The sequence below is a fragment of the Blastomonas sp. genome (genome assembly GCF_030373265.1).
Classification (GTDB): Bacteria; Pseudomonadota; Alphaproteobacteria; order Sphingomonadales; family Sphingomonadaceae; genus Blastomonas.
The window spans coordinates 56,958-112,763 of the sequence record NZ_JAUCZC010000011.1 but is presented as its reverse complement, the minus strand read 5'-3'; the positions used below and the strand labels follow the sequence as shown (position 1 = coordinate 112,763).

At 64.3% G+C, this 55,806-nt stretch carries 55 protein-coding genes; 25 read left to right on the top strand and 30 right to left on the bottom strand.

Features of this window, described 5'->3' with window-relative positions; all coding sequences use genetic code 11:
* The first annotated feature begins 233 nt into the window (after positions 1 to 233).
* From ccmC to QUV11_RS08755, 9 genes are all read left to right on the top strand, one after another.
* Positions 234 to 965: a heme ABC transporter permease CcmC gene (ccmC, locus tag QUV11_RS08795; RefSeq protein WP_300881714.1), complete on the top strand. Its 732-nt coding sequence runs from the start codon at positions 234 to 236 to the stop codon at positions 963 to 965.
* Positions 962 to 1,090 carry a hypothetical protein gene (locus QUV11_RS08790; RefSeq protein WP_300881712.1) on the top strand — a complete coding sequence of 43 codons (129 nt, stop codon included), beginning with the start codon at positions 962 to 964 and terminating at the stop codon, positions 1,088 to 1,090. Before ccmC ends, QUV11_RS08790 begins: the two co-directional genes overlap by 4 nt.
* A gap of 28 nt (positions 1,091 to 1,118) precedes the next feature.
* Positions 1,119 to 1,571, top strand: coding sequence for a cytochrome c maturation protein CcmE (gene ccmE, locus QUV11_RS08785; protein ID WP_300881710.1), 453 nt, complete (start codon positions 1,119 to 1,121; stop codon positions 1,569 to 1,571).
* Positions 1,568 to 3,550, top strand: a complete 1,983-nt coding sequence (locus tag QUV11_RS08780) for a heme lyase CcmF/NrfE family subunit (RefSeq protein ID WP_300881708.1) — start codon at positions 1,568 to 1,570, stop codon at positions 3,548 to 3,550. Before ccmE ends, QUV11_RS08780 begins: the two co-directional genes overlap by 4 nt.
* Positions 3,551 to 3,563: 13 nt before the next feature.
* The gene (locus tag QUV11_RS08775; RefSeq protein ID WP_300881706.1) at positions 3,564 to 4,091 is read left to right on the top strand and encodes a DsbE family thiol:disulfide interchange protein; all 528 of its coding nucleotides are present in this window, start codon (positions 3,564 to 3,566) and stop codon (positions 4,089 to 4,091) included.
* A 17-nt stretch (positions 4,092 to 4,108) separates the two neighbouring features.
* Complete coding sequence (locus QUV11_RS08770) at positions 4,109 to 4,513, top strand: cytochrome c-type biogenesis protein (RefSeq protein WP_300881726.1); 405 nt, start codon at positions 4,109 to 4,111, stop codon at positions 4,511 to 4,513.
* Complete coding sequence (locus QUV11_RS08765; RefSeq protein ID WP_300881705.1) at positions 4,513 to 5,214, top strand: tetratricopeptide repeat protein; 702 nt, start codon at positions 4,513 to 4,515, stop codon at positions 5,212 to 5,214. Before QUV11_RS08770 ends, QUV11_RS08765 begins: the two co-directional genes overlap by 1 nt.
* Before the next feature lie 185 nt (positions 5,215 to 5,399).
* The gene (locus QUV11_RS08760) at positions 5,400 to 7,319 is read left to right on the top strand and encodes a potassium transporter Kup (RefSeq protein ID WP_300881724.1); all 1,920 of its coding nucleotides are present in this window, start codon (positions 5,400 to 5,402) and stop codon (positions 7,317 to 7,319) included.
* 11 nt (positions 7,320 to 7,330) lie between these two features.
* Positions 7,331 to 7,630, top strand: coding sequence for an antibiotic biosynthesis monooxygenase (locus QUV11_RS08755; protein ID WP_300881703.1), 300 nt, complete (start codon positions 7,331 to 7,333; stop codon positions 7,628 to 7,630).
* 16 nt (positions 7,631 to 7,646) lie between these two features.
* On the opposite strand, the gene QUV11_RS08750 is transcribed toward QUV11_RS08755, so the two are convergent.
* The 11 genes from QUV11_RS08750 to miaA all read right to left on the bottom strand — a co-directional run bounded on the left by QUV11_RS08750 (position 7,647) and on the right by miaA (position 20,427).
* Entirely contained in the window at positions 7,647 to 8,567 is a 921-nt protein-coding gene (locus tag QUV11_RS08750; protein ID WP_300881701.1) for a hypothetical protein, read from the bottom strand.
* Between the two features lie 86 nt (positions 8,568 to 8,653).
* Positions 8,654 to 9,628, bottom strand: a complete 975-nt coding sequence (locus tag QUV11_RS08745; RefSeq protein WP_300881699.1) for a nitronate monooxygenase family protein — start codon at positions 9,626 to 9,628, stop codon at positions 8,654 to 8,656.
* Positions 9,629 to 9,863: 235 nt separating this feature from the next.
* Entirely contained in the window at positions 9,864 to 11,528 is a 1,665-nt protein-coding gene (gene leuA, locus QUV11_RS08740; protein ID WP_300881697.1) for a 2-isopropylmalate synthase, read from the bottom strand.
* A gap of 456 nt (positions 11,529 to 11,984) precedes the next feature.
* Positions 11,985 to 12,608 carry a YceI family protein gene (locus QUV11_RS08735; protein ID WP_300881695.1) on the bottom strand — a complete coding sequence of 208 codons (624 nt, stop codon included), beginning with the start codon at positions 12,606 to 12,608 and terminating at the stop codon, positions 11,985 to 11,987.
* Between the two features lie 87 nt (positions 12,609 to 12,695).
* Positions 12,696 to 13,952 carry an adenosylmethionine--8-amino-7-oxononanoate transaminase gene (locus tag QUV11_RS08730; RefSeq protein ID WP_300881693.1) on the bottom strand — a complete coding sequence of 419 codons (1,257 nt, stop codon included), beginning with the start codon at positions 13,950 to 13,952 and terminating at the stop codon, positions 12,696 to 12,698.
* Positions 13,949 to 14,566, bottom strand: coding sequence for a dethiobiotin synthase (bioD, locus tag QUV11_RS08725; protein WP_300881691.1), 618 nt, complete (start codon positions 14,564 to 14,566; stop codon positions 13,949 to 13,951). Before bioD ends, QUV11_RS08730 begins: the two co-directional genes overlap by 4 nt.
* The gene (locus QUV11_RS08720; RefSeq protein WP_300881689.1) at positions 14,563 to 15,702 is read right to left on the bottom strand and encodes an 8-amino-7-oxononanoate synthase; all 1,140 of its coding nucleotides are present in this window, start codon (positions 15,700 to 15,702) and stop codon (positions 14,563 to 14,565) included. Before QUV11_RS08720 ends, bioD begins: the two co-directional genes overlap by 4 nt.
* A gap of 7 nt (positions 15,703 to 15,709) precedes the next feature.
* Positions 15,710 to 16,729 carry a ketol-acid reductoisomerase gene (ilvC, locus tag QUV11_RS08715; RefSeq protein ID WP_300881687.1) on the bottom strand — a complete coding sequence of 340 codons (1,020 nt, stop codon included), beginning with the start codon at positions 16,727 to 16,729 and terminating at the stop codon, positions 15,710 to 15,712.
* 126 nt (positions 16,730 to 16,855) lie between these two features.
* Positions 16,856 to 17,371: an acetolactate synthase small subunit gene (ilvN, locus tag QUV11_RS08710; RefSeq protein WP_289619015.1), complete on the bottom strand. Its 516-nt coding sequence runs from the start codon at positions 17,369 to 17,371 to the stop codon at positions 16,856 to 16,858.
* Between the two features lie 115 nt (positions 17,372 to 17,486).
* A complete protein-coding gene (gene ilvB / locus QUV11_RS08705; protein ID WP_300881684.1) occupies positions 17,487 to 19,235 on the bottom strand; it encodes a biosynthetic-type acetolactate synthase large subunit in 1,749 nt (582 codons plus the stop codon).
* Between the two features lie 232 nt (positions 19,236 to 19,467).
* Complete coding sequence (miaA, locus tag QUV11_RS08700) at positions 19,468 to 20,427, bottom strand: tRNA (adenosine(37)-N6)-dimethylallyltransferase MiaA (protein WP_300881682.1); 960 nt, start codon at positions 20,425 to 20,427, stop codon at positions 19,468 to 19,470.
* On the opposite strand from miaA, the gene serB reads away from it, so the two are divergent.
* Positions 20,420 to 21,298 carry a phosphoserine phosphatase SerB gene (gene serB / locus QUV11_RS08695; RefSeq protein ID WP_300881680.1) on the top strand — a complete coding sequence of 293 codons (879 nt, stop codon included), beginning with the start codon at positions 20,420 to 20,422 and terminating at the stop codon, positions 21,296 to 21,298. The two genes, miaA and serB, sit on opposite strands and share 8 nt — an antisense overlap.
* Positions 21,299 to 21,466: 168 nt before the next feature.
* On the opposite strand, the gene QUV11_RS08690 is transcribed toward serB, so the two are convergent.
* From QUV11_RS08690 to QUV11_RS08655, 8 genes are all read right to left on the bottom strand, one after another.
* Complete coding sequence (locus QUV11_RS08690; protein ID WP_300881678.1) at positions 21,467 to 22,363, bottom strand: SDR family oxidoreductase; 897 nt, start codon at positions 22,361 to 22,363, stop codon at positions 21,467 to 21,469.
* A gap of 151 nt (positions 22,364 to 22,514) precedes the next feature.
* A complete protein-coding gene (gene phoB, locus QUV11_RS08685; protein WP_289619012.1) occupies positions 22,515 to 23,210 on the bottom strand; it encodes a phosphate regulon transcriptional regulator PhoB in 696 nt (231 codons plus the stop codon).
* 32 nt (positions 23,211 to 23,242) lie between these two features.
* Positions 23,243 to 23,968, bottom strand: coding sequence for a phosphate signaling complex protein PhoU (phoU, locus tag QUV11_RS08680; RefSeq protein WP_300881722.1), 726 nt, complete (start codon positions 23,966 to 23,968; stop codon positions 23,243 to 23,245).
* 87 nt (positions 23,969 to 24,055) lie between these two features.
* The gene (pstB, locus tag QUV11_RS08675) at positions 24,056 to 24,829 is read right to left on the bottom strand and encodes a phosphate ABC transporter ATP-binding protein PstB (protein ID WP_300881674.1); all 774 of its coding nucleotides are present in this window, start codon (positions 24,827 to 24,829) and stop codon (positions 24,056 to 24,058) included.
* Positions 24,830 to 24,837: 8 nt separating this feature from the next.
* A complete protein-coding gene (gene pstA / locus QUV11_RS08670; protein ID WP_300881720.1) occupies positions 24,838 to 26,064 on the bottom strand; it encodes a phosphate ABC transporter permease PstA in 1,227 nt (408 codons plus the stop codon).
* 61 nt (positions 26,065 to 26,125) lie between these two features.
* Positions 26,126 to 27,502: a phosphate ABC transporter permease subunit PstC gene (gene pstC / locus QUV11_RS08665; protein WP_300881672.1), complete on the bottom strand. Its 1,377-nt coding sequence runs from the start codon at positions 27,500 to 27,502 to the stop codon at positions 26,126 to 26,128.
* Between the two features lie 9 nt (positions 27,503 to 27,511).
* Positions 27,512 to 28,561, bottom strand: coding sequence for a substrate-binding domain-containing protein (locus QUV11_RS08660; RefSeq protein WP_300881670.1), 1,050 nt, complete (start codon positions 28,559 to 28,561; stop codon positions 27,512 to 27,514).
* A 211-nt stretch (positions 28,562 to 28,772) separates the two neighbouring features.
* Positions 28,773 to 30,071 carry an ATP-binding protein gene (locus tag QUV11_RS08655; RefSeq protein WP_300881668.1) on the bottom strand — a complete coding sequence of 433 codons (1,299 nt, stop codon included), beginning with the start codon at positions 30,069 to 30,071 and terminating at the stop codon, positions 28,773 to 28,775.
* 190 nt (positions 30,072 to 30,261) lie between these two features.
* Between QUV11_RS08655 and QUV11_RS08650 the strand changes: the two genes are divergently transcribed.
* From QUV11_RS08650 to QUV11_RS08635, 4 genes are all read left to right on the top strand, one after another.
* On the top strand, positions 30,262 to 30,690 hold the full coding sequence (locus QUV11_RS08650) for a hypothetical protein (RefSeq protein ID WP_300881666.1): 429 nt from the start codon (positions 30,262 to 30,264) through the stop codon (positions 30,688 to 30,690).
* Positions 30,691 to 30,705: 15 nt separating this feature from the next.
* A complete protein-coding gene (locus QUV11_RS08645) occupies positions 30,706 to 31,017 on the top strand; it encodes an HPr-rel-A system PqqD family peptide chaperone (RefSeq protein ID WP_300881664.1) in 312 nt (103 codons plus the stop codon).
* Positions 31,018 to 31,115: 98 nt separating this feature from the next.
* Positions 31,116 to 32,009 carry an HprK-related kinase A gene (locus tag QUV11_RS08640; protein ID WP_300881662.1) on the top strand — a complete coding sequence of 298 codons (894 nt, stop codon included), beginning with the start codon at positions 31,116 to 31,118 and terminating at the stop codon, positions 32,007 to 32,009.
* Complete coding sequence (locus tag QUV11_RS08635; protein ID WP_300881660.1) at positions 32,006 to 33,091, top strand: nucleotidyltransferase family protein; 1,086 nt, start codon at positions 32,006 to 32,008, stop codon at positions 33,089 to 33,091. The genes QUV11_RS08640 and QUV11_RS08635 overlap by 4 nt, the downstream gene beginning before the upstream one ends.
* Here QUV11_RS08635 and QUV11_RS08630 read toward each other — a convergent pair.
* Both QUV11_RS08630 and QUV11_RS08625 read right to left on the bottom strand, forming a co-directional pair.
* Positions 33,088 to 33,504, bottom strand: a complete 417-nt coding sequence (locus QUV11_RS08630) for a GNAT family acetyltransferase (RefSeq protein ID WP_300881718.1) — start codon at positions 33,502 to 33,504, stop codon at positions 33,088 to 33,090. The genes QUV11_RS08635 and QUV11_RS08630 overlap by 4 nt on opposite strands.
* Positions 33,501 to 34,190 carry an HAD hydrolase-like protein gene (locus QUV11_RS08625; protein ID WP_300881658.1) on the bottom strand — a complete coding sequence of 230 codons (690 nt, stop codon included), beginning with the start codon at positions 34,188 to 34,190 and terminating at the stop codon, positions 33,501 to 33,503. Before QUV11_RS08625 ends, QUV11_RS08630 begins: the two co-directional genes overlap by 4 nt.
* Positions 34,191 to 34,284: 94 nt before the next feature.
* Between QUV11_RS08625 and glmU the strand changes: the two genes are divergently transcribed.
* From glmU to QUV11_RS08595, 6 genes are all read left to right on the top strand, one after another.
* The gene (gene glmU, locus QUV11_RS08620; protein WP_300881656.1) at positions 34,285 to 35,643 is read left to right on the top strand and encodes a bifunctional UDP-N-acetylglucosamine diphosphorylase/glucosamine-1-phosphate N-acetyltransferase GlmU; all 1,359 of its coding nucleotides are present in this window, start codon (positions 34,285 to 34,287) and stop codon (positions 35,641 to 35,643) included.
* Between the two features lie 50 nt (positions 35,644 to 35,693).
* Entirely contained in the window at positions 35,694 to 36,071 is a 378-nt protein-coding gene (locus QUV11_RS08615; RefSeq protein WP_300881654.1) for a ribbon-helix-helix domain-containing protein, read from the top strand.
* Positions 36,068 to 36,448 (top strand): PIN domain-containing protein, encoded by a 381-nt coding sequence (locus QUV11_RS08610; protein WP_300881651.1) that lies wholly within the window; start codon positions 36,068 to 36,070, stop codon positions 36,446 to 36,448. The genes QUV11_RS08615 and QUV11_RS08610 overlap by 4 nt, the downstream gene beginning before the upstream one ends.
* A gap of 15 nt (positions 36,449 to 36,463) precedes the next feature.
* On the top strand, positions 36,464 to 38,287 hold the full coding sequence (gene glmS, locus QUV11_RS08605; RefSeq protein ID WP_300881649.1) for a glutamine--fructose-6-phosphate transaminase (isomerizing): 1,824 nt from the start codon (positions 36,464 to 36,466) through the stop codon (positions 38,285 to 38,287).
* 99 nt (positions 38,288 to 38,386) lie between these two features.
* On the top strand, positions 38,387 to 38,650 hold the full coding sequence (locus QUV11_RS08600) for a hypothetical protein (RefSeq protein WP_300881647.1): 264 nt from the start codon (positions 38,387 to 38,389) through the stop codon (positions 38,648 to 38,650).
* A gap of 119 nt (positions 38,651 to 38,769) precedes the next feature.
* Complete coding sequence (locus QUV11_RS08595) at positions 38,770 to 41,073, top strand: EAL domain-containing protein (RefSeq protein ID WP_300881645.1); 2,304 nt, start codon at positions 38,770 to 38,772, stop codon at positions 41,071 to 41,073.
* A 16-nt stretch (positions 41,074 to 41,089) separates the two neighbouring features.
* Here the strand turns inward: QUV11_RS08595 and purQ are convergent, their stop codons facing one another.
* Positions 41,090 to 41,764: a phosphoribosylformylglycinamidine synthase subunit PurQ gene (gene purQ, locus QUV11_RS08590; RefSeq protein ID WP_300881640.1), complete on the bottom strand. Its 675-nt coding sequence runs from the start codon at positions 41,762 to 41,764 to the stop codon at positions 41,090 to 41,092.
* Positions 41,764 to 41,994 (bottom strand): phosphoribosylformylglycinamidine synthase subunit PurS, encoded by a 231-nt coding sequence (gene purS, locus QUV11_RS08585; protein WP_300881638.1) that lies wholly within the window; start codon positions 41,992 to 41,994, stop codon positions 41,764 to 41,766. The genes purQ and purS overlap by 1 nt, the downstream gene beginning before the upstream one ends.
* 173 nt (positions 41,995 to 42,167) lie before the next feature.
* On the opposite strand from purS, the gene QUV11_RS08580 reads away from it, so the two are divergent.
* A complete protein-coding gene (locus tag QUV11_RS08580) occupies positions 42,168 to 42,317 on the top strand; it encodes a hypothetical protein (protein ID WP_300881636.1) in 150 nt (49 codons plus the stop codon).
* A 12-nt stretch (positions 42,318 to 42,329) separates the two neighbouring features.
* On the opposite strand, the gene QUV11_RS08575 is transcribed toward QUV11_RS08580, so the two are convergent.
* Together QUV11_RS08575 and purC are read right to left on the bottom strand one after the other, a co-directional pair.
* Positions 42,330 to 45,356: a pitrilysin family protein gene (locus QUV11_RS08575; RefSeq protein WP_300881634.1), complete on the bottom strand. Its 3,027-nt coding sequence runs from the start codon at positions 45,354 to 45,356 to the stop codon at positions 42,330 to 42,332.
* A gap of 100 nt (positions 45,357 to 45,456) precedes the next feature.
* Complete coding sequence (gene purC / locus QUV11_RS08570) at positions 45,457 to 46,236, bottom strand: phosphoribosylaminoimidazolesuccinocarboxamide synthase (protein ID WP_300881632.1); 780 nt, start codon at positions 46,234 to 46,236, stop codon at positions 45,457 to 45,459.
* Between the two features lie 190 nt (positions 46,237 to 46,426).
* On the opposite strand from purC, the gene QUV11_RS08565 reads away from it, so the two are divergent.
* The 3 genes from QUV11_RS08565 (at position 46,427) to QUV11_RS08555 (ending at position 51,402) form a co-directional block, all read left to right on the top strand.
* Complete coding sequence (locus QUV11_RS08565; protein WP_300881630.1) at positions 46,427 to 47,197, top strand: crotonase/enoyl-CoA hydratase family protein; 771 nt, start codon at positions 46,427 to 46,429, stop codon at positions 47,195 to 47,197.
* Between the two features lie 83 nt (positions 47,198 to 47,280).
* The gene (gene parC, locus QUV11_RS08560) at positions 47,281 to 49,584 is read left to right on the top strand and encodes a DNA topoisomerase IV subunit A (RefSeq protein WP_300881628.1); all 2,304 of its coding nucleotides are present in this window, start codon (positions 47,281 to 47,283) and stop codon (positions 49,582 to 49,584) included.
* A 78-nt stretch (positions 49,585 to 49,662) separates the two neighbouring features.
* On the top strand, positions 49,663 to 51,402 hold the full coding sequence (locus QUV11_RS08555; RefSeq protein ID WP_300881626.1) for a bifunctional diguanylate cyclase/phosphodiesterase: 1,740 nt from the start codon (positions 49,663 to 49,665) through the stop codon (positions 51,400 to 51,402).
* Here QUV11_RS08555 and QUV11_RS08550 read toward each other — a convergent pair whose 3' ends face one another.
* Genes QUV11_RS08550 through QUV11_RS08535 form a run of 4 tightly spaced genes read right to left on the bottom strand, consistent with a single transcriptional unit; the run spans position 51,403 to position 54,355 of the window.
* Positions 51,403 to 52,596: a CCA tRNA nucleotidyltransferase gene (locus QUV11_RS08550; protein WP_300881624.1), complete on the bottom strand. Its 1,194-nt coding sequence runs from the start codon at positions 52,594 to 52,596 to the stop codon at positions 51,403 to 51,405.
* The gene (locus QUV11_RS08545) at positions 52,593 to 53,189 is read right to left on the bottom strand and encodes a CoA pyrophosphatase (RefSeq protein WP_300881622.1); all 597 of its coding nucleotides are present in this window, start codon (positions 53,187 to 53,189) and stop codon (positions 52,593 to 52,595) included. Before QUV11_RS08545 ends, QUV11_RS08550 begins: the two co-directional genes overlap by 4 nt.
* A complete protein-coding gene (locus QUV11_RS08540; RefSeq protein ID WP_300881621.1) occupies positions 53,186 to 53,776 on the bottom strand; it encodes a DUF1285 domain-containing protein in 591 nt (196 codons plus the stop codon). The genes QUV11_RS08545 and QUV11_RS08540 overlap by 4 nt, the downstream gene beginning before the upstream one ends.
* A gap of 60 nt (positions 53,777 to 53,836) precedes the next feature.
* On the bottom strand, positions 53,837 to 54,355 hold the full coding sequence (locus tag QUV11_RS08535; RefSeq protein ID WP_300881619.1) for a GNAT family N-acetyltransferase: 519 nt from the start codon (positions 54,353 to 54,355) through the stop codon (positions 53,837 to 53,839).
* A 157-nt stretch (positions 54,356 to 54,512) separates the two neighbouring features.
* Here QUV11_RS08535 and QUV11_RS08530 point away from each other — a divergent pair, with 157 nt between their 5' ends.
* Positions 54,513 to 55,304, top strand: coding sequence for a DUF1499 domain-containing protein (locus QUV11_RS08530; protein WP_300881617.1), 792 nt, complete (start codon positions 54,513 to 54,515; stop codon positions 55,302 to 55,304).
* A gap of 22 nt (positions 55,305 to 55,326) precedes the next feature.
* Here the strand turns inward: QUV11_RS08530 and QUV11_RS08525 are convergent, their stop codons facing one another.
* The gene (locus QUV11_RS08525) at positions 55,327 to 55,767 is read right to left on the bottom strand and encodes a PaaI family thioesterase (RefSeq protein ID WP_300881615.1); all 441 of its coding nucleotides are present in this window, start codon (positions 55,765 to 55,767) and stop codon (positions 55,327 to 55,329) included.
* Positions 55,768 to 55,806: the final 39 nt, after the last annotated feature.

The following is a 55,806-nucleotide window of genomic DNA, read 5'->3' as shown; positions in this document are numbered from 1 at the left end:
ACGTTCGCGGCTATCTTCATCTTCTGGATCAATGAGTCCTGACCCTAGGTGGCAAGCCACCAAGTCTCGCTGCCTCCCCCATCAAGGGGGAGGGAAAAGCAGGCGCGTGGATGGTGGCAGCCACACTCTAAGCCCCCCAACACGCAAATTCCCTTGAGGCGGTGCCAGCATCGTGGCAACAAGGGGCGACGCCGATATGCCTCGGTGGAAGGAAGCTGACGCAACGCTCGCTCATGCATGGTTTTGCCAATCCTACGCGATTTCTGTCGATTGCCCGGCCGCTGACTCCGGCGCTGCTGGTCACGGGTGTGATCATGGTCGCGATCGGCCTGTTCCTTGGCCTGTTCAACGCGCCTGCCGACCGGCTGATGGGCGACACGGTGCGCATTCTCTACATTCACGTTCCGGCTGCATGGCTGGGTATGGCCGGCTGGACCAGCATCGCCATCGCCAGCCTGGTCGAACTGGTCTGGCGGCACCCGCTGGCCGGGATCGCCGCGCGCGCCTCGGCGCTGCCCGGAGCTTTCTTCTGCGCGTTGTGCCTGGCCACCGGATCGATCTGGGCGCGGCCGACCTGGGGGACCTGGTGGGTGTGGGATGGCCGTCTGACCTCGATGCTGGTGCTGCTGTTCCTGTATCTGGGCTATATGGCGCTTGCCGATGCCAGCCAGAAGGACGCCGCCGCCGGACGCACCGGCACCGCGCGCGTCGCTGCAATTTTCGGGCTTGTCGGCGCGATCAACGTTCCGATCATCAACCGCTCGGTGGTGTGGTGGAACAGCCTGCACCAGCCGGCCAGCATCACCATGGGCAAGTCGGCGATCGATCCGGCATTCCTGTGGCCGCTTGGCATGGCGGTGATCGGCTTCTCGCTGATCTTCGGCGCGATCATCCTCATGCGGATGCGCACCTTGCTGGCGGATATCCGGATAGAGGCGCGCATGCGCAGGCTGGCCGCGGCATGACCCAGTGGACCTATGTCATAATGTCCTATGTGCTCGGCATTGGTGGCACAATCGGCCTGATCGGCTATTGCTGGATGACATTGCGGCGCGCAGAAGCGCGGCTGGATGCGCTCAAGCGCAAGTGAACCGGACACACCCCAAATGCCAAACCCCATGAAAGCCAAGCACCAGCGTCTCGTCCTGATCTGCATCGCCTTTGTCGGGCTGATTGCCGCAGGGCTGATCGCGGCCTATGCGCTGCGCGATCAGGCGAGCTATTTCTATACGCCGGGCGATATCGCCAAAAAGGGCGTTGAGCCTGGCCAGGCGATCCGTCTGGGCGGCATGGTTCAGACCGGATCGATCAAGACCCAGGCTGACGGAGTCACCATCGATTTCATCGTCGAGGACGGCAAGGGCACGGTTCCGGTGCGCTTCACCGGTATCACCCCTGACCTTTTCGTCGAAGGATCGGGAGTCGTCGCCGAAGGCCGGATGGACAAGGCCGGATTCTTCGTCGCCGACAATCTGCTCGCCAAGCACGACGAGAACTACGTGCCGCGCGAAATGCGCGACATGACCAAGGTTGATGTCGAAAAGGTCGCAGGCACGGTGCAGAACCCATGATTGCTGAAATCGCGCTCGCGATGCTGTGGCTCGCCGCGGCGCTGGCCGTATTGCAACTTGTGCTGGGCAGCTACGCGCTGACCGTCAGGGGCGCCGAGTTTCTCCCCGCCGTCCGCCCGATCGCGGTGGTGCAGGGTGTACTGGTCGCGATCGCGTTCGCGCTGCTGATCGTCCTGTTCCTGCGCACCGATCTGTCGGTGAAGCTGGTCGCGGCCAACAGCCATTCGCTCAAACCCATCATCTACAAGGTCGCCGGCGCCTGGGGCAATCATGAAGGCTCGATGCTGTTGTGGGTGACCGTGATGGGGATGGCCGGCGGCTTCGTCGCGCTGCTCGAGCGTCGGTTGAATGAGCGCACCATGGTGGCGACGCTGGCGGGGCAGGCATTCGTGAGCCTCGGCTTCTATGCTTTCATGCTGTTTTCCTCGAACCCCTTCGAGCGTCTCAATCCTGCTCCGGCAGAAGGCAACGGCCTCAACCCGCTGCTGCAGGACCCTGGTCTCGCCTTCCATCCGCCGACGCTTTATATCGGCTATGTCGGGCTTTCGATCGCCTTCTCCTTCGCCATCGGAGCGCTGATCACCCGCGACGTCGGCCCTGCCTTCGCGCGTGCGATGCGGCCCTGGGTGATGGGGGCGTGGATTTTCCTGACGCTCGGCATCACTGCAGGATCGTGGTGGGCCTATTACGAGCTTGGCTGGGGCGGCTGGTGGTTCTGGGATCCGGTCGAGAACGCCTCGCTGATGCCATGGCTGGCCGCAACCGCCTTGCTGCATTCGGTTAGCGTGCTGGCGACGCGCAATGCGCTCAAGGCCTGGACGGTGATGCTCGCGGTGGTGGCGTTCTCGATGTCGATGGTTGGCACCTTCCTGGTGCGGTCGGGCATCCTGACCAGCGTGCATGCGTTCGCGGTCGATCCCGAACGCGGTTCGTTCATCCTCGCATTGCTCGCCATCTATATCGGCGGCGCGCTGGCGCTGTTCGGGCTGCGCGCCTCGACCGTGACCGAAGGCGCGCGCTTCCATCTGTTCAGCCGCGAAGGCGCGCTGGTGATGAACAACGTGCTGCTGGTCGGCGTGCTGGGCATCGTGCTGATGGGCACGCTCTATCCGCTGGTGACCGAAGCGTTCGATACCAAGGTCTCGGTGGGCCCGCCCTATTTCAATCCCGTCAGCGCGATCTTTGTCTTCCCGATGCTGATCATCATGGCGGCTGGCCCGCTGATGCGCTGGCGCTCGGACAATGGTCGCAAGCTGTCGAGCCTGATGGCGGTGCCCGCGCTTGCTGCCGCCGTCGCGCTGGCGCTGGTGGTGGTGTTCGCAGGCGATATCGGAATTCTGCCGCTGCTGGGGCTGGTGTTCGCTGCCGGGCTTGCGATCGCCAGCGTGCTGCCGTTGTGGAAGCGCAATCTGCGCCGCACACCCGCGCACATCTATGGCATGGTGATCGCGCATCTGGGGATCGCGGTGGCACTTGCCGGCATGGCGTCCGAAAGCGCATTCAACACCGAAAAATTGGTCGCGAGCGAATTCGGGCAGAGCCACACGGTGGGACCTTGGACGATCGAACTGCAAGGCGTGAAGCCGATCGCGGGTGCCAACTGGACCGCGCTCGAGGCGCGTCTGGTCGCGCGCTATGGTGACAGCAACGTCCAGACGGTGCTCAATCCGCAGTCGCGCATGTTCGCCTCGCCCCCGACCGCGACCAACGAGGCGGCGCTGCTGACTCGCTGGAACGGGCAACTCTACGCCGTCCTGGGCGAAGAGGGCGACGATGGCCGCTGGCAGCTGCGCCTGTGGTGGAAGCCGTTCGTTCCCTTGATCTGGTACGGCGGGCTGATGATCGGACTGGGCGGCATATTGGCGCTGGTCGGTCGCACCTCGCGGGATCGCCGCCGCAAGGACGAGCCTGAGTTCGAGCCGACCGCCGCGCCTGCGCCGGACCCTGCCGTGGCCGGAGGCAAAGAAGCGCTGGCATGACGGGCCCGATATCATGAAGCATTGGGCCATCTGGCTGCCGCTCGCGCTGTTCGGCGTGCTGTTTGCCGTGTTCGCAACCGGGCTGATCGCGCCGGCAGACCGTACCATCGCCTCGCAGATGATCGGCAAGCCGCTGCCGCAGTTCGATCTGCCGCAGGCGGTGCCGGACCGTCCGGCGCTCGCCCGCACCAACTTCACCGATGGCAAGCCCAAGCTGCTCAACGTGTTCGCCAGCTGGTGCGTGCCCTGCATCGCCGAGGCGCCGTATCTGCAGCAGCTTGCCGATGCCGGGGTCGAGATCAACGGTGTCGCGATCCGCGATCGCAGCCCCGATGTGCAGCAGTTTCTCGCGCGCAACGGCAACCCCTATGCGCGGATCGGCGCGGATGATGTCAGCAAGATCCAGTTCGATCTGGGGTCGTCGGGCGTTCCGGAAACCTTCGTCATCGATGGCCAGGGGATGATCCGCTACCAGCATATCGGCGATATCCGCCCCGAGCATGTGCCGATGATCCTGCAGAAACTGAAGGAAGCCCAGTGATCCGTGGCCTCATTCTGATGGTGCTGGCGATGCTTGCTGCCCCGCTTGCCGCGCAGGACTCGCTGCCGCCAGCGCCTTATGCCTACAAGCAGCTCGATGATCCCGCCCAGGAAAAGACCGCGCAGGATCTAATGATGACGCTGCGCTGCCTGACATGCCAGAGCCAGTCGATCGCCGATTCCGACGCGCCGATGGCGGGAGACATGCGTCATCAGGTGCGCACCCGTATCGCGGAAGGCGAAGATCCCGAGGCAATTCGCGCCTGGCTGATCGAGCGCTATGGCGATTGGGTGTCGTATCAACCGCAGGTGACCGCGATGACATGGCCGCTGTTTGCAGCCCCCATCGTGCTGCTGCTGTTCGCTGCGCTGATCGCACGCAAACGCTTTGGCAGGGCCAGAGCCACCGGAGACAAGAGCTGATGACGTGGGTGATCGTTCTGCTGGTGGCGGTCGCCATCATGGCCGGCATGATCTGGCTGGGCAAGATGCCCCGCAAGGCATGGGAGCTCGCCGGCGCAGCCCTGTTCCTGGGGATTGCAGGCTATGCCTGGCAGGGCCAGCCCTCGCTTGCCGGATCGCCCAAGGAGCCGGTGGAGAAACTGGGCATGTTCGACGAGGACCTGGCCAAGCAGCGCGACGAAATGGGCGGCAACTTCGGAGATGCGCGCGCATGGCTGGTGCTGGCGGATTCCCAGAGCCGCCAGGGCAAGTTCGCGACCGCAGCAACCGCGCTCAGTAAGGGTTTGGAGAACCACCCCGAGGACGCAGACCTTTGGGTGGCGCTGGGCAATGCCCTGGTGGGGCACAGCAATGGTCTGCTCACTCCCGCGTCGCAGTTCGCCTATCAGCGGTCCGCGACGCTGGCACCGGACCATCCCGCGCCGCCCTTCTTCCTGGGGCTGGCGCTGGCGACATCGGGCCAGCTGCAGCAGGCGCGCGCCATCTGGGCGGAACTGCTTGAGCGCTCGCCGCCCGATGCGGAATGGCGCGAGGACCTGACCACGCGACTCGCGCGGATCGATGCTTTGATCGCGCAGCAGAGCGGTGCGCCTGCTCCAGGCATGCCAGGCGCGATGTCTCCTCCCACATCTCCCGCTCAACCTATTGAATCTGAACAATAATCGCTACACCGCGATTATATTGCACCGCATCATGCCCCATGCTAATCCGCGTGCCATTGCCGATTTGGCGATAGGCGAAAGGGGACGATGAGCGCAGGTGGCTTTTGCTTCACGCGCTCGCAAACTGCCCGATGATAACCGATACTCCTTCAGAAGTGCCACCAGAGCAGCCGTCTGCCGGTTCGATGGCCGGTGAGCAGGTGGCCCAGCAGGCCGGCCATGCCGATACCCACAGCAGTTCGGTGGCCTTGCTGGCGTTCGGCGCGATCGGCATCGTGTTCGGCGATATCGGCACCAGCCCGATTTACGCCTTCCGCGAAACCTTTGCCGGGCACCATCCGCTCACGCCCGATCGCGAGCACATTTTTGGCGTTGTCAGTCTGATCTTCTGGTCGATGACTTTGGTCGTCGGCGTCCAGTATGTCAGCATCCTGATGCGTGCCGACAACAAGGGCCAGGGTGGCAGCCTTGCCCTCGTCGCGCTGATTTCGCGCAGTATCGGGCGGACCAGCTACGGTTGGCTGCTGATCCTGCTAGGGGTGTTTGCAACCGCGCTATTTTACGGCGACAGCATGATCACGCCTGCAATTTCGGTGTTGTCGGCGGTGGAGGGCCTGACCGTCGTCAATCCCGCGCTGCAGCCGCTGGTCATACCGATTGCCGTCGCGCTGCTGGTGTTCCTGTTCGTCATCCAGTCGCGCGGTACTGCCAAGATCGGCACGCTGTTCGCACCGATCATGGTGGTGTATTTCGTCACGATCACCGTGCTCGGCGTCTACCAGATCGTGTTCAATCCGGAGATTCTGCTGGCGCTGAACCCATGGTATGCGGTGCGGTTCTTCATCAACGATGGCTGGTTCGCGTTTCTCGCGCTGGGTTCGGTGGTGCTGGCGGTTACCGGCGCAGAGGCGCTGTATTCGGACATGGGCCATTTCGGGCGCGGCCCCTTGCGCCTGTCGTGGTTCGGTTTCGTCATGCCAGCCTTGCTGATCAACTATTTCGGCCAGGGCGCGATGATCATCGGCATGGGGCCGCTGGAAGCCGCCGAGACGATCAAGAACCCCTTCTTCCTGCTCGCGCCCGACATGCTGCGGTTACCGCTCGTGCTGTTGGCCACCGCCGCGACCTTCATCGCCAGCCAGGCGGTGATCTCGGGCGCGTTCTCGATCACCCATCAGGCGATTCAGCTGGGCTATATCCCGCGGCTGTCGATCAAGCACACGAGTGCGTCCGAAAGCGGCCAGATCTATATACCGCTGATCAACTGGGTGCTGATGATCGCGGTGATTCTGCTGGTGCTGACCTTCCAGAGTTCGAGCAACCTTGCTGCGGCTTATGGCATCGCGGTGACGGGCGCGATGCTGATCGACACCTGCCTGATGGCGGTGCTGCTGATCGCGATGTGGAAATGGAAATTGTGGATGGCGGTCCCCGTCATCGTCACCTTCGTGGTGGTCGATGGCGCCTACTTCCTCGCCAACGCCACCAAGATCCCCGATGGCGGCTGGTTCCCCCTGGTCATCGGCGCGTTCACCTTCACTTTGCTCACCACCTGGGCGCGCGGGCGCAAGCTGATGCGCGAGACGATGATCGAGAGCGCGCTGCCGATCGAGGTGTTCGTGAAGTCCGCGCAAGGCTCGGCCACTCGGGTCAAGGGCACCGCGATCTTCATGGCATCGGCGACCACCGGCGTGCCGACCGCGCTGCTGCACAACATGAAACACAACAAGGTCATCCATGACCGCGTCGTCATCCTGACGGTGCAGATCATGGAGGTGCCCTATGTTACCGACGCCAACCGCTTCCAGGTCGAGGCGCTGGGCCACGGGTTCTTCCGCATGATCCTGCGTTACGGCTTCATGCAGTCGACCGATGTCCCTGCTGCGCTCAAGGACGTCAAGGAGGTGTGCGGCGGCAAGTTCGAGATGCTGCAGACCAGCTTCTTCCTGTCGCGCCAGACGCTGCTGACCGCAGAGCGCCCCGGCATGCCGGTGTGGCGCGAGAAGATCTTCGCGTGGATGCTGCGCAACTCGGCCAGCCCGATGGAGTTCTTCAACCTGCCGTCGAACCGCGTTGTCGAACTGGGCAGCCAGCTTGAAATCTGAAGGGTTCGGCTATGATCGTGATTGCTGGCTATTACCGGTTCCCGCCTGAGCAGCTGGCAGCGGTCCAGCCGGCGATGTCGACCATGATCGAAGCGAGCCGGGCGGAGCAGGGCTGTATCCATTACGCCTTTTCGCACGACGTGATCGAACCCGGACTTATTCGCGTCAGCGAATGCTGGGTCGATCAGGCTGCGTTCGATGCCCATGCCGCCAGCGCGCATATGGCAAAATGGCGCGCGGCGGGCGCGGCCCATGGCATTCACGACCGGACGATCACGGCTTATGAGGCGGCGGCCGCGCGTCCGCTCTGACCAAGCCCTTGTTCGCTTATTCCACCGCGCATGTCAGTGCCATCACACGCTGCTCCATGTCGTAGACCAGCGCCGAACAACCCTGCAGAAACCGGCGGCCGGCCACGATGCGCAGATCGACCTTCTTGTCCTTCTTGCCGACGACCACGATCTCGTCCGAATCTCCGCCAGCGCTGTCGTCGGCCGCAATCCCAGGGGCATCGCCATAATCGCTGTAGCGGACATCGATGCTGGTTAGCTTCGCAGGGCCGACCGGAATCGGCATGGCCAGCGCCATTTCCCGGGTGGGTCGCATGATCCCGTAGTAGATCAAGGTCTGCCGCGGCTGGCCTGAAAACTTGCCCGCGCGGGTGCGAGAGAGCCAGTTGCCGGTCGGCGCGCTGACCAGTGTCTGGTCGCGTTGCAGGCTGAACTGCAGACGGACTTTCTCGCCATCCAGATCAAGCGTCGTCCCGACCCCCAGCCGCCCCAGAAAGCCGAAATTGTCGAGCGGCAGCCGATAGTCGCTTTCTCCGGCGATTGGCGCACGCAGCGCGAAGCGGATGCGCTTGTAGGGAAGCGAGGCCGGGCTGATCGTGCCGTCGGCCAGAGTGGACGAAGCACGGTCCGCCCAGAAGATCCGCTGGTTCTTGGCACCTGCGCCATAATCGACCTTGTGGACCGCAGAATTGCCGTTGACATTTTCCGACCCGACCATGCTGCTGAAGGCCAGCATTCCCGGCTTCAGCTGCAGCCTGGCAGCGACATCGGGGTTGAGTGTCGGCGCGTCGGCCGCCTCGGGCCGCACCTCCAGCCGCAGCGCCGCGCCGCTGATGGTAACGTCGATGATGTTGTCGCCCGACAGCACCAGCTCGGCAGGAAGTGTCGGCTTGGGCTGCGCCATGGCCGCACTGGAACCGACACCGAGCACAGCCGCGACCAAACCGATCCTGCGCATGAATACCGCCCCCTGTCTGCTGATGATCAGCAGTGGCGAATAGACGCACATCCAGCTGAACCGCGGCTGACTTGCCGGAGGCTGGCTCAGTAGTTCGAGCGCGCCAGCAGCGAGTCCTTGGCCGCGTGGTATTCGCGGGTGAGCCTCGCCACCATGTCCGCGACGTTATCGACCTTGTCGACCGCGCCGATGCCCTGGCCGCTGCCCCAGATGTCGCGCCATGCCTTGGCTTCGGTGTTGCCGCCCGAGCCGAAGTTCATCGTGCTGTAGTCGCCCTTGGGCAGGTTGTCGGGATCGAGCCCGGCGTTGACGATCGACTGGCGCAGATAGTTGCCCGACACGCCGGTGAACAGGTCCGAATAGACGATGTCCGCCGCCTTGCCCTCGACGATGCCGTTCTTGTAGCCCTCGTCGGCACGCGCTTCTGCGGTCGCGATAAACGCCGAGCCGATATACGCGAAGTCCGCACCCATCGCCTGCGCCGCGAGCACCGCGGCGCCGCTGGCGATCGAGCCTGACAACGCGACGGGGCCGGTGAACCACTGGCGGATTTCCTGCATCAGCGCGAAGGGAGAGGTGACCCCGGCATGGCCGCCGGCGCCGGCTGCGACGGGGATCAGGCCATCGGCGCCCTTCTCCACGGCCTTGCGTGCGAAGCGGTCGCTGATCACGTCGTGCATGGTGATACCGCCCCAGTCGTGCACCGCCTTGTTCAGGTCTTCGCGCGCACCCAGCGAGGTGATCACCATCGGCACCTGCCATTTGGCGCAGGTCATCAGGTCGGCCTCAAGCCGGTCGTTCGACTTGTGGACGATCTGGTTGACCGCATAGGGCGCGGCGGGTGCGTCGGGGTTGGCGCGGTTGTACTCGGCCAGTTCCTCGGTGATCTGGTGCAGCCATTCATCAAGCTGCGCCTGCGGCCGCGCGTTCAAGGCCGGGAACGATCCGATCACACCCGCCTTGCATTGCGCAATAACGAGCTCGGGGCCGGAAATGATGAAGAGCGGCGACCCGATGACGGGCAGGCGCAGTTTGTCGCAAAGCGGGGATGGCATGGTCATGGCCGCGACATTAGCCATGCTTCATGGGGTGTCCAGAGGCAAACTTAATCAGGCGATTAAGTTTTGAAAGAAAACGGCTTGGGTCTTTCTAAATCCTCCCCGGAACGGGGAGGGGGACCGCCCGCGCAGCGGGTGGTGGAGGGGAAGCGGCCAGGCGCATATCATCAAGATTGCGCAATCCGGCTTCCCCTCCGTCAGCCCTACGGGCTGCCACCTCCCCGTTCCGGGAGAGGATTTAGATCCCCTCGAGCGCGCTCAGCACCGCTTTGATCGAGGCTGTCGCGACATCCTCGTCGATGCCGACCCCGAAGCACGGCGAGCGGCCATCGACCGCGCATTCGACATAGGCCGCCGCGCGCGCCTTCGATCCTGCACCGATTGCGTGCTCGCGATAATCGGCGATGTCGATGGCGATGCCCAAAGCCGCCGACAGCGCATCGACCACGCCCGAGATCAGCCCGTTGCCGCGGCCGCTGACGGGGATTTCCTTGCCGTCGGCGAGGATCCGCCCGACGAACAGCCGGTCGTTGCCCGCCTTGCGCTCCTCGTAATCGACCAACTGGTATTTGCCCTGGCCATCGAGCCGGTAGCGGGTCTGGAACGCCTGCCAGATATCGCCGGAGGACAGCTCCATGCTCCTGGCGTCGGCCAGCGCCTGCACCGTCTTGCTGAAATCGGCCTGCAGCCTTTTGGGCAGTTTCAGGCCCTGGTCCTGCTCGAGCACCCAGGCGACGCCGCCCTTGCCCGACTGCGAGTTGACGCGGATCACCGCTTCATAGGAACGCCCGATATCGGCGGGGTCGAGCGGCAGATAGGGCACCTGCCAGTACTGGTCGTTGCGCTTTTCCTGCGCGGCAAAGCCTTTCTTGATCGCGTCCTGATGGCTGCCCGAAAACGCGGTGAACACCAGTTCGCCCGCATAAGGGTGCCGCTCGGGCACCTTGAGCTGGTTGCAATATTCGACCGTCTTGACGATCTCGTCCATGTCCGAAAAGTCGAGCCCCGGGTGCATCCCTTGCGTGTACATGTTGAGGCCCAAAGCCACGAGATCGACATTGCCGGTGCGCTCGCCATTGCCGAACAGGCAGCCCTCGATCCGGTCCGCGCCGGCCATCAGGCCGAGTTCGGCCGCTGCAATGCCGGATCCGCGGTCGTTGTGCGGATGCAGGCTGATCACCACGCAGTCGCGCTTGCTGATGTTGCGGCACATCCACTCGATCTGGTCGGCATAGATGTTCGGGCTCGAGGCCTCGACCGTCGCGGGCAGGTTGAGGATGAGCGGCTTTTCGGGCGTCGGCTGCAGCACCTCCATCACCGCCTCGCAGACCTCGAGGCTGAAATCGAGTTCGGCGGTGGAGAAGGTCTCTGGCGAATACTCGAAATGCCAGTCGGTTTGCGGGTACTTCGCCGCCTGTTCCTTGAGGATGTTCGCCCCCTCGACCGCGATCGCTTTGACGCCGGCGCGGTCGAGCCCGAAGACGACCTCGCGCCAGGCTGGCGAGACGGCGTTGTACAGATGCACGATCGCACGGTGGACGCCGGCGAGGCTCTCGAAGGTCTTCTCGATCAGGTCACGCCGCGACTGGGTGAGCACCTGGACGGTGACGTCGGCGGGGATCTTGTTGCCATCAACCAGCCCGCGGATGAAGTTGAACTCGGTCTCGCCGGCCGATGGAAAGCCGACTTCGATCTCCTTGAGGCCGATCTTGACCAGAAGGTCGAAGAAGCGCTGCTTCTTAGGCCCGTCCATCGGATCGATCAGCGCCTGGTTGCCGTCACGCATGTCGGTGGACAGCCAGCGCGGCGGCGCGGTGATGATTGCGTCAGGCCATGTCCGGTTCGGCAGGTCTACGCGCGGAAAGGATCGGTATTTTTGCGAAGGATCGGTGAGCATCGGCATGGCTGGTATGCGCCCCTGTCTGGATATCGGTGCGTTAAGGGTGGCAAGCGGCAACTTCAACCGAAGATCGGCTGTCTGTGCGCTGGCGGATGAAAAAGCCCTTAGGCGTGGCGCGCCGCATCGGCGCGCACGGTCGGTACACGCCTAAGGGCGTGTAAGTCGCAGTCCAAGAAGGAGGGCCGAGCCGGTCATAATGACAGTGTCATTGCGTCAACGGGCGGGAATGCGCAACAAAAAAATGGCTTGCAGCGACACCCGCGCAGTTTCCTAGCACTGCCCAGGCGTCATGGACGTTGTCCCAACCATGTCCGTCACCCCCGCGAACGCGCGGGTCCCGCTTGTGCGTTGCCCTTAGTCCAGAAGCGGGATTCCCGCGTTCGCGGGAATGACGATGGTCGGCAGTTAGGGTCCCGCAACGCTCCCTCCCCGGCGTGTCACCGGGGAGGGCAATGCTGGTTACTTCTTTTCGAAGGCCACGGTGATGTCGAGTTCGACTTCATCGCTCACCATCGGCAGCGCGTAATTAACGCCGAAGTCGCTGCGCTTGATCGTGGTGGTGGCGTGGAAACCGACGGTTTCCTTCTTGTTGAACGGATTGGCGCCGGCGCCCGAGAACTCGGTGTCGAGCACCACCGGCTTGGTGACGCCGTTGAGTGTTAGATCGCCGGTGATCTTGGCGGTGTTGCCGGTGGCTGCGACGCTGGTCGAGACGAAGCGCGCATCGGCGGGCGAGGGGCCGAAGAAGTCGGGCTTGCCGCCATCCTTGCCGGCGCGCAGCAGATGGTCGGTCAGACCCTTGCTGGCGGTGGTGACCTTCGACACCGGAATCGTGATGTCTACCTTGGCCGCCGAAGGGTTGGCCGGGTCGATCTCGAGTGTGCCGGTCGCATCGCCGAAAATGCCGAAATAGTCGTTGAAGCCGAAATGGCTGACGCGCCAGCCGATCAGCGTGTGGCCGGGGTCGGTGGCATAGGTGCCGGCGGTGACGCGGCTGGCGTCCTGCTGGCCGGGGACCTGGGCGCCCTGGGCGATCAGCGGGGTGGCGGCGATGAGGGCTAGGATAGCGAGAGACTTGCGCATGACGAACTCCTTGAGGCGGGGACAGGAAGGCTTGAAACTGAGTGCGGGAACGTCTCAAGTCAATCTTTGATCCGTGCAAACGCGACGTCAGCGCCCTGCGATCTCCATTCCTTCTCGCACCACGGCATAGACGGCCCTCAACTGCTCGGGCGTCGTGCAATACGGCGGCATGACATAGACCGTGTTGCCGAGCGGGCGGATCAGCACTCCGTTGGCCTTGCCGAAGCCTGCCAGATGCACCGCCCAGTTCGACAAATAGCCTCCTGCCTCTGCGACAAGATCGAACGCGGCGATGGTGCCGCACTGGCGGGTGGAGGCGACCAGCGGGTGGCGCGCGATCGCCTGCAGTTCGGCCGATTGCAACGCTGCCAGCGTGTCGATGCGATGCTGCACCGGCTCGTCCGCCCAGATCTGCAGATTGGCTTTGGCGGCAGCGCAGGCGATGGGGTTGGCGGTGTAGCTGCTCGAATGGAAGAAGCAGTCGGCGCGGTCCTCGGACCAGTGCGCCATGAAAATTTCCTCGCGCGCCAGCGTCACTGCGAGCGGCACCGATCCGCCGGTCAAGCCCTTGGATAGGCACAGGATATCGGGGATCACGCCTGCCTGCTCGCACGCCAGCATCGTGCCGGTGCGGCCCCAGCCGGTCATCACCTCGTCGGCGATGAACAAGACACCATGGCGTGCGCAGATCGCCGCCATCTCGGCGAGTACTTTGGCGGAGTACATCAGCATCCCGCCCGCACCCAGCACCAAGGGCTCGACGATGAACGCCGCGGCCTGGTCGCGGCAGGCAACCTCGAGCGCGTCGAGCGTTGCCTGCTCGGCGCCTGTGGCGGGGAAGGGGATGCTGGTCACATCGAACAGCAACGGCGCATACGGCTTGTTGAACACCCCGCGCGCGCCGACCGACATCGCGCCGATGGTGTCACCGTGATAGCTGTGCTCCATCACGATGATCTTCTGTCGGTCAGCCTTGCGGTTGTGCCAGTAGCCCAGCGCCATCTTGAGCGCGACCTCGACCGCGGTCGATCCTGAATCGCTGAAGAACACGCGAGTCAGCGGCTCGGGGGTGATGGCGATCAGCCCGCGCGCCAGCGTTTCGGCGGGTTCATGCGTCCAGCCGGCAAAGATGATCTGGTCGAGTTTTTCGCTCTGTTCGCGGATCGCGGCCATGATCCGCGGGTGGGCATGGCCGTGCGTGGTCACCCACCAGCTCGAGATCGCGTCGATCCATTGGCGGCCATCGGCGCCGTGGAGCACCGCGCCTTGGCCGCGCGCGATCAGCGGGATATCTTCGCCCAGCCCGTGCTGGGTGAACGGGTGCCAGACGGGGGAGGGCGTCATGTGAAATCGCTCAGGCTGAAACCTTCGTCAAACCCTGTGGCCAACGTCTGCGGCGTGAGTTCCGCCAGCCGCGCCAGACGGCCCAGGCGGCGGACTTTGCCGATGGCCGCGATGGTCGCCTCGCTGTCGGGCACGGCATCGCCGATGAACGCGACGCCATGGATCGGCACGCCGCGCGAGCGCAGCGCTTCGATCGTCATCAAGCTGTGGTTGATCGTGCCCAGGGCGGTGCGCGCGCAGACGATCACCGGGATCTGCCAACGCGCGAAGACATCGGCGTAGAGCACCGCCCTCGTGACCGGCACCAGCGCGCCGCCGGCGCCTTCGATGATCAGCGGCGCATCGACAGCGGGCGGGGTGAGGGCATCTGGGTCGATCTCCACCCCGTCGATCTCGGCGGCGAGATGCGGCGAGGCGGGGGTGACCAGCCGCCATGCTTCAGGGAGGGTGGACCCGGGCACCATGCGCTCGACGAAACCGGTGTCGGTCTCGCCCTCAAGGCCGGATTGCACGGGCTTCCAGTATTTCGCGGCCAGGGCCTGGACCAAAGCAGCGCTGAACACCGACTTGCCGATATCGGTGTCGGTGCCTGTCACAACAAATCGGGGTTTCATGCGGGGATCATGATCCTGTCGAGTGATTCGGTGAGCGCGCCAATATCACCCATCGAGACGTTACGGGTAATGGAAATGCGCAGGCGCGCGGTGCCCTGCGGCACGGTCGGCGGGCGGATGCCGCGAATGTCGAAGCCCTGGCGCTGCAGGCTGGCGGCGATGCGCATGGTGCGGGCATCGTCACCGATGATGACGGGCAGGATCTGCGTGGTGCCGCTATCGACGCCCAACCGGGGAGCGAGCGCGCGGCGCGCCTCTGCGATGCGCGCGAACAGCTCGTCACGCCAGTCATCATGGCCAGCGACCAGCGCGATGGCGCGGCGGACCATATGCGCGATCAAGGGCGATGGCGCGGTCGAGAACACGAACGGGCGCGCGCGATTGATGAGGAAATCGATGGCCACGCGGGGACCGCAGATCAACGCGCCTTCGCACCCCAAAGCCTTGCCGCAGGTGTGCAGCGTGATGACATTGGGCATCCCGGCGAGGTTATGCGCCAGACCCGCGCCGCGCGGACCATGGACGCCGGTCGCGTGCGCCTCGTCGATCACCAGCACCGCATCGTGCCGCGCAGCCACCTGCGCCAGTTCGGCGAGCGGCGCGCAATCGCCATCCATGCTGTAAAGGCTTTCGACAGCGATCCAGGCGCGGCCAGTGCCGCCTTGGGCGCGCCAGGCAATTATTGCGTCGTCGAACCCCTGCGCGTCGTTGTGCGCAGCTGCGCAGGTCTCGGCGCGGCCCAGCCGCATCCCGTCATGCGCAGATGCGTGGATCAGCGCATCGTGCACCACCAGATCGCCGCGCTGCGGCAGCGTGGCGAATAGCGCCGCGTTAGCGGCAAAGCCGGCAGCGAAGAACAAAGCCGCCTCGGACCCGAAATGCGCCGCCGCATCGGCCTCCAGCGCCTCGTGCGCTGCGTGGTTGCCACGCAGCAGCCGCGATCCGCCCGAGCCTGCAGGCAGCCCCAGCGCCATGCCCTCACGCAGGGCATCGTGCAGCAGCGTCGAGCCTGCCAGGCCGAGATAGTCGTTCGAGGCGAAGTCCTTGCCCGTACGCGACGCAAGCGCACGCAGCCGCGAATCCCTTTTCAGGGATCCGAGCTGCGCGGCATGGGTTTCAAATGGCGGCGTTGCCAAGGACGGATCAGTTCTTGTCTTTATCGACCAGTTTGTTGGCGCCGATCCAGGGCATCATCGCCCGCAGCTGCGCGCCGGTCTTTTCGATCGGGTGTGCGGCAGCCAGCTTGCGCGCGGCCTTGAGTTCGGGCTGGCCGGCGCGGTTGTCGAGCACGAAGTTCTTGACGAAGCGGCCCTGCTGGATGTCCTCGAGCACGCGCTTCATCTCGGCCTTGGTTTCCGAGGTGATGATGCGCGGGCCGGTGGTGATGTCGCCATATTCGGCGGTGTTGCTGATCGAATAGCGCATGTTGGCGATGCCGCCTTCGTACATCAGGTCGACGATCAGCTTCACCTCGTGCAGGCACTCGAAATACGCCATTTCGGGCGCATAGCCCGCTTCGGTCAGCGTTTCGAAACCTGCCTGAATCAGGTGGGTCAGGCCGCCGCACAGCACCGCCTGTTCGCCGAACAGATCGGTCTCGCACTCTTCGCGGAAGTTGGTCTCGATAATCCCGCTGCGGCCGCCGCCGACGCCCGAGGCATAGGCCAAAGCCACGTCATGCGCGTTGCCCGAAGCGTCGCGTTCGACCGCGATCAGGCAGGGCACGCCGCCGCCGCGGACATATTCGCTGCGCACGGTGTGGCCGGGGCCCTTGGGCGCGATCATGATCACGTCGAGGTCTTCGCGTGCCTCGATCAGGCCGAAATGGATGTTGAGGCCGTGCGCGAACGCCAGCGCCGCGCCGGGCTTCATGTTGGCGTGATAGTCATCGGCATAGATTGCGGCCTGATGCTCATCGGGCGCCAGGATCATCACGATATCGGCCCAGGCGGCAGCATCGGCGTTGTTCATCACCTTGAAGCCCGCATCTTCGGCCTTCTTGGCGGTGGCCGAGCCCGAGCGCAGCGCGATCGCCACATCCTTGACGCCGCTGTCGCGCAGGTTCTGCGCATGGGCATGGCCTTGGCTGCCATAGCCGACGATGACGATCTTCTTGTCTGCGATCAGCTTGAGGTCGCAATCGGAATCATAATAAACGCGCATGTTCTTTCCCCATCATTGAAATGTCTTGTTCCCCTGCGAAGGCAGGGGCCCATCTCCAACGCTGCGCGAGATCGGTCAGCTTAGGAGATGGATTCCCGCCTTCGCGGGAAACCGGTAGAAACTGAATTACCCCGCCGCAGCCCCCCGGGTCATCGCGACGACCCCGGTGCGGGCGACCTCGACCAGCCCGACCTCGCGCATCAGCGCGATGAACTGGTTGATCTTTTCCGACGAGCCCGAAATCTCGAACACGAAGCTCGAGGTGCTGGTGTCGACCGGCCGCGCGCGGAAGATGTCGGCCAGCCGCAGCGCCTCGATCCGGTGTTCGCCGGCGCCGGCGACCTTGATCAACGCCAGCTCGCGCTCGACATGCGGACCAAGCTCGGTGAGGTCGGCGACGCGGTGCACCGCAACCAGCCGGTCGAGCTGGGCGATGATCTGGTCGATCACCGCAGGCGGGCTGACGGTGACGATGGTGATCCGGCTGACCGCATGGTCCTCGCTGATATCGGCGACGGTAAGGCTTTCGATGTTATAGCCGCGCGCGGTGAACATGCCGGCGATCTTCGCCAGGATGCCCGCCTCGTTGTCGACGGTCACGGTCAGGACGTGCCGCTCGGATGCCTGTTGCTGGATGTGCATGGGGCGATCTTTCAGAAAGGGTGAAAGCCGATGCTGCCCGCGGCAGAATGCCACGCTAGCAGGATGGGCAAATCGGCTTTCGCCGATGGGACGTCACGGAGCGCACAAACCCGCATCACACCAGCGCCTTGGCTTCGTCTTCCATGGTCCCGGCAACCTCGTCGCCATACAGGATCATGTCGGTGTGCGCCGCGCCCGAGGGGATCATCGGCAGGCAGTTGGCAAGCTTGGCCACGCGGCAATCGACCAGCACGGGGCCAGGATGATCGATCATCGCCTGGATGCCGGCGTCGAGCTCGGCCTGGTCGGAAATGCGGATGCCCTTCCAGCCATACGCCTCTGCCAATGCCACGAAATCGGGCAGCGCATCGGAATAGCTTTCCGAATAGCGGCTCTCATATGTCAGCTGCTGCCACTGGCGCACCATGCCCATATATTCGTTGTTGAGGATGAAGATCTTGACCGGCAGGCGGTATTGCGTCGCGGTGCCCAGCTCCTGGATGTTCATCTGGATCGACGCTTCGCCGGCGATGTCGATGCACAAGGTATCGGGGTTGCCGAGCTGCGCACCGATCGCGGCGGGCAGGCCATAGCCCATCGTGCCAAGCCCCCCGGAGGTCAGCCACTTGTTGGGCTGTTCGAAGCGAAAATACTGCGCCGCCCACATCTGGTGCTGGCCGACCTCGGTCGAGATGATCGGGCTCACGTCCTTGGTCAGCGCATACAGCCGCTCGATCGCGAGCTGCGGCATGATTTCGCTGCTGCTCGGCGGATAGGCCAGGCATTCACGCGTGCGCCAGCCCTTGATCCGCGCCTGCCATTCGGACAGGTCGCGCTTTTCGTGGCCGATGGCATCGAGCGCGTCGATGATCTGCTGGAGCACGGTGGCGCAATCGCCGATGATGCCGAGGTCCACCCGCACCGTCTTGTTGATCGACGAGCGGTCGATATCGATGTGGATCTTCTTCGATTCGGGCGAAAACGCATCGAGCCGTCCGGTGACGCGGTCGTCGAAGCGCGCGCCGACGCAGATGATCAGGTCGGCCCGGTTCATCACCATATTGGCTTCATAGGTGCCGTGCATGCCCAGCATACCCAGCCAGTCGGAATGCTCGGACGGGAAGGCGCCCAGACCCATCAAGGTCGAGGTGACGGGCGCGCCGGTCATCGCCTGCAACTGGCGCAGCAGGTCGCTCGCTTCCGGCCCGGCATTGATCACGCCGCCGCCCGAATAGATCACCGGGCTGGTGGCCGCGCTGATCATCCGTGCCGCTTCGGCGATATCGTCCGGCATGCCTGCGGTGACCGGCGCGTAACGCTGGTTTGGACGGGCAGGGGTGTCCCGGTCATGCGGCGCACTGGCGACCTGCACGTCCTTGGGGATGTCGATCAGAACCGGGCCAGGGCGGCCCTTGGTGGCAATATGGAACGCCTCGCGCACGGTGGATGCCAGCTTCGCCGGGTCCTTCACCAGATAATTGTGCTTGGTGCAGTGACGGGTGATGCCGACGGTGTCGGCCTCCTGGAATGCATCGGAGCCGATGAGGTTGGTCGCGACCTGGCCGGTGATGACGACCATCGGGATCGAATCCATCAGCGCATCGGTGATGCCGGTAACCGCATTGGTGGCGCCAGGGCCCGAGGTGACGAGCACAACGCCGGGCTTGCCGGTGGCGCGGGCATAGCCTTCGGCTGCGTGCGCTGCGGCCTGTTCATGCCGCACCAGGATATGGCGCAGCGTGGGGTGGCCGAAAATCGCGTCATAGATCGGCAGCACTGCGCCGCCGGGATAGCCGAAGATCACCTCGACACCCTGCTCGACCAGCGTTTCAACCAGTATCTGCGCGCCGCTCAATTCGGCCATGACAATCAGCCCATCCTTAAGGAAAACCGTGGCCCGCTTAGACAAAGCGGGCCGACGTTGCAAAACCATTAGCTGCCGGACCTGGTGCCAGCACGCTTCCGGCGAAAATCAACCCGGCGCAGGCAGGCCGCGCCGGGTCGAGAATTTTGCCGTGACGTGTCGGCAGACGCTGGCAGCAACGTCTTGACCAAGCCGGTCTATGAGACACAATATGCCGTGTCAACAGCTAAGATTAGAATAAAATATCAAAATTCGCGATAAAACTATCTGAAAGTGGTTCCTCGACGACACGCCAGTCCGGCGGTGGCTGGTTGCGGAACCAGGTGTATTGGCGTTTTGCATATTGTCGGGTGGCGAGTTGTCCGTCGGCCAGGCATTGCCCGGCATCGATTTCACCACGCAGAAGGCGGGCAACCTCGGGTACGCCGATGGCGCGCATCACCGGCAGATCGGGCGAGAGATGGCGTGTCAGCAGCGTTTCCACCTCGGCCAGCGCGCCGCGCTCCAGCATCGTGGCGAATCGCCGGTCGCAGCGTTCGAGCAGCCAGTCACGCGGGGGGCGCAGAATCAGCGGATGCAGCGTGATCTGCTCGGAGATGCCGCCCAGCTTGTGCGCCTGCCAATGCGCGATCGGCTGGCCGGTGGAGCGGATGATCTCGAGCGCGCGCGCAACCCGGGTGGTGTCGGCAGGCGCCAGCCGCGCTGCGCTTGCCGGATCTTCGATCGCCAGCGCAGAATGCGCCTGCGCCACCGGCATCGCGCGTACCGCCTCGCGGATGGCGGGATCGATCGGCGGGATCGGGGCGATGCCGTCGAGCAACGTGCGGATATACAGCCCGGTGCCGCCGACCAGGATCGGCAGCGCGCCTGCTGCGTGCGCGGCGGCGATCTCGGCACGGGCATCGGCGGCCCAGCGCGCGGCGGAGCACGCCTCGGCGCCATCGATATAGCCGAACAGCCGGTGCTGGATACCGCCCATCTCCGGCTCGTCCGGTCGGGCCGAGAGGATGGCAAGATCGGCATAGACCTGCGCGCTGTCGGCGTTGATGATGACGGCCTTTTGTCCGCGGCTTTCCAGCCAGCGGGCATAGTCGACCGCCAATCCGCTCTTGCCGCTGGCGGTCGGTCCGGCAATAAGCGCCACCGCCGGGCGGGTGTTTCCGGTCCTATCGGGAGAAGTGATTGTGCCCATAGCCGTGCTGATAGCAGCAGAGCCCCTGCCAGCGGGAGAGCTAAACGCTGCCGCCGACAGATTGCACCAGGCAGGGCTCGTGGTGGGCCAAAGTCATTGGGTCGAGCCGGGGCTGGTCGGTGAGGTGCACTTCGCCGGTGACCGCATGGCCGCCGACGCCGCGCTGGCGCCGTTGCGTGCTTGTGCCGATGTGCTGGTGCTCGACGAAGCGGCGCGCGCGCCCAGGCTGCTGATCTCGGACATGGACAGCACGATGATCGCCAATGAGTGCATCGACGAGCTGGCCGATTACGCCGGGGTCAAGCCGCAGGTCGCGGCCATCACCGAGCGCGCGATGCAGGGCGAGCTCGATTTCGAGGCAGCCTTGCGCGAACGCGTCGGCCTGCTCAAGGGACTGAGCGAGCATGTCATCGGGGACTGCCTGGGCCATCGCATCCAGCCGATGCCCGGTGCGCGCACCCTCGTGCGCACGCTCTCGCAGCGCGGCGCGGATTGCGTGCTGGTCTCGGGCGGGTTTCATTCGTTCGCCGATGTCATCGGCGCAGAACTCGGCTTCGATGCGGTGTTCGCCAACCGGCTGGTGATCGAGAATGGCCATATGACCGGAGACCTCGAAGGCACCATCGTCGATGCCGCGCGCAAGGCGGAGATCCTGATGGAGCAGATCGACAGGCAGGCGCTCGATGCGGGGCAGGTGATCGCATTGGGCGATGGTGCCAACGATATTCCGATGCTGAAAGCCGCCGGAACGGGAATCGCTTATCACGCCAAGCCCGCCGCGATCGCGGCCGCAGATGCCCACATCGCGCATGGCGACTGGACGGTGCTGCTCCACGCATTGGGCATCGCGCGCGCCGACTGGCGGGATTGAGCAAACCAAAAAGGGGTGCGGCGAACCTTGCCACACCCCTTTTGGATTAGACACCCGAACCTTGGTCTCGTCATTCCCGCGTAAGCGGGAATCCCGCTTCAGCGCCGCGAAGTCGCAGCAGAGCGGGACGCCCGCGTGCGCGGGGGTGACGAAACCAGGACTCTTTGATCAGCCCTGCAGCAGGCGCATGATCGTCATCGCCTGTTCGCTGCCCGACTGCGGCACGGTCTCGCCGGTGCGGTCGGTGATCTTGTCGAAGATCCGCGCGACGCCTTCTGCGGTACGCTCGCCCTCGGGCAAAGCTGCACCCTGTGTCATCGTGACATAGGCCGCGTGGAATGCGCCAGCGCCTGCACCGATGATCATGTTGGTCGGCGCATCTTCGGACACCAGATAGACCGCGGCAGGCACGACGTTCTCGGGCTTGAAGGCTGCGAACGCTTCAGGCGGGAAGATGTCTTCGGTCATGCGCGTGCCGGCAACCGGCGCCAGCGTGTTGACCTTGATGTTGTTCTTCGCGCCTTCCAGATACAGCGTCTTGGTGAGGCCGGCGAGGCCGAGCTTGGCCGCGCCATAATTGGCCTGGCCGAAGTTGCCGTACAGGCCGGTTGACGAGGCGGTCATCAGGATGCGGCCATAATTCTGCTCGCGCATCGTTTCCCACACCGCCTTGGTGCAGTTGGCCGAGCCGAGCAGGTGGACCTTGACCACCAGATCGAAATCGGCGGGCTCCATCTTGGCGAAGCTCTTGTCGCGCAGGATGCCGGCGTTGTTGATCAGAACGTGGACACCGCCCCAGGCTTCCTTGGTCTTGGCGACCATCTCGACCATCTGCTCGTATTCGGTGACCGAACCGCCATTGGCCATGGCCTCGCCGCCAGCCGCCTTGATCTCATCGACCACCTGCGCGGCAGCATCGGAGGTGCCGGTGCCGTCGCGCGATCCGCCGAGATCGTTGACGACAACCTTGGCGCCGCGTGCGGCAAGATCGAGCGCATAAGCGCGACCGAGGCCGCCGCCTGCACCGGTAACGATGGCAACGCGGTCTTTGAAACTGATGGTCATGAGATGCATCCTTTCGGGCATGGTTTTACACGGGGCGCGGCAAATGCGCGCGGAATGGCGCGGGTTTTAGCCATGTTGCGCCGCTTGGCAAGCACCAAGCGCCCCCCGCCCCGATTGACGTTCGCGTAAAGCCGCGCTGACGTTACGGCGATCAGGCCAGTTCGCTGTCCAGCGCGTAGCCGGCAGACCGCACCGTGCGGATGATATCGGGCTGGCCATGCGCGTTCAGCGCCTTGCGCAGCCGCCGGATATGGACGTCGACGGTGCGAATCTCGATATCGCTGTCGTGGCCCCAGACGCTGTCGAGCAGCCGCTCGCGCGAGAACACCCAACCGGGATGCTCGAGGAAATGGCGCAGCAGGCGAAATTCGGTAGGGCCCAGCGGGATGGTCTGTCCCGAGCGCTTCACCTTGTAGCCCACGGTGTCCATCTCGATATCGGCAAAGCTCAGGGCCTCGCCCGCCAAGGCCGGACGCACGCGGCGCAGCACCGCGTTGACGCGGGCGATCAGTTCGCGCGGGGAGAACGGCTTGGTGACATAATCGTCCGCGCCGATGTCGAGCCCGCGCACCCGGTCTTCCTCTTCGCCGCGCGCCGACATCATGATGATCGGGATGTTCGATGTGTCGTTGTCGCGGCGCAGGCGGCGGCAGACCTCTATCCCTGAAAGATTTTCGATCATCCAGTCGAGCAGCACGATATCGGGCCGCTCCTCGCGCGCGATCAGCATCGCTTCTTCGCCATCGGCGGTCTGGCTGACACGAAAGCCCTGTTTGTCGAAGTGCCAGGAGACAAGCTCTGCCAGTGCCATGTCGTCTTCAACCAGCAGCAGATGGGGTGTTGTCATCGTCTTCGTGCTTTCTTGTGCGAAAAGGCCGGTCAGGAAGCTCCCGACCGGTCGGTATCGGGTGCCAGCGCGTCGTCGCCGCGCTCGCGTTCGTTCATCGATTGGCCGGTCACTGCGAAATAGACCATTTCCGAGACGTTGGTGGCATGATCGCCGATCCGCTCCAGGTTCTTGGCAATGAACAGCAGATGCGTGCCCGCGCCGACATGCTCGGGGTTTTCGATCATGTGCGCGATCAGCGCGCGGAAGATGCTGTTGTAGAAATCGTCGACCGTCTTGTCCTGCGCGCAGACCGCGACCGCGAGGTCCGCGTCGCGCCGGGCAAAGGCAGTGAAGGCATCATCGACGAGCTGGCGGGTGGCATCGGCCATCGCGGGCAGCAGCCGTGCGGCCTCGATATGCTGGTCTGCATCGATCAGCGCGACGCGCTTGGCGATATTCTTGGCATAATCGCCGATCCGCTCGACGACGCCTGAAATCTTGAGCGCAGCGACCAGCTCGCGCAGGTCATCGGCCATCGGCGCACGCAGCGCGATGGTCTGGATGACCATGCGGTCGATCTGCTCTTCGAGCGCGTCGATGCGCTTGTCGCCCTCGACCACCTGGCGCGCCAGATCGAGATCGTTGGTGGCGAGCGCGGTCATCGCGCCCTCGACCGCCTTTTCGGCGCGGCCGCCGATTTCGGCGATCAGCCCGCGCAGGGTGATCAGGTCGCCATCAAAGGCTTTGAGCGTGTGTTCGTTCTGGCTGTGATTCATCATGGTTTCCAAATCATGTCGGCGACGGCCTTGTCGGGATCAGGATAACCCGGAAAGGCGGTCGTTGTCGCTGAACTATGTGCGCGATCAGCCATATCGGCCGGTAATGTAGTCACGAGTCCGCTCTTCGCGCGGATTGGTGAAGATGTCGGAGGTGTCGCCATATTCCACCATGGTCCCAAGATGGAAAAAAGCGGTCTTCTGCGAGACGCGCGCAGCCTGCTGCATGTTGTGGGTGACGATGACGATCGCATAGCGGCCGCGCAGTTCGTGGATCAGTTCCTCGATCTTGGCGGTGGCGATCGGGTCGAGCGCCGAGCAGGGCTCGTCCATCAGGATCACCTCGGGATCGACCGCGATAGCGCGCGCGATGCACAGCCGCTGCTGCTGGCCACCCGACAGCGCGGTACCGCTCTCGCTCAGCCGGTCCTTGACCTCGTTCCACAGGCCTGCGCGCACCAGCGAGTTCTCGACGATCTGGTCGAGCTCCGCCTTGTTGGGGGCCAGGCCATGGATGCGCGGGCCGTAGGCGACATTGTCATAGATCGACTTGGGGAAGGGGTTGGGCTTCTGGAAGACCATCCCGACACGGGCGCGAAGCTGCACCACATCCATCTTGCTGGAATAGATGTTCTCGCCATCCAGCGTGATGTCGCCCTCGACACGCGCGGTGGGGATCGTGTCGTTCATGCGGTTCAGCGTACGCAGGAAGGTCGACTTGCCGCAGCCCGAGGGGCCGATGAACGCGACGACATTGTCCATGTCGATGTCGATCGACACGCCCTTGATCGCCTGCTTGTCGCCGTAGAACACCTTCACGTCGTGAGCCGACATCTTGGGGGCAGAAACAGTTTCGGTCATGGATTTCGTTACCATCGCGTTTCAAACCGGTTGCGCAGATAAACCGCGACCGCGTTCATGGTGAGCAGGAAGACGAGCAGGACGATGATCGCGGCGGATGTCTTTTCGACAAAGCCGCGATTGACCTCATCCGACCACAGGAAGATCTGCACTGGCAGCACGGTGGCGGGATCGGTGAAGCCATCGGGCGGGGTGGTGGTGAAGGCGCGCATGCCGATCATCAGCAGCGGCGCGGTTTCGCCCAGCGCCCGCGCCATGCCGATGATGGTACCGGTCATGATGCCGGGGATCGCCAAAGGCAGCACATGGTGGAAGACGACCTGGATCGGGCTGGCGCCCACCCCCATCGCGGCTTCGCGGATCGACGGCGGCACCGCCTTGATCGCGTTGCGCGAGGCGATCACGATCACCGGCATGGTCATCAGCGCCAGCGTCAGGCCGCCGACGATCGCGGCCGAGCGCGGCATTGCGAAAAACTGCAGGAACACCGCGAGGCCCAGCAGGCCGAAGATGATCGAGGGCACCGCCGCCAGGTTGTTGATCGACACCTCGATCAGGTCGGTCAGGCGGTTCTTGGCGGCGTATTCCTCAAGATAGACCGCCGCCAGCACGCCGACCGGAAAGGCCAGGAACAAGGTCACCACCATGGTGATCAGCGAGCCCTTGAGCGAGCCCCAGATGCCGACCTGCGCCGGATCTGTGCCGTCCGAGCCGGTGAGGAAGTTCCAGTTCAGCGTCTGGCGCACTTCGCCCGCCTGGCGCAGCTGCGCATAGTCGGCCTCGGCCTCGGGCGTGGACGTATCCTTGGCGGCGCGATCGATGTCGCTCGATGTCGGCAGCCAGAATTTCGCCTTGCCCAGGATCAGGTCGGGATTTTCGGTCAACTGGGCGCGCAGCGCGGTCCAGGCGGTCGACGCGAAAAAGCGGCTGCCATCCTTGCCATACTGCGCCTGCACGGCGTTGTCGTAGATCCGCCGCACATCGATCGACGCGATCGTCGCCGACAGGCGCGGGCCGGTGAGTTGCTCGGCAGAGATGCTGCCGGTGGCTGCGGGCATGTCGACGGTCAGCGTCGCCTCGGTGGTGATGAACCCCTTGGCGCCGTTGCCGACCATCACGAACAGCAGGAACGCCAGGAACAGCGACGACAGCACGACAGCTGCTAGCCCCATGAACTTGAAGCGCCGTTCGGCAGCATAGCGCGAGGCGATGCGCTTTTGCATCGTCTGGCCCATCCAGTCGGTCTTGCGCGCGCCGGAGGCGGGGGCAGGCAGGTTTGCGGGCATGGAGACGGTCTCAGTCATACGCTTCCCGATATCTTTTGACGATCTGCAGCGCGACGATGTTGAGCAGCAGCGTGACGATGAACAGCGTGAGACCGAGCGCGAAGGCGGCGAGCGTCATCGGGCTGTTGAAATCGGTGTCGCCGGTGAGTAGCTGGACGATCTGGGTGGTCACCGTGGTGACGCTGGCGAACGGGTTGGCGGTGAGGTTGGCGGCAAGGCCAGCAGCCATCACCACGATCATGGTCTCGCCGATCGCGCGGCTGACCGCGAGCAGCACGCCCCCGACTACGCCGGGGAGCGCTGCAGGGATCAGCACCTGCTTGATCGTCTCGCTCTTGGTCGCCCCCATCGCCAGCGAACCGTCGCGCATGCTGCCGGGGACCGCGGCGATGCTGTCATCGGCCATCGAGGACACGAACGGGATGATCATCACGCCCATGACAAGACCTGCAGCCAGCGCCGATTCGGACGAGGCATCGCTGATGCCGATCATCACCGCAAAGTTGCGCAGCGCCGGCGCCACGGTGAGTGCGGCGAAATAGCCATAGACCACGGTGGGCACGCCCGCGAGAATCTCGAGGATCGGCTTCATCCACTTGCGCACATTGGCGCTGGCATATTGGGTAAGATAGACCGCGCTCATCAGCCCAAGCGGAATTGCGACGATCATCGCGATGATCGCGCCGATGAACACGGTGCCCCAGAACAACGGCACCGCGCCAAAGCCGGTTGCCTGGCCATCGACCACCTTGTCGGACGGGTTCCAGTTGAGCCCGAACAGGAATTCGAACGGCGAGACGAGCTGGAAGAAGCGGATCGTCTCGAAAATCAACGAAGCGACGATGCCCAGCGTCGCGAGGATCGCGATCAGCGAGGCCAGCAGCAGCGCCAGCATCACCGTACGTTCGACCTGGGTGCGGGCGCGGAAATCGGGACGGATGCGGGTGAAGGCATAGGCGCCGCCGGCAAAGCACAGCAGGAACGCCGCCAGTGCGCCGATCAGCATGTACCGGCGGTCCGCATCGGCATAGAGCGGCGCAAGCTGGACCGCAGCATCGTTGAAGACCTTGAGGTCGGCATTGCGCGACAGCTCTCGGGCCTCCGACAGGATCGCCGCACGCGCAAACGGGTCGGCGGGCAGGTCGGCTGCCAGCGGGCTTTCCAGCACCGCGAAGCTGCCCAGCGCCGGCGCGACCGAGCTCCATACCAGCAGGAACAGGATGGCGGGCACCACCGCCCACATCGCGGCGTACCAGCCGTGATAGCTGGGCAGCGAATGGACGCTGGCTGCACCCGACTGGATAAACCGTCCGGCGCGGGCGCGCGCGAACACCCAGGTGATCAGGCCAAGCCCGGCGATCAGAAACAATATGGCTGTGCTGGTCATGGCTCTGGCCTATTTCAGCGCCGCGCCGTCGAGCGTGGACAGCGTCTTGATCCGTCCCAGCATCTCGCTGCGCATCTTGTCCGGTGCGGCGATCAAGCCGATCCGCGTGAGATAGCCGTCATGCTCGCCGCCGCGCATGAACTCCGCGAGATACTCGCGCAGACCCGGGATGACGTCGACATGCTTCTGCTTGACGTAAATGTAGAGCGTGCGGGCACCGGGATACTCGCCACTTTCAATCGTGGCATATGTGGGCTCGACTCCATTGATCGGCACGCCGCGCACGGTATCGGCATTGTCGGCAAGATAGCTGTAGCTGAAAATGCCGACGGCGTCGGGGTTGGTCGAGAGCTTCTGGACGATCAGGTTATCGTTCTCGCCGGTATCGGTATAGGCCTGGTCGGTGCGCACCGAATGGCACACTTCCTCGAACCGTTCCTTGTCGCTGTCAGACAGCGCCGCGACCGCCGGATCGGACTTGCAGCCCTTTTCCATGATAATCTCTTCGAGCGCATCGCGCGTGCCCGACGTCGAAGGCGGGCCGAAGATGTTGATTCGGGTGTCGGGAAGCGCCGGATTGATGTCCGGCCAGCGGATCGCCCTGTTGGGACCCTTGCCGAACGGCTGGGCGGCCAGAGCGGTGTAGAACTCGTCCACCGTCAGGCTGATCTTGGGGCCGTTTTTCGACTGGGCCAGGGCGATGCCGTCGAAACCGATGATGATCTCGATCACGTCATCCACGCCATTGGCGAGGCAGCGTTCGAACTCGCTCTTCTTGATGCGGCGCGATGCGTTGACGATGTCGGGCGTGTTGGCACCGACCCCCGAGCAGAACAGTTCGACCCCGCCGCCGGTTCCGGTCGACTCGAGGATCGGCGAGCGCCGTTCCGGATCGAAGTTGACGAACTCTTCGGCCACCTTCTTGGCGAAGGGGAACACGGTGGACGAGCCGACGATGCGAATTTCGCTCCGGCTGCTGCCCTGGTTGGTCGACGCCGGGTCCTGACACCCCGCCAGCAGCAAAGCTGGAAGGCAGGCAAAAGCGAGCTTCCTGATCAAAACCCCAACCTCTCAAAAAGCCGGAGCCGCCTCAGCAGCCCCGGCCGTCCCGAATACAGGACACGCTTGGCCCTTCCAGAATCACGCCATTCGGCGCGCGTGTGGAAGGGCGGCCCCCGACACGGAGCCGATAGGGAGAGGGGGTTGCCCAAAGATGACAATGGGATGACGGATTTATGACAACGCCCCCGGATCCCCGGTGCGCCGGCGTTCAGGCGGGCACGGTTAAATCGGGATTCGGCCCGGATCCGTCGATCTGGGGGGTGCGCGGGTCGGCGGGCAGGGTGATCGTCATTGTCGTCCCGCGCTGAACCTCGCTGTCGATTTCGAGCCGTCCGCGGTGCCGTTCGACGATGTGCTTGACGATCGACAGGCCAAGACCTGTGCCGCCGATCGCGCGGCTGCGGCTCGAATCGACCCGATAGAAGCGTTCGGTCAGCCGCGGCAGATGTTCCGGCGCAATGCCCTCGCCGCAATCGCTGACCGACAGCCGCACCAGCGCGCCGTTGCGCGACGAGCGCAGCCGCATCGTTACCGGGGTTCCCGCCTGACCGTATTTCATGCTGTTCGACACCAGATTGTGGAGCAGCTGCGAAAGCTGCGTCCGGTCGCCGCGCAACGGGGGGAGATCGGGCCCGATATCGAGCACGATGTCCGCGCCGCGCTCGGGGTGGCTGTGGCGCAGCACTGTCTGCACCTCGCGCATCAGTTCGGGCAGATCGACGGGGGTGTCGGGAACGCGGAACTTCTCCGCCTCGATGCGCGACAGCGAGATGAGGTCGTCGATCAGCTTCTGCATCCGGTTGGCTTCGCGGAACATGACGTTGAGGAAGCGCGCACGGGTCTCCGGATCGGCGCCGGCCTCATTGTCTTCGAGCGTCTCGATAAAGCCCTTGATCGATGCCAGCGGGGTGCGCAGCTCGTGGCTGGCATTGGCAACGAAATCGGTGCGCATCCGCTCGACGGCATAAACGCCCGAGCGGTCCCACAGATGCAGGATTCGTTCGCCGCCGGGCATGTCGCGCACCAGCATCTCCCAACGCTGGTCGCGACTGCCGATGCCGACCAGCTGGATCGGGCCTTCGGCCGCGGCGCTGGTATCGACGAGCAGATCGGCAGCGGCAGGATGGCGGATCACCAGCCGGACATCCTCGCCCACGCAATATTCGCCCAGCAGCTTGCGCGCGGCGCTGTTGGCTCGGCGGACGTTGGTGCCGGTCAGCACCAGCACCGGATCGGCCAGGCCATCGATGAAGCTGGTAAAGTCGCGATGCTGGCTGATCGGCTTGATTTCCGGCTCGCGGATCGGGGCTGCGGCCTGGGGGTTGTGCTTAGCCGGGCTGGAAAGATCGGCCATCGCGACGATCGCAACGAGCCCGGCGGCGAAGCAGATCATCGCCTGCTCTACGCCGTTGCTGCCAAACTGGCTGATTGCCACGCCCGCGCCCAGCAATGCTGTCGCGAACAGAAAGCGGCCGCCATTCAGTCCCGATACCGGAGTGTCTCCCATGGGTTGCGCGTATATCAAACCGCGCGGATTCGCGCTATCGGTCATCCGGGCCCTGGCGAGATTTACCTCTGGCTGCCAGCGTGTCCCGCAGAAGGACAGGCGATCAAATACCTTGCCTTGGCGGGTCGATGGTCCTTAAGTTTGCTGAGGCATGTGCGCCGATCGTCTCGGGCACCGGGGAATTTCAAATATGAGCGCTGACGACGGCAACAGGGGTGACACCGGCAAGAATGATTCGCGCGATCCGCTGGCGCGCGGCACGGCTTCGCGGCGTACCCTGCTGATCGGCGCCGTCGCAACGTCCGCGGTGGTGAGCATTCGTCCGGCGCTTGCACAGACGGCAGGCTCGGTGCTCAACTGCACCATCCCCGTGCCCGAGCGCGGCAAGGGGATGTTCATCGATGCGTCGGGCAAGCTCGTCTCTCCCGATACACCGGGTGCTTTTCCTCCCTCCCCGCGCGACTTCACGGGTGAAGAGGTGCGCCAGGCGCTGCAGGGCCGCAGCCTGCCGGGGACCTCGCGCGAACAGTCGCGGGCCTATCTCAATTACATCCGCAAGCTGCAGAACGGCCAGAGCGGATTTACCTGCTACGCCTCGCTGCAGATGCCGCGCCGCTGAGCGGTGGCCTCGGCGATGTCCGTCCTGCGCTTTGCTGCCTTGCCCGAAACCGCGCTGAAGCGCGTGCCACTCGGCGGGCTCGAAGCGATCTACCATGTGCCCTCGGGTATCACCCATCTGCTGGCCGAGCCGGTCCCGGATTTGCTGGATGCGCTGGCGCGGCTGGGGCCTGGCAAAGCAGCGTCTGCGGCGGAGGTTCTGGTGGCGGTCGCGGAGCGCTTCGATATCGTCGGAGACGACCCGGGCGAGGCGCCTGTGGCGGTGGTGGCAGAACGGTTGGCAGAGCTGGCGCAGCTCGGTCTGGTCGCGGTCCGTCACGATGCGTGACACGCTTGCATCACGCTGATGCAAATCTGCGCCAGCTTGGGGCGTAGCCTTCTGTTTCCATTTTGTCCCGGCCTCTGCGCGCTGTAAGGCGCAAAGCCATGCGCCACTCCTGTTTTATCACTGTTGGACCGGCCCGATTCCGTATCGGCAGTGACTGGCGTGCGCCGATCGATCAGCTGCGCCAGCTCTACAGCGATTACCCGCTCGACGAGGGTGTTCCCGATTTCACCGTGCGGCTGCAGGCGACCTCGGCCTTGCGCCGGGTCGTCAGGCCGCAGGTTGCGATCGCGGGGGATTTCACCTTGCCCGATGCGGTGCCCTTGCCGCTGGAGCAGGGGCTGCTCGCGGCCGAAATGGCAATGAACCTGCAGATGGCCTTGGGCTGGCGGCGGCATCTGCTGCTGCACGCGAGCGCGGTGTCGCGCAATGGCCGCGCCGTTATCATGACCGGGGTGTCGGGCGCGGGCAAGTCCACCCTGTCGGCACTGCTCGGGGAACGCGGCTGGCGCTTTCTGGGCGACGAGTTCGTGCTGCTCGATCCCGATACCGGGATGATCGTGCCGTTTCCGCGCCCGGTCAGCCTCAAGAACACCGCGATTTCGGCCATGGAGCGCGAGGTCGACGACGACACCCGCTTCGGTCCGGTGATGCGCGATACCCCCAAGGGCACGATCCGGCACCTGCGCCCGCGCACCGAGGCGGTCCAGCTGATGGCGCGCGAAACCCGGCCCGCTTTGCTGCTGTTCCCGCGCTTTGGATACCCGCGCGCAGTCCGGCGGGTCGATGAGGCGGAGAGCTTCGTCCGGTTGACCCAGGCCTCGACCAATTATGTCGCGCTGGGCGAACGCGGGTTCGATGCGCTCACCGGCTTTGTCCGCGCGATGTCAGCGTGTGCGATCGATTATGCCGATGGCGAGGAGGGCGTCGAGATGGTCGAGCGACTCTGGTCGGAGCAGGGCGCCAAGACCGGGGCGAGGGCAGCCGCGGCATGACCAATGGCTGGTCGGTCGCGCGCGCGCTTACCGATCCGGGGTCGGTCGCCGCGCTGGATGCCACCGGCTGGACGCATCTGCTGTCAGCCGCGCGTGCGCTGTCGCTGATCGGCACGCTGGCCGAGGTGCTGGCCGATGCCCCGATCCCCCCCGATGTCGCCCGTGTCTTTGCCGACGTGCGCCATTCCAACGTCGCAGGGCAACGCCAGGCGCTGTGGGAGGCCGAGTGCGCGCGGATGGCGCTCGCCGAATATCCCGGCCGGGTGGTGCTGCTCAAGGGCACTGCCTTTGCCGCAGCCGGATACGACGCGGCGTTGGGTCGGTCGATCGGCGATCTCGACATATTGGTGGATCGCGGCGGGCTCGACCAGGTCGAGGGGCTGCTGCTCGAGGCTGGCTGGGAGTGGGTCAAGCCCGATCCGTATGATGACGCCTATTATCGCGAATGGATGCACGAACTGCCGCCGCTGATCCATGCAGAGCGTGACCGGATGATCGACGTTCACCACACGATCCTCCCGCTGACTGCCGGGCCCACCCCCGATGCCGCCGCGCTGATCGCAGATGCGCGCGCGCTGCCATCGGGGCTATACGCGCTGAGCCCCGCCGACATCATCTGCCATGCCGCCGCGCACCTGATTGCCGATGGCGACCTGTCGGGCGGGATGCGCAACCTGTGGGACATCGACCGGCTGGTGCGGCAGTTTGTCGTCGAGGAGGAAGGGTTTTCCGAAACGCTGGCGGAGCGCGCGAAGCTGCATGGGCTGACGGATGCCGTGGGCCGTGCGTTGCGGCTATCGGCCCAGTTGTTCGGCACCCCAATCGTTTTCCGGCGAAAGTCGGAGTCCAGAGCGAATGCAGCGCAATCCGACCCTGGACTCGGGCTTTCGCCGGAGAACAGCAGGGTATCGACGAGCGACACGCTTTTCCTGCGCCGGATCACTGCGGTCGATGGCTGGGGCCGAAAGACTCGCAAGCTCACCCGACAGGGTTTCTACATCCGCTCGCACCTGCTGCGGATGCCGCCTGCGATGCTGGCGCGGCACCTGTGGACCAAGTGGCGCAAGGGGCACCGGGGTTAGTCCTGAAGCCAGCGGCCCATGCTGATGCGGGGCTCTTCGGCATAGCCCAGACCGGCATAGAACCCGGCGACCGCCTTGTTGGTATCGCGCACCTGCAGGTTTACTTTGGTGCATCCCAAGGCGCGCAACGCATCCTCGGCGGTCCTCACCAATCGGGCGCCCAGCCCATGGCCCTGCTCGCCGGGCAGTACCGCGACCGAATACAGCCAGCCGCGATGGCCATCATAGCCTGCCATGATACTCCCGATCACACGCTCCCCGCCTATCGCGACCCAGAACAGCTCGGGCTGGAACGCAAGCTTCTGGGGAATTGCAACCTGCGCGCGACTGTGCGGCGGATCGTCAGGGAAACAGGCGTTCCATAGCGCTTCGACCCCGGCAAAATCGCGCAGATCGAACCGGCGGATCGTCACTGGCAAACCAGTTGCTCCAGCGTCGGAATGAAGTCGTCATAATGGTCGATGATCGCGTCCGCGCCCAGGCTCTCGACCGGCTGATGCAGAAAGCCGAAGCTGACCGCGACACAGGGAATGCCGGCATTGTGCGCGGCCATCACGTCGTAGATGCTGTCGCCGATGAACGCCGCCGGGGTCACCCCCGGCTCGCCCCCGCAGCGGCGGATCATCTCGTCGATCGGCGCGCGGTCGGGCTTGGCTTTGCCCTTGCCCATGGTGTCGCCGCCGATGACGCAGGCGAAGCGGTCGATCAGCCCGACCTCGGTCAGCAGTTTCACCGCGAACCTTTCATACTTGTTGGTAACGATGGTCATCTTGACCCCCATCGCATCGAACCGCGCCATCGCATCGAGCAGCCCTGGATAGGGCGGCGATCCGGTGCCCAGATTCTCGCCATAATGGTCGAGCAGGATCGGCAGATAGTCGCGCAGCGCCTGCGGATCGGTGTTGCCCGCGCGCTCCAGACCTACCTGCAGCATGTGCTTGGCGCCGAGGCCTACCATCGGCTTGACTTCGTCCCGGGTCAGTGTCGGCAGCCCTGCGAGCGAAAGCGTGTGGTTGACCGAAACGGTCAGCTCGGGGCTGGTGTCGAGCAATGTGCCGTCGAGATCAAAGCCAATGATTTGGTAGGGAAAATCTGTCATGGGGGCCTGCATCGCCCGAAAAAGGTGGAAGATGCAAGCGGTTCGTGGCAAGACTTTGCGCGATCTGCTTTGGGAAACGCGGAGAACATTGAATATGGGTGAGCAGGCGCTGACCGCAATCATTTTGGCGGCAGGCCAGGGCACACGGATGAAGTCCGATCTGCACAAGGTGCTTCACCCTGTTGCCGGTCTTTCGATGCTGCATCACCTGCTGGAAAGCCTGACGGCGGCGGGGGCCGCGCGCCAGGTCGTCGTTGTGGGAGCACGGCGCGAGCAGGTGGAGGCATCGGTTGCACCGCGCGGCGTTGCGATCGCGCATCAGGCCGAGCAACTGGGCACCGCGCATGCCGCGCTGCAGGCCAAGGCCGCGCTCGCCGATTTCGACGGCACCGCGATCGTCTGCTTCGGCGATACGCCCTTTCTCAAGCCAGATACCATCCGCCGCCTGACCGAACGCCTTTCCGCGCCCGACGCACCGCGCGTTGCGGTGCTGGGATTCACCCCCGATGATGCCAAGGCCTATGGCCGGATCATCGCGGATGAATCGGGGACCATCGCCAAGATGGTGGAGTTCAAGGACGCAAGCGACCACGAACGCAGCGTGAGGCTGTGCAACTCGGGCGTGACCGCGGTGCGTACGGCGGATCTGTGGCCGCTGCTCGAACGTGTCGGCAACGACAATGCGGCGGGTGAATATTATCTTCCCGATATCGTCATGCTGGCGATCGCCGATGGAGATCGCGCGGTGGTGGTCGAGACCGACGCCGACGAGTTGATCGGCATCAACAGCCGCGCCGAGCTCGCCGAAGCCGAAAGCATCTGGCAGGCCCGCCGCCGGGCGCAGGTGATGGCCGATGGCGCGAGCCTGGTCGCTCCCGAAACGGTATGGTTCGCGCATGACACGGTGATCGGCCGCGATGTCGTGATCGAGCCCAATGTGGTCTTCGGACCCGGCGTCACCATCGCCGATGATGTCGTGATCCACGCGTTCAGCCATCTTGAAGGCGCGACCATCGCCAGCGGCTGTTCGGTCGGCCCGTTCGCGCGGCTGCGGCCCGGTGCACAGATGCAGGAAGGCGCCAAGGTCGGCAATTTCGTCGAGATGAAGAAGGCGGTGCTCGGCCCCGGCGCGAAGGCCAGCCACCTGACCTATCTCGGCGACGCGACCGTCGGCGCCAACGCGAATATTGGCGCGGGCACGATTACCTGCAATTACGACGGCTATTTCAAATACCAGACCGTGATCGGCGAAAATGCCTTTATCGGCTCGAACAGCTCGCTGATCGCTCCGGTGAAGATCGGGCGCGATGCGATCGTCGCTGCTGGCAGCGCGGTCTCGCGCGACGTCGCCGATGGCGAGTTGCGCCTCGTTCGCGGTGAACAATTGGTCAAGCCCGGCTGGGCCGACCGCTTCCACGACGCGATGCGCAGGAGAAAGCGCGAGGGCAAGTGAGGCGGCATTCGGATTGACATGATATCATGATATGATATCAGTATATCACCATGCCCCGCATCCTCGCTGACCTTCCTGAAGATGACATCGAATGGCTCGACCAGCTTGCTGCCGAGCAGGGCAAATCGCGTGCGCAGGTTTTGCGCGAGGCTGTAGCGGATTATAAAGTCGGGTTTTCCTCGGCACAGGACAAGAAGTGGCTCGATATCGGTTTTGGCGCGTGGCGCGACCGCGTCGATATTGGCGACTCCGTCGAGTGGCAAAGACGTGAACGTGCATCATGGACGCGGCCTTGGGACGACGACTATGAAGAGGTCAAAGCCGAGTTTCCCGATCTGTTTGACGACGAGGATGACCGTCAGCGCCAAATCCACCTCGATATGCTGGCCGGCAAATATCCTGAACCTAAGCAGCTAAATTCCAAGTGAGCGGCTTCAGTTTCGATTCAAATATCATCATCGATGCATTGGCTGGGTACATTCAGGCAAGAGCAGAAATCGACCGTGCCACCGATTTTGGAGCCAGGGCTTGGATCAGTCGCGTGGTCTGGATCGAGGTCATGTCCAAGGGCGAGGGGGATTCGCTGAGGCGTGCCGAAACGCTTCTTTCGGGATTCGGTATTGATGAAGTGGATGCTGAAATTGGCAGGCGCGCAGCTGCGCTCCGCCGCGAGCGTGGGCAGCTCCGGGCCATGGACGCCATCATCCTCGCCACCGCCCAGATACGCGGACGCGTCCTGATTACACGAAATACCAAGGATTTTCCGGCAGAGATGCCGGGCATCCGCGTTCCCTATCAGCTTTGAAAGGCCCCCCTGCGCATGTGCGGTATCGTTGGAATTCTGGCCCGTCGCGATGTCGTGGGCGATCTGGTCGATGGCCTGAAGCGGATGGAATACCGCGGCTATGATTCGGCGGGGGTGTGCACCGTGCACGAGGGGCAGCTGGTGCGCCGGCGCGCCGAGGGCAAATTGCGCAATCTGGTCGATGTGCTCGCCAAGGACCCCGCGCCCGGCCATGTCGGCATCGCGCACACCCGCTGGGCGACGCACGGCGCGCCGACCACGTCGAACGCGCACCCGCATGCCACCGGCGAGGTCGCTTTGGTGCACAACGGCATCATCGAGAACTTCAAGTCCCTGCGCGATGCGCTGATCGCGCGCGGTCGCACCTTCGAGAGCGAGACCGATTCGGAAGTCGTTGCGCATCTGCTCAGCGAGCGGGTCGAGGCGGGCGACAGCCCCGAGGACGCGGTGAAAGCGGTGCTGCCGCAATTGCGCGGTGCGTTTGCGCTCGCGATCGCGTTTCGCCAGCATCCCGATCTGCTGATCGGCGCGCGGCTGGGCTCGCCGCTGGTACTGGGCTATGGTGACGGCGAGACCTATCTCGGATCGGACGCGCTCGCGCTCGCCCCGCTGACCCAGCGCATCGCCTATCTCGAAGAGGGCGACTGGGTGGTGCTGACCCGCGAGGGCGCGCAGATCTATGACGCCGACAACGCACCGGTGGAGCGCGAGGTGACGCTGTCGGGGGTCACAGGCGCGCTGATCGACAAGGGCAACCACCGCCACTTCATGCAGAAGGAGATCTTCGAGCAGCCGGTGGTCGTGGCGCAGACACTGCAAAGCTACATCCGCTCGGTCGAACAGAAGGTGGCGCTGCCGCAGATGGACTTCGAGCTGTCGGATATCGACCGCGTGACGATCATCGCCTGCGGCACGGCATCGTATGTGGGCATGATCGGCAAATACTGGATCGAGCAGCTCGCCCGCGTTCCGGTCGAGGTCGATGTCGCGTCGGAGTACCGCTACCGCGACCCGGTGCTGGCGCCGAACATGCTGGGCGTGGTCGTCTCGCAATCGGGCGAGACCGCCGATACGCTGGCGGCCTTGCGCCACATGAAGGCGGGCGGGGTGACCACCGCAGGGATCATCAACGTGCCGACCAGCTCGATGGCGCGCGAGGTCGACCTGCTGCTGCCGACGCATGCCGGGCCCGAGATCGGCGTCGCCTCGACCAAGGCGTTCACCTGCCAGCTGGCGGTGATGGCGGCGCTGGCGGTCAATCTGGCGCGCGCCAAGGGCAGGCTCAGCGAGGCCGAAGAGGCCGAGATCGTGCGCCATCTGATCGAGGCGCCCGCCGCGATCAACGAGGCTTTGGGCCATGACGCCGACATCGAGGCGATGGCGCACACCATCGCGCAGGCGCGCGACGTGCTGTATCTGGGCCGCGGACCCGATTACGCGCTGGCATTGGAGGGCGCACTCAAGCTCAAGGAAATCAGCTATATCCACGCCGAGGGCTATGCCGCCGGCGAGATGAAGCACGGCCCGATCGCGCTGATCGACGAGGCGGTGCCGATCATCGTCATCGCGCCGTCGGGTCCGCTGTTCGAAAAGACGGTGAGCAACATGCAGGAGGTGCGCGCACGCGGCGGCAAGGTCGTGCTGATCTCGGATGCCGCAGGGCTCGAAGAGGCGGGCGAGGGGTGTCTCGCGACGATCGAGATGCCACGCGTGCACCCGCTGATCGCGCCGCTCGTCTATGCCGTGCCGGTGCAGCTGCTCGCCTATCACGTCGCCGTCGCCAAGGGCACCGATGTCGACCAGCCGCGCAATCTCGCCAAGTCGGTAACGGTGGAATAGTCCCTGTAAGATAGGGGCAACTGTCTCTAATCGATCGACAAATTCACATGCAAAGAATGCAAGTGCATGGAACACAATTGCACTTGTATGACAGCAGTTATGACCTATTTCCCGCCTCAGGAAACAGGATGTCTGCACGGCCAATTCCAAAACATCTTATCAGGAGTTCGTCATGCGTATCGCATTCAATCTGGCCGCCGCTTTCGTCAGCAGCGCCGTCATCATGCTGGCCGTAATCTAAAAATCGGGGCCGCCGACACGTCGGTGGTACGGCCATCATTCCCCTTAGCCTGCGGCGAGCGTGAACACGCGGCCGCAGGCAAGGCGGAAACCCGGACTTTCCGGTTACATCCCATTCAATAATGACCGAACCCATCGTGCGATGGGTCGCCTGTGGTTACGCTTCGCTAACTTTGTTTGGCTAAACCCTGCGCGTGAGCATCACCAAACATAACCCGTCCACGGCTAGTAAATTGCCCGTGATGGCCATTCTTGGCCTGGCCGACCCTGCGGATGCCGATTGGGACCACTTCCGCGCGATCCAGTATAGCGGGCTTGCGCGCTACGCGATCTTGCGGGTGGTGACCAATCTGGTGCTGGGCCTGATGGTGTGCCAGCTCTTCGCCGGTGTCGTGCCTTTGTGGCATCTCGCGGGCTGGATGGCGATGCTGGGCGGCGCCCTTTATTTTCCGACAATCGTCTACCGGCAGAGCGGAATGGTCAACCACGACCATGTCGCACGCCGATTTGTGTTGCAGCTTGTCGCAGCGACCAGCCTGGTTGCGTTCGTCTGGTGCATTCCGATTCTGAGTTTCGCTCCGCTGGCGGGGCCAATCGAACTGGTGACCATCTGGACCATCGTGGCGGCCCTGGTGGTGGGGGGAACCCTACTGCTCAACGCCCTGCCGCTGGGCGCGGTCGTGTTCAACCTTGTCTTGATGGTGGCATCGATCATCGCCTTTGCGCGGATCGGCAACATGGTGACGATCGGCGCGATCGTCTGTTTCTCGATCCTTCTCGCCTTATCGGGCTTCGAAAACGCGCGCGCCTTCCTGCTGTTCAAGCTTTCTGAGGTCGGGCTGGCCGAGAAGGCCGAGGTCGTCAGCCTGTTGCTGCGCGAATTCGAGGAAGGCGATGCCGACTGGCTGTGGCAGATCGACGCGTCTCGGCGCATCGTCGCGGCCAGCCCGCGTTTTGCCTTTGCTGCCGGACGCGAGCCCCACGAAATCGAGGGCATGCCGCTCACCCAGCTCATCGCAGGCAAGTCTTGGGAAGGGGGCAACCTGCCTCCCAGTCTGCATGTTCTGTCGGGAAAGCTGACCAGGCGCGAGAGCTTCTCCAATCTGATCGTCAAGGTTCTGGGGGACACGAAGACCTTCTGGTGGGAACTGTCCGCATCGCCGCGCTATGATGACAGCGGCGCCTTTATCGGGTTTCGCGGTGTCGGATCGGATGTGACCGAGAACCGCGAAAGCGCCGAGAAGATCGCCCGGCTGGCACGCTATGACACGCTGACGGGCCTGCCCAACCGGTTGCAGCTCACCGAAGCGCTCGACCGGGCGCTCAGCGAATGCGAGCAATGGAAGATCCGATGCGGCTTCCTGATGATCGATCTCGACCGGTTCAAGTCGGTCAACGATACGCTTGGCCATCTCGTCGGCGACCGGCTGCTCGCACAGGTGTCGCTGCGGCTGCGCTCGCTGATGGGCAAGGACGAGATGTGCGGACGTCTTGGCGGCGACGAGTTCGCGGTCGTGATGCGCGATACCGGCGATGGCCAGCGGATTGCCGATCTGGCCGGACGGATCATCGATGTCCTGTCGCGCCCTTATGAGGTGGACGAGCACACCTTGTTCATCGGTGCCAGCGTGGGATCTGCCAACGGCCTTCGCGATGGGCGCACGGTCGAGACGCTGATGCGCAGCGCCGATCTGGCGCTGTATCAGTCGAAGGACGAGGGGGGTGGACGCCACAACCAGTACGAGCCCAGGCTGCACAGCCATGCCGAGGAACGCCGGACCATGGAAATGGCGCTGCGCAAGGCTCTGGAAAAGGACGAGTTTTCGCTCGCCTATCAGCCGGTGGTCGACGCTGCGAGTGAGTCTCTGGTCGGCTTCGAAGCCCTGCTGCGCTGGCACAACCCGGAATTCGGGCAGGTTTCGCCGGGCCGCTTCATCCCGTTGGCGGAAGACGCGCGGCTGGTTGTCCCGATCGGCAACTGGGTGCTGCACCGCGCCTGTCGCGAGGCGGTGTCCTGGCCTGCCGACGTGCGCGTGGCGGTCAATGTGTCTGCTGAACAGCTCTATGAAGCCGATTTCGTCGATACTGTGGTCGAGGCGCTGTCCGAAGCCGGGCTCGCACCGCAGCGGCTCGAGCTCGAGGTTACCGAAAGCGTGTTCTTGCGCGAAGGATCGCGCGCCGGCGAAACCCTGGATCGCATCCTGGCGCTGGGCGTCGGCCTGTCGCTGGACGATTTCGGCACCGGCTATTCGGCGCTGGGCTATCTCAGCAAGACCCGTTTCACCACGATCAAGGTGGACCGCAGCTTCGTTCAAGGCGCGGCGCGCGGACTGCCCGAAAGCATCGCGATCATCCGCGCCGTGGTCGCGATGGCGGACAGTCTAGGCATGGCCACGACCGCCGAGGGCGCCGAGACCGAGAACGAGGTCCGGGTCATCCGCGATCTGGGATGCAAGAAAATCCAGGGCTATTACTACGGACGGCCGATGGCGGCAGAGGATGTCGCCGAGATGTTCGGCGATCACCGCGCCGCGGTGTTCGGATAGACCATAGCCGCCAGCGTCAGGCGCGCTCCAGCACCGATTGTGCCAGTGCCTCGAACAGCCGCGCCCCGTCGGTTCCGCCATGCTGCGGTTCGACCATCCGCTCCGGGTGCGGCATCATGCCCAGCACATTGCCCTTGGCGTTCAGCACACCGGCGATGTCGCGCGCCGACCCGTTGACCGGTTCGGCATAGCGGAACGCGACCTGGCCTTCGCCTTCGATTCGGTCCAGCGTCGCGTCGTCGGCAAAATAGTTGCCGTCATGGTGTGCGACGGGGATGTGGATCGTCTCGCCGGGCTGGTACAGCGCGGTGAAGCGGCTGGAGGCGTTCTCGACTGTCAGGCCGACCGTCCGGCAGACGAAACGGATGCCGGCATTGCGCATCAGCGCGCCGGGCAGCAGCCCTGCCTCGGTCAGGATCTGGAAGCCGTTGCAGATGCCCAGCACGGCGACACCGCGCTCGGCCGCCTCGACCACCGCACCCACCACCGGAGACCGCGCCGCCATTGCGCCCGAACGCAGATAGTCGCCATAGGAAAACCCGCCAGGAACCGCGATCAGATCGAGACCTTCGGGCAGCGTCTGATCGCCATGCCACAGACGGATCGGCGCATGGCCGGTGACCCGCTCGATCCCGACGGCCAGGTCGCGGTCGCAGTTGGAGCCGGGGAAGGTGATGACCGCCGATTTCATCAGGCGAGCTCGACGCGGTAGTTTTCGATCACCATGTTGGCCAGCAGCTTGCGGCACATGGCATCGATATCCTCGTCGCTGGTGCCATCGGCCAGGGTCAGCTCGATCAGCCGACCGGCGCGGACATCTTCCACGCCGCCGAAGCCCAACCCTTCCAGCGCATGGTGGATGGCGCGGCCCTGCGGGTCGAGCACACCGTCTTTCAGGGTCACATGGATGCGGGCCTTCATCGGCGTCCTCCTGGCAGAATGAATGGCCTGCCCTATACCGTGCGGCGGCAAAGGGGCAAGGGGGCTCGGCGCATTAACCCTGGATCAGCGGCGTCCGGTGCGTTGTTGTTAACCGATGTTAATAACGGTCTTGAAAGCCGCCGGGTGTAATGTTCCCTTGAAATGGGGGAAGTATGGCTGGACTCGCTCTTGCAATGTTCGTCGGACTTTTTGGCTTCGGCCACGAGCTGGTCGGCTGGAACGACCCCGAGGGCCATGTCCAGCTGGCACTGTTCATGGCCTTCATCTTCGGCATCATCAGCGGCTATCGCACGCGCGGCTGACCCAAGCACGGGTCAGCGCGGCGCCGAATGGGTGGTGATCGGGGCGGGGGCTGACGCCAGCTGTCCCGGGTCCGCTTTCTCGTCATAAAGCGACTGCACGAGCACCGCCCGCTCGGGGGGAAGATAGGTCCGCGCCAGATCAAGCAGATCGTCCGCGCTCACCGTGCCGAAAGCGGTGCCGCCGCTGCGGAACCTGTCCAGCTTGGCGGGCTTGGTTTGCGCGGCATCGACGATGCCCAGCCATGCCGTGTTGTCCTTCACCGAATTGGCAATCGTTTCCAGGATCGGCGTGCGCGCGCGCGCGAGCTCGTCGGCCGCGATCGGCGAGGGCGGGGCAGCGGCACCCGCCACGGGTACAGGTGCGGAAAGCTCTGCTGCGATCTGCCGTATGGCATCGGCCACGCGCTCGACATCGGCCGAAGCCACGTTGGTGCTGATCTGGATATAGCCATAGCCGGGGTAGATCGACGAGGTGAACGAGCGCGCCACCGGCGAATAGCTTGCGCCGAGCTTTTCGCGCAGCTCGTCGGTCACCTTGATCTGCAGCAGCCCGGCAAGCAGCCGCAACCGCACGTCCTGGCGATAATCGCGATCATCGGTGGTCGGCCAATAGAATTCGACGATGGCCTGATCGGCCTCGCCCTTGTGGTGCAGCACGCGGGGACTGCGGTTGTCGGTAAAGCGGCGCGCGCGCGCTTCGTCATAGTCGCGGAACTCCGCCTCGCGCTCGGGCAGCGCACCGAAGGTAGCAGCAACCGCAGCGATTGCTTCGTCTTCATCGAAATCACCTACCAGCCCGATTTCAATGGCGCCATGCTGCAACCGGTCATCGATCGTGGCTCTGAGATCATCGAAGGTCAGTTTCTCGAACACTGCGCGGTCGGCGAGCGAGAAGCGCGGATCGTTGTCCGACAGGATCGCGCCGATATGGCTGCCGATCGCCGCTTCGGGCGTGGCATTGAGCCGGGCGTAGAAATTGGGGAGGTAGCTGCGGTACTGGTTGACCGCCTCGCTGCGATAGCCCGGGTGCCGGGTGAACGCCGTGAGAACCTGCATCTGCAGCTTCAGGTCGTCGGGCGTGGTTGCCAGATAGCCACCCAGATAATCTTCGCCCGACCCGAAGCTGAGCCCGACCGCGCGACCGGCGAAGATCGAATAGAGATCATCGAGGCTATGCGCCTCCAGGCCGCCGCGCACGAAGATGTTCATCAGGCTGGTGGCTTCGGGATTGTCGCGCGAGGCAAGCAGGTCGCCGCCGTCGATGCGCAGCGAGACCAGCACGCGATTCTTGTCGAAATCGGTTTTCTTGAGGTTCAGCCGGACGTTGTTGGCAAAGCGGATGGTGCGGATGCCCAGATCCCCGATCGCCTTGTCCTGCGCGACCGTGCCCGGCGTGCCGAAATCTTGATAGGCAAAAGCCTGCGCAGCGCGCGCCTTGGGCCTGTCGACCCTGGCTTTGCGGGCGTCGGCAAAGGCGGTGCGGATCGCGCGAGCGCCGCCTGCGGGGTCAACCTTGGTGGACAGATGGATCAGCGGTTTGTCCAGTGGGCCGAAGTCTTCGCGGATCGCCTTGCGCAGCATCTTGGTCGTCAGGCTGTCGCGCAGCGCGATGAAGCGCTCAAGCTGGCTTTCGGGGGTCGTGGCGATCATGCCATCCTTGGCCATCGTCAGGATCTGGTCCGCGAGCTGGTCGTTGTCCCGAGTTTCCTGGCCGAGCACCGCATTTTCATAGCCGGTGGTAAAGTTGGCCAGCTGCTCGGCAAGCTCCGAGTCGGTAAAACCATAGCGAAGCGCCGCGCGGACCTCCCGCTCGGCGGCGGCAAGACCCCGCTGCCACTCGCCATCGCGCGTCGCGACATTGAGCACCGATTGGTTGGCAATCTTGTAGACATCAGACCGACCGATCGAGGCGCCGACGAACGGAGCGTTCTCCTGTCGTGCGATCCTCCCCAGCCTGCGGCCGACAATGTTGTAGCCGATCGCCCGGGTCAGCTTCGCACGGCGGGCCGCCCGGCTGTCGCGTTCCTCGACATAGGGCGAAAAGCGCACCACCGTGGCCACCTCGTCGATCGCAGGGTGCGCAAAGATATTGGCCTCATCGGTCCGCGCGACGTCGATCTGGCCGAGAGGAACATCGGGTGCCTCGCCCTGTTTGGCCTGCCAGTTGCCAAAGCCGGCGATGATCTTGGCCTCGATTGCGGCGACATCGATGTCGCCCACGATCACCAGAGTGGTCCGGCCAGGGGTGTAATAGCGGTCATAGAAGCTGCGGAACCGCTCGGCTGGCGCGGTTTCGATGACCTGCCGGTCACCGATCGGCGACCGGGTCGCCAGCCGGGTGTCAGGCACCGAAAATGCAAACAGCGATTCGCGGTTGCGCTGCGCATAGTTGGCGCGAGTGCGCAATTCGGACAGGATCACGCCGCGTTCGCGCTCGATCGCCTGGGGATCGAAGCTGATCTCGCTCGCGGTCTCGCGCAGCAGGTACAGGGCCGTGTCGATCGTCTCAGCGTGAACGTTGGGCAGATCGAGCGTGTAGCCGGTCTGGTCATAGCTGGTGAAGGCGTTGGTGTCCGCGCCGAATGCCAGCCCGAGCCGCTCGAGAATCTTCACCATCTCGCCTTCGGGCACGTTGGTGGTGCCGTTGAACGCCATGTGCTCGATGAAATGGGCAAGGCCGCGCTCATCCTCGGCCTCAGCGGTGGAGCCGACGCCGATCAGCATCCGCATGACTGCGGTGCCCGGGGGTGTTGCGTTCTTGCGGATGGCGTAGCGCATGCCGTTGGGCAGAACGCCAAAGCGGATCGCGGGATCCGGCGTCAGGTCGCTGGCAGCATAGTCCCATGCGGCGGCGATCGCGGCTTCATCGCGCGGCAGTGCCGAAACGGCAGCGTCAGCCTGTTCGGGTCTGGCAGACGGCGGCGGCGGGGTATCGGGATCGGCAAACGCGGTAGCCGGACTCAGCGCGATAGCGGCAGCGGCCAGCCAGGCCAGCAGCGATCGTCCCGTTCGATATGAAAGCCTCTCGCCTCGATCCATCTCCGCCCGCTTGTTGCTTGCTTGAGCGGAAAATGTTGCATGGGCGCAAGGCCCACGCAAGATGACGGAAACGTAAAGCTGTCAGGGCGCCGTCCGGCGCTTATTTGCCCTTGCGGCGGCGGTGGCTGTCAAGGTCGAGAACCTCGTTGTCGCCGCCTTCGTTGAGCAGCCCGAGACGCCGTGCAACTTCCTGATAGGCTTCGACTTCACCGCCCAGATCACGCCGGAACCGGTCCTTGTCGAGCTTCTCGCCGGTCTCGATGTCCCACAGACGGCAGCCATCGGGGCTGATCTCGTCGGCCAGGATGATGCGCGAGAAATCGCCATCGAACTGGCGGCCGAATTCGAGCTTGAAGTCGATCAGGCGGATGCCGATCGCGGCGAACATGCCGCACATGAAATCGTTGATGCGGATCGCCATCGACGAGATGTCCTGCATCTCTTCCTGCGTCGCCCAGCCGAAGCAGGCGATATGCTCTTCGGCGACCAGCGGATCGCCCAGCGCATCGTCCTTGTAGCAATATTCGATCAGGGTGTGCGGCAGCGGCTGGCCTTCTTCCAGACCCAGCCGGGTGCAGATCGATCCCGCTGCGACATTGCGCACGATCACTTCGATCGGCACGATCTCGACCTGGCGGATCAACTGCTCGCGCATGTTCAGGCGGCGGATGAAGTGCGTCGGGATGCCGATATGCGCGAGGCGCGTGAACACATATTCGCTGATGCGGTTGTTGATCACGCCCTTGCCGTTGATCGTGCCCTTTTTCTGGGCGTTGAACGCGGTGGCATCGTCCTTGAAGTACTGGATCAGCGTGCCGGGCTCGGGTCCTTCATAGAGGATCTTGGCCTTGCCTTCGTAAATCTGGCGGCGGCGGGTCATGGGCACTGGTCTCCGATAAAATGCATGACGCCCCGGTGCGGCGGCCAAAGCGCGCAGTGCCGGGGCGTAGTTCAGCGCCCCTATAGCCGCTTGCCGCCCCCCGTGCAATTGTGCTGTCTGATCGGACAATCTGGTTACCGCATCGCACACCTTGCATGGTATCATTGCAGTCAAACCGATGGGGCATGCCATGGATATGAACGTCAAGATCGACCACAAACAGGCGGTGGCGATTGTCACCATCAGCCGTCCCAGCCGGCGCAACGCAGTCGATGCCGCGACCGCGCAGCAGCTTCACGATGCCTTTGCCGCGATCGACGCCGATGACAGCGTCCATGTCGCCATCCTGCACGGCGCAGGCGGGCATTTCTGTGCAGGCGCGGACCTCAAGGCGCTCAGCGAGGGCGACAAAAGGCCGGTCACCGACGCTGGCATGGGTCCGATGGGTCCGACGCGGATGCAGATGGGCAAGCCTGTCATCGCCGCGATCGAGGGCTATGCCGTGGCCGGCGGCATGGAGCTGGCGCTGTGGTGCGATATGCGGGTGATGGCGGAAACCGCGCGCATGGGCGTGTTCTGTCGCCGCTTCGGTGTGCCTCTGGTGGATATGGGCACCATCCGGCTGCCGCGCCTGATCGGCCAGTCGCGGGCGATGGACCTGCTGCTCACCGGCCGCGAGATCGGCGCTGCCGAGGCGCAGGAAATGGGGCTCGCCAACCGCGTCGCACGGCACGGCGGCGCGCTGGAACTGGCGGTCGAACTGGCCACGCAGATCGCAGCCTTTCCGCAAGCCTGTCTGCGCAATGACCGCGCGAGCGCGCTGGCGCAATGGTCGCTGGATGAGGCCGACGCCATCGCGCTCGAGGCCCGGCTGGGCCGCGCGACGATCACCAGCGGCGAAACGCTCGAAGGCGCGGGCCGCTTTGTCAGCGGCAAGGGGCGGCACGGGACGTTTGGCTGAAGGCGGCCCAGCGCGCATTTTTCCCCAGAAAACCCGGGTCCCCCTCTCGCTTTGCCGCATCCGCGCTGCTAGGCGGCTGAGATATGGCTAAAGACGCGAGCGCCGGGTCTGGCGACGACCTTCCGGAAATCGAGAACACGTCGTTCGACCGCGCGCTGTCGGAGCGGTATCTCGTCTATGCGCTCTCGACGATCACCGCGCGCTCGCTGCCCGACTTGCGCGATGGCCTGAAGCCCGTCCACCGCCGCCTGCTCTGGGCGATGCGGCAGTTGAAGCTCGATCCGGCCAGCAGCTACAAGAAAAGCGCGCGCGTCGTCGGCGATGTGATCGGCAAATACCACCCGCACGGCGATGCGTCGGTCTATGATGCGATGGTGCGGCTCGCGCAGGATTTCGTGCTGCGTTATCCTCTGGTCGACGGCCAGGGCAATTTCGGCAATGTCGATGGCGATAACGCGGCGGCCTATCGCTATACCGAAGCGCGGCTGACCCGCACCGCGATCGAGCTGATGGCCGGGCTCGACGAGGGCACCGTCACCTTCAAGCCGACCTATAACGGCGAGGAGGAAGAGCCCGAAATCTTCCCGGGCCTGTTCCCCAACCTGCTCGCCAATGGCGCCAGCGGGATTGCGGTGGGGATGGCGACATCGATCCCTTCGCACAATGTTGCCGAGGTGATCGCCGCGGCGGACATGCTGATCGATGATCCCGAAACGACGCATGAGCAGATCATGCAGGTGTTTCTCGGGCCCGATTTTGCCACCGGCGGTCTGCTGGTCGACAATGCCGAGACGATTTCCCAGGCCTATCGCACCGGGCGCGGGGCGTTCCGGCTGCGCGCGCGCTACTCGACCGGCAAGGATGACCAGGGGAACTGGGAGCCGCATGGCATCGAGAAGTTGCCTGGCGGCACCTGGCAATTGGTGCTCAGCGAAATTCCCTATCAGGTGCAGAAGGGCAAGCTGATCGAGCAGATCGCGACCTTGATCGCCGACAAGAAGCTGCCGATCCTGGCCGATATTCGCGACGAATCGGACGAGACGATCCGCATCGTGCTCGAGCCCCGCAGCCGCAATGTCGATCCCGAGGTGCTCAAGGACAGCCTGTATAGGCTGACCGATCTCGAAATCCGCTTCCCGCTCAACCTCAACGTGCTCGACGAAACGCGCACCCCCGGGGTAATGGGGATCAAGCCGCTGCTCGAATCCTGGCTGCGGCACCAGATCCTGATCCTCACCAACCGCAGCCGCCACCGGCTCGACAAGATCGCGGCGCGGCTGGAGCTGCTGCGCGGCTATATCATCGCCTATCTCAACCTCGACCGGGTGATCGAGATCATCCGCACCATGGACGAGCCCAAGCCGGTGATGATGGCGGAGTTCGAACTGACCGACCGGCAGGCCGAGGCGATCCTCAACATGCGGCTGCGCTCGTTGCGCAAGCTCGAGGAAATGGAACTGAGGCGCGAACACGATGCGCTGGTCAAGGAGGCCGAGGGGCTGGAAAAGCTGCTCGCCGATCCGAAGCTGCAGAAGAAGCGGCTGAAGAAGGATCTTGCGACCCTGCGCGCGCTGTACTCCGAAAACACCGTGTTGGGTCGCCGTCGCACCGATCTGCGCGAAGCGGCGCCTGCGCGCGAAATCCCGCTCGAGGCGATGATCGAGCGCGAGCCGGTGACGGTGATCCTGTCGCGGCGCGGCTGGATCAAGGCGATGAAGGGCCATGCCGACCTGGCTGTGCCCGAGATCACCAAGTTCAAGGAAGGCGATGGCCCGGCTTTCGCCTTCCATTCCCAATCGACCGACAAATTGCTGATCGCGCTCGACAATGGCCGCTTCTACACCTTGGGCGCGCAGAATCTGCCCGGCGCGCGCGGTTTTGGCGAGCCGGTGCGCAACATGCTCGACATGGAAAACGAGGCGCAGATCATCGCGGTGATGCCTTATGATCCGACGGGCAAGCTTCTGCTAGCCGCCTCCAACGGCCGCGGTTTCCTGGCCGAAATGGCCGAGCTTATCGCCGAGACCCGCAAGGGGCGGCAGGTGGTCAACCTGAAGGCAGGCGTCCGGCTGAGCGTGATCCGCATCGTGCCCGCCAGTTGCGACCATGTCGCGGTGGTGGGCGAGAACCGCAAGCTGGTCGTGTTCCCGATCAGCGAACTGCCGGTCATGGCGCGCGGGCAGGGGGTGCAGCTTCAGCGCTACCGCGACGGTTCACTCTCCGATGCCACGACCTTCCGTCTCGAAGAGGGCCTCAGCTGGACGATGGGTGGCGACAGTGGCCGCACGCGCACCGAAAAGGACATGGGACTGTGGCGCGTTGCGCGCGGCGCGGCGGGGCGGCTGCCGCCCAACGGCTTCCCGCGCAACAACCGGTTCGATGGCTAGAAAAATCCCAAAGAATTCTGACGGTTTTTTGTAGACGTTTAAGTTAATTTTACATTTTCACGGCTACGCCCGGGGGATATGGCCAGTCCCACCCCGCCTCCCAAAGTCCGCGCTTCGTCGGTGCCCGATCCCACCCGATCGGGCGGTGCGTCTGGCCAACACCCTGGCTTTGCGGCCGTGCTCGATCCGCTACCCATCCCCGCAGCGGTGGTGACTCGCGCGGATGAGGTGCCTCTGGTCGTGCTGGCCAACCCTGCCTTTATCGAGCGCCAGTTGATGCCGGGGGACGCTTGCGAACTGGATCGCAAGCTCTTGGCCGAGCTGATTTCGGTGGCCAGCCGCAATGACAGCGGCAAAGCCCGCCGCCCGTGGACCTCGGTCGATCCAGTCAAGACCCGGCGCTATGATGTCACCGCCGCGCGGATCGAGTTGGCGGGTCTTGAATGGCCGCATTTCCTTGTCAGCCTGATCGATCGCACCAGCGAGATCGAAACCCATGACAGCTTTCGCCGCGAAACGATGCGCGACAGCCTGACCGGGCTTCCCAACCGTGCCGGCTTTGAAGACATCGTCGAGACGCGCCTGGCGGAGCAGGGCACGGATGGGCGGCCGGCCGCGCCCGGGTTTGCCATCATCACGCTCGATATCGCCCGGTTCAGCCAGATCAACGAATGCGCCGGCGGCGTGGTGGGCGACGAGCTGATCATCACCGTGGCGCGCCGCCTGATGGGGCGGGTGCGCAAGACGGATGTCATCGCGCGGATCGGCGGCGACGAATTTGCGGTGTTCGTGCCGCTGCGCGGGACCAACGAGCGCGAGCTGTCGCGGATCATCACCCGTATCCGCGACATCTTCGTCAATCCCTATCGATTGTCCGATCTGGAAATCCAGATCGACGGCGCGATCGGTATTGCGCTCAGCAAGCCGGGTCTGAGCGATTGCGCCAACTACATCCGCCAGTCGCAGATCGCGCTCAAGCGCGCCAAGCGAACGCGTCAGGCGGAAATCTACACTCCCGAGGAGCTCGACAAAGCGCGCCGCCGCTTCACGCTGGAGACCGAACTGCGCAAGGCGATCGAGCTCGATCGGCTCGAGCTGTATTTCCAGCCGCTGATCGACATGAGCAACGGCTTCGTCACCGGGTTCGAGGCGCTCGCCCGCTGGAAGGACCCCGATTACGGCATGATCTCGCCGGTCGAGTTCATTCCCGTGGCCGAGGAATGCGGGCTGATTGTGCCGCTGGGTCGCTGGGCGCTCGACCGGGCGTGCAAGGTGCTCAACGAATGGGACGCGCGGGCCGGCGAGGTGCTGCCGATCAAGGTCAGCGTCAACGTGTCCGCCGCCCAGTTCGCGCGCGACGATATTCCCAACATGGTGGCCAGCATCTTGCGCGCCAACAAGACCCGCCCCGAGCGGCTGTGCCTCGAGCTGACCGAATCGGTCGTCGTCAGCGATCCTGCCCGCGCTGCCAAGGTGATGAGCGCGCTGCGCGCGCTCAACGTCTCGCTGGCGATGGACGATTTCGGGACCGGTTATTCCAACCTCGCCTATCTGCAGCAACTGCCGATCGACGTGCTCAAGATCGACCGCAGCTTCGTCACGCATATGCTCAAGGAGCGCGACAAGGTCGCGATCGTCCGCGCCATTCTGTCGCTGGCGAGCGCGCTGGGAATGGAAACCACCGCCGAAGGCATCGAGACGCTGGAAATCGCGCAGACGCTGGCGGCTTTGGGCTGCTCGTTCGGTCAAGGCTATTTCTATTCGCGCCCCGTTCCCGCCGATGAGGCCTACGATTATATGATCACCCGGATGGGCTGATCACCGGCCTGCGACCTCGGTCGCGATGGCCCGGATCCGCGCAACATCCGGAAAATCCTCGGCGATCCAGCGCCGCCGCGTCTCGCCCAGCACCCGTGCGACATCGGGGCCAGCATGGATTCCCAGCGCCAGGATATCGCGCCCGCCCAACGGAAAATCGGGAACGCTCCAGCCCGTGAGGCTCTGCCATCCGTCGGACAGCGCATCATCCGGTCCGCGCAGCAACAGCCATGAAGCGACGATGTCGGCGGGCTGGACGCTCGCTGCCACCTGCCGAGGCGATCCGTCGCGCGGCCAGGGTGTGGCAAAGCGCGACAGGATCCCGCGCTGTGCCTTGGACAGCCGCAATCGCGCCGCAACCGTTTCGGCGATCTGAGGGTCGATCGGCAGCAAGGCGGCGAGGCGCAGCAGGGGATCGGCTGCCGCCCCGACCTGGGCTTCGCGTGCCAGCAGCGATTCGAGCGTCGCCAGCCCATCGGGCACCATCTCGGGCAGGATCACCCGCCAGATGCCGGCGTCTTCCATCAGCCGAGCCGCGTCGACAGGCGATACCCCGCCAAGCAGCAGCAGCAGTTCTCGGGCAATCCGCTCGCGCGAAAGGGCCTTCAACCGGTCGGCGTGGTGGGCACAGGCGGCGATTGCCGCAGCGTCCGGCGCGCCGCCGAACCGGGCATGAAAGCGAAAATAGCGCAGGATCCGCAGATGATCTTCGAGGATCCGGGCATCGGCATCGCCGATGAAACGCACCAGCCGGACCGCCAGATCGTCCTCGCCGCCGAAATAATCGGTGACCTCCAGCGTCCGCGGATCAGCGAACAGCGCGTTGATGGTGAAATCGCGCCGCGCTGCATCCTCGCGCCAGTCGTCGGTAAAAGCGACCTCGGCATGGCGGCCATCGGTGGTGACGTCGCGGCGCAGCGTCGTGATCTCGACCGGCCCTTGCGGCAGCACCGCCGTTACCGTGCCATGCTCGATCCCGGTCGGCACCGCCCGGATGCCTGCCGCCTCCAGACGGGCGATGACCGCGTCGGGCAACAACCGCGTCGCGATGTCGATATCGGCTGCCTCGACATCCAGCAGCGCATCGCGCACCGCGCCGCCGACATAGCGGCACTGGTCGCCAAGCGGATCGAGCGCCGCCATCATCGCGGCGAGATCCGGGCGCTGTGTCCAGCCCGCACTGATCCGGGTCATGCCATCACGCCTTCCAGCCGGCGCGACAGATTTGCGATAATGCCCGCGGTCACGCCCCAGATGCGGCGGCGGCCCCACATGATCTCGATATAGCGGCGCTCGGCGCCTTTCCAGTGGGTGGTTAGGTGAACATGGTTGGCAGGGTCGAGCACGAAGGCCAGGGGCACCTCGAACCAGTCGGCAACTTCCCCGGGATTGGGGGTATAGCTCAAGTCCGGCGGGATGACTGCCAGCACCGGGGTAATGGCAAAGCCGCTGCCGCTGCGATACATGTCGGCTGTGCCGATGACCCGGACATGATGCGCGGCTAGCCCCAGTTCCTCGTCCGCTTCGCGCAGCGCCGCCGCCACGGCATTCTCGTCGCCTGGGTCGATCTTGCCGCCGGGAAAGGCGATCTGGCCAGGATGGCTGCGCAGATAATCTGGCCGCTGGGTGAGGATGACTCCAGGCTGGGGCCGATCGGTCACCGCGATCAGCACCGCTGCCGGGGTGTGGGTGCCGCCATCGGGATCGATATGCCGCTCGTCCTCGCCTGAAAATCCGCTGTCGGCACTGGCCGCGAGCGCGCCTGCCAGCCTGTCGAACAGGCTCATTCCGGCGCAATCCGGTCCAGCCGGAAGCAGGCGCCATCGCTCCATATCGGAAGACCGGCGGCCTCGCTGGCCCCTTCGGGCTGGTCGGCCAGCGCCAGTTCGATCAGGTCGTAATAGGCCTGGCGCTCTATCCGCGCCTCCAGCCCACGCCACAGCCCCAGATAGGGGCGGGGTTCCTCGACGCTGCCGCGCAGCACCAGCGGGCGGTCGGGGCCGCAGACCACCAGCTCATCGGTGTTGAGCCGGAACGCCAGCCGCCGCTGTTCGCCGCTGCCTTCGGACTTGACCTCGACCGCCAGCAGAGGCGCGTCCTCGACCTCGATCCACTGTTTGTCGAACGGTGTGACAAGTGCGTAGCGCCCGTCGTCCTCGCGCCGCAGCACGCTGGCGAACACTCGCACCATTGCCGGCCGCGAGATCAGCCCGCCCTGGTGGTACCAGCGACCATCTGCGGCGATCCGCATATGGCTCTCGCTTTCGGCCTTGGGCGACCATTGCTCGACGGGGGGAAGCTTGCGCGCAGCGACCAGTCCGGCAATCTCGGCCAGCGACAGGTCCTGCATCTCGGGGGGAGGATCATATGGCATTGCTGGACCAGATAAGCATGACAGGCGCGTGATGCAAAGCCTCGCGCCTGCATTGGCCGATCAGGTGAGCCGCCAGGGGCCAAGCACACCGCGCGCGGGCATCACCGAATCGGGCCGTGCCAGCGCGAGCAGACGGTGCTGTTCATAAGGGCCAGGCAGCGACCAGCCGCCGGTGCGTTCTGCGCTGAAGCCGAAACGGGTGCCGTAATATTCGGGATCGCCGAGCAGTACGAGCGGCATTTTTTCGCCCACGCCCATCGCGCCGAAAACGGCAGCCATCAATGCGCGGCCGATGCCTTGGTCCTGATGATCGGGGGCGACCCCGACCGGGCCGACCAGGATCATAGGATAGGCCAGGCCGTCGGGATCGGTCAGCGCAGCGGGCCAGCACTGGATGGTGCCGACGAGATATCCGTCGCCATCGACCGCGGCAAAGCTGAGCGCGGGGAGCGGCTCAAGCCCTTCGCGCACGCGATAGATGGTGCGCCCGGCACGGTCCGCCCCGAAAACCTGATCGAGAAGGTCGTCGACCCAGGCTTCGTCGACCTGATCCAGCGGGATGATAGTGAATTCGGTCATGGGTCCAGACGGATTAGCAAGAGGTCACAGAGCTTGCGCCCTTAGGCAGGTGCCTCCGCCAAGTCGAGAGCGATTTCCCGCCGGCGCGCGCGCGGCCTAATCGATTTGCCAAACCGCCGCGGCTTTCCTATGTGTCATACGGCAACGGGGGGACCGCATGGAAGGCATTGAAAAACCGCACGGATCGATCTGGCTGGCACGGTTGTGCCTGTTGCTGGGGGCAGGTGCGGTGATCATGGCGCTGGTCGGCGCGATCGGAGCAGGACAGGACTGGTGGGGCAAGCTCGACGGGCTCAGCTTCGTGAGCGCCGCTGCGGTCGTGGCGCTGCTGGGCTTCGTCCTGTCGCTGATTGTGCTTCTGCTGTATCGCAAGAAGGGGCGTGCGATCCGCAATCTCACCGTAACGGCGCTGGTGTGCTCGCTCGCATACCTCGCGTTCATCGGATATTGGGTCAACGTCGGCATGAACGTGCCGCAAATCCACGATATCACCACGGATCTGGACAATCCCCCGGAATTTCAGGTTCTCAAGCTGCGTCCGGATGACTTTGCCGATGTCCCGGGACGCGGGGATCCGAAATATGCCGGCATGGATGCCATCGAACGCTGGAAGCTGCTGCACAGCAAGGCCTATGGCGATATCCGCACGATCACGCTGGCCCTCCCCGTCGACAAGGTGGTGGCGCTCGCCGAACAGGTCGCGCTCGAACGCGGCTGGGAAATTGCCGCATCCAGGCCTGAAGACGGTCGGTTGGAGGCGATCGACACGGTTTCACTGTTTCGATTCAAGGATGACGTGGTGGTCCGGGTCCAGCCAGGTCCGAGCGGGCTTACCAGCCAGGTCGACGTTCGCTCCGTGTCGCGGGTGGGGCGCAGTGATCTGGGTGTGAACGCCAAACGCATTCGCGGTTTCCTCAAGGACCTGCAGGCCGCAGCCCCCAAATCCTGACGGGGTACCGGCGCACAGTGGGCTAGGCGCCCGCAACCGCCTTGCTCGAGGCTTGCTCGATCCGGATGCGGTCTGCCAGCATCAGTGTCGAGCTCGCCTTGGCCAGCACCTTGCCGCCAGAATCGAGCAACTGTCCCTCGAAGAAGCAGGTGCTTCTCCCGCGACGTTCGACCCAGGCCTTGGCGATGACGAGGCCTGGCCTGGCAGGCGCGAAAAAGCTCACCTTGAGTTCCAGCGACATCGGCACGACATCGGGACCGCTCATGGCCATGGCGGCATGGGCCATCGCGGCATCGATCCATCCGGTGACAAAGCCGCCCTGCACGACACCGCCCGAATGGCACATATGCTGCCCGGCCTGATACTCGATCGTGGCACGCCCTTCGGAATGCAATTCGACGACCCGGATCAGGCCCATCGTGGCGTTAAGGTCTGACGCGGCAGGAGAGGGGCTGTTGGTCATGGGGCTCCGGTTCGTGTAGGCCTGAAGGATACCAGCCAA

Bases quoted from the DNA above. Each gene is read 5' to 3' on its own strand.
- ccmC (WP_300881714.1), top strand. From the start codon at position 234: ATGCATGGTTTTGCCAATCCTACGCGATTTCTGTCGATTGCCCGGCCG.
- QUV11_RS08790 (WP_300881712.1), top strand. From the start codon at position 962: ATGACCCAGTGGACCTATGTCATAATGTCCTATGTGCTCGGCATTGGT.
- ccmE (WP_300881710.1), top strand. From the start codon at position 1,119: ATGAAAGCCAAGCACCAGCGTCTCGTCCTGATCTGCATCGCCTTTGTC.
- QUV11_RS08780 (WP_300881708.1), top strand. From the start codon at position 1,568: ATGATTGCTGAAATCGCGCTCGCGATGCTGTGGCTCGCCGCGGCGCTG.
- QUV11_RS08775 (WP_300881706.1), top strand. From the start codon at position 3,564: ATGAAGCATTGGGCCATCTGGCTGCCGCTCGCGCTGTTCGGCGTGCTG.
- QUV11_RS08770 (WP_300881726.1), top strand. From the start codon at position 4,109: ATGGTGCTGGCGATGCTTGCTGCCCCGCTTGCCGCGCAGGACTCGCTG.
- QUV11_RS08765 (WP_300881705.1), top strand. From the start codon at position 4,513: ATGACGTGGGTGATCGTTCTGCTGGTGGCGGTCGCCATCATGGCCGGC.
- QUV11_RS08760 (WP_300881724.1), top strand. From the start codon at position 5,400: ATGGCCGGTGAGCAGGTGGCCCAGCAGGCCGGCCATGCCGATACCCAC.
- QUV11_RS08755 (WP_300881703.1), top strand. From the start codon at position 7,331: ATGATCGTGATTGCTGGCTATTACCGGTTCCCGCCTGAGCAGCTGGCA.
- QUV11_RS08750 (WP_300881701.1), bottom strand. From the start codon at position 8,567: ATGCGCAGGATCGGTTTGGTCGCGGCTGTGCTCGGTGTCGGTTCCAGT.
- QUV11_RS08745 (WP_300881699.1), bottom strand. From the start codon at position 9,628: ATGACCATGCCATCCCCGCTTTGCGACAAACTGCGCCTGCCCGTCATC.
- leuA (WP_300881697.1), bottom strand. From the start codon at position 11,528: ATGCCGATGCTCACCGATCCTTCGCAAAAATACCGATCCTTTCCGCGC.
- QUV11_RS08735 (WP_300881695.1), bottom strand. From the start codon at position 12,608: ATGCGCAAGTCTCTCGCTATCCTAGCCCTCATCGCCGCCACCCCGCTG.
- QUV11_RS08730 (WP_300881693.1), bottom strand. From the start codon at position 13,952: ATGACGCCCTCCCCCGTCTGGCACCCGTTCACCCAGCACGGGCTGGGC.
- bioD (WP_300881691.1), bottom strand. From the start codon at position 14,566: ATGAAACCCCGATTTGTTGTGACAGGCACCGACACCGATATCGGCAAG.
- ilvC (WP_300881687.1), bottom strand. From the start codon at position 16,729: ATGCGCGTTTATTATGATTCCGATTGCGACCTCAAGCTGATCGCAGAC.
- ilvN (WP_289619015.1), bottom strand. From the start codon at position 17,371: ATGCACATCCAGCAACAGGCATCCGAGCGGCACGTCCTGACCGTGACC.
- ilvB (WP_300881684.1), bottom strand. From the start codon at position 19,235: ATGGCCGAATTGAGCGGCGCGCAGATACTGGTTGAAACGCTGGTCGAG.
- miaA (WP_300881682.1), bottom strand. From the start codon at position 20,427: ATGGGCACAATCACTTCTCCCGATAGGACCGGAAACACCCGCCCGGCG.
- QUV11_RS08690 (WP_300881678.1), bottom strand. From the start codon at position 22,363: ATGACCATCAGTTTCAAAGACCGCGTTGCCATCGTTACCGGTGCAGGC.
- phoB (WP_289619012.1), bottom strand. From the start codon at position 23,210: ATGACAACACCCCATCTGCTGCTGGTTGAAGACGACATGGCACTGGCA.
- phoU (WP_300881722.1), bottom strand. From the start codon at position 23,968: ATGAATCACAGCCAGAACGAACACACGCTCAAAGCCTTTGATGGCGAC.
- pstB (WP_300881674.1), bottom strand. From the start codon at position 24,829: ATGACCGAAACTGTTTCTGCCCCCAAGATGTCGGCTCACGACGTGAAG.
- pstA (WP_300881720.1), bottom strand. From the start codon at position 26,064: ATGGGCCAGACGATGCAAAAGCGCATCGCCTCGCGCTATGCTGCCGAA.
- pstC (WP_300881672.1), bottom strand. From the start codon at position 27,502: ATGACCAGCACAGCCATATTGTTTCTGATCGCCGGGCTTGGCCTGATC.
- QUV11_RS08655 (WP_300881668.1), bottom strand. From the start codon at position 30,071: ATGGGAGACACTCCGGTATCGGGACTGAATGGCGGCCGCTTTCTGTTC.
- QUV11_RS08650 (WP_300881666.1), top strand. From the start codon at position 30,262: ATGAGCGCTGACGACGGCAACAGGGGTGACACCGGCAAGAATGATTCG.
- QUV11_RS08645 (WP_300881664.1), top strand. From the start codon at position 30,706: ATGTCCGTCCTGCGCTTTGCTGCCTTGCCCGAAACCGCGCTGAAGCGC.
- QUV11_RS08640 (WP_300881662.1), top strand. From the start codon at position 31,116: ATGCGCCACTCCTGTTTTATCACTGTTGGACCGGCCCGATTCCGTATC.
- QUV11_RS08635 (WP_300881660.1), top strand. From the start codon at position 32,006: ATGACCAATGGCTGGTCGGTCGCGCGCGCGCTTACCGATCCGGGGTCG.
- QUV11_RS08625 (WP_300881658.1), bottom strand. From the start codon at position 34,190: ATGACAGATTTTCCCTACCAAATCATTGGCTTTGATCTCGACGGCACA.
- glmU (WP_300881656.1), top strand. From the start codon at position 34,285: ATGGGTGAGCAGGCGCTGACCGCAATCATTTTGGCGGCAGGCCAGGGC.
- QUV11_RS08615 (WP_300881654.1), top strand. From the start codon at position 35,694: ATGCCCCGCATCCTCGCTGACCTTCCTGAAGATGACATCGAATGGCTC.
- glmS (WP_300881649.1), top strand. From the start codon at position 36,464: ATGTGCGGTATCGTTGGAATTCTGGCCCGTCGCGATGTCGTGGGCGAT.
- QUV11_RS08600 (WP_300881647.1), top strand. From the start codon at position 38,387: ATGACCTATTTCCCGCCTCAGGAAACAGGATGTCTGCACGGCCAATTC.
- QUV11_RS08595 (WP_300881645.1), top strand. From the start codon at position 38,770: ATGGCCATTCTTGGCCTGGCCGACCCTGCGGATGCCGATTGGGACCAC.
- purQ (WP_300881640.1), bottom strand. From the start codon at position 41,764: ATGAAATCGGCGGTCATCACCTTCCCCGGCTCCAACTGCGACCGCGAC.
- purS (WP_300881638.1), bottom strand. From the start codon at position 41,994: ATGAAGGCCCGCATCCATGTGACCCTGAAAGACGGTGTGCTCGACCCG.
- QUV11_RS08580 (WP_300881636.1), top strand. From the start codon at position 42,168: ATGGCTGGACTCGCTCTTGCAATGTTCGTCGGACTTTTTGGCTTCGGC.
- QUV11_RS08575 (WP_300881634.1), bottom strand. From the start codon at position 45,356: ATGGATCGAGGCGAGAGGCTTTCATATCGAACGGGACGATCGCTGCTG.
- purC (WP_300881632.1), bottom strand. From the start codon at position 46,236: ATGACCCGCCGCCGCCAGATTTACGAAGGCAAGGCCAAGATCCTCTAT.
- QUV11_RS08565 (WP_300881630.1), top strand. From the start codon at position 46,427: ATGGATATGAACGTCAAGATCGACCACAAACAGGCGGTGGCGATTGTC.
- parC (WP_300881628.1), top strand. From the start codon at position 47,281: ATGGCTAAAGACGCGAGCGCCGGGTCTGGCGACGACCTTCCGGAAATC.
- QUV11_RS08555 (WP_300881626.1), top strand. From the start codon at position 49,663: ATGGCCAGTCCCACCCCGCCTCCCAAAGTCCGCGCTTCGTCGGTGCCC.
- QUV11_RS08550 (WP_300881624.1), bottom strand. From the start codon at position 52,596: ATGACCCGGATCAGTGCGGGCTGGACACAGCGCCCGGATCTCGCCGCG.
- QUV11_RS08545 (WP_300881622.1), bottom strand. From the start codon at position 53,189: ATGAGCCTGTTCGACAGGCTGGCAGGCGCGCTCGCGGCCAGTGCCGAC.
- QUV11_RS08540 (WP_300881621.1), bottom strand. From the start codon at position 53,776: ATGCCATATGATCCTCCCCCCGAGATGCAGGACCTGTCGCTGGCCGAG.
- QUV11_RS08535 (WP_300881619.1), bottom strand. From the start codon at position 54,355: ATGACCGAATTCACTATCATCCCGCTGGATCAGGTCGACGAAGCCTGG.
- QUV11_RS08530 (WP_300881617.1), top strand. From the start codon at position 54,513: ATGGAAGGCATTGAAAAACCGCACGGATCGATCTGGCTGGCACGGTTG.
- QUV11_RS08525 (WP_300881615.1), bottom strand. From the start codon at position 55,767: ATGACCAACAGCCCCTCTCCTGCCGCGTCAGACCTTAACGCCACGATG.